General features: G+C 56.9%; 53 protein-coding genes (2 of these 53 cut by a window edge). 15 read left to right on the top strand and 38 right to left on the bottom strand.

Translation table 11 applies throughout. The features are described 5' to 3' along the window. The 5 genes from JYB84_RS15945 to JYB84_RS15965 form a co-directional block, all read right to left on the bottom strand. Positions 1–705 carry the 5' portion of a P-loop NTPase family protein gene (locus JYB84_RS15945; protein WP_228290810.1) on the bottom strand. It extends 630 nt beyond the left edge of the window, so 705 of the gene's 1335 nt are visible here — the first part of the coding sequence; its start codon is at positions 703–705; its stop codon lies beyond the left edge, outside the window. A gap of 1 nt (position 706) precedes the next feature. Further along, entirely contained in the window at positions 707–1297 is a 591-nt protein-coding gene (locus JYB84_RS15950; protein ID WP_228290811.1) for an A24 family peptidase, read from the bottom strand. A gap of 104 nt (positions 1298–1401) precedes the next feature. After that, a complete protein-coding gene (locus tag JYB84_RS15955) occupies positions 1402–1596 on the bottom strand; it encodes a Flp family type IVb pilin (RefSeq protein ID WP_207321001.1) in 195 nt (64 codons plus the stop codon). Positions 1597–2260: 664 nt separating this feature from the next. Then, positions 2261–2659 carry a helix-turn-helix domain-containing protein gene (locus tag JYB84_RS15960; RefSeq protein WP_207321002.1) on the bottom strand — a complete coding sequence of 133 codons (399 nt, stop codon included), beginning with the start codon at positions 2657–2659 and terminating at the stop codon, positions 2261–2263. Continuing rightward, on the bottom strand, positions 2656–4071 hold the full coding sequence (locus tag JYB84_RS15965) for a L,D-transpeptidase family protein (protein ID WP_207321003.1): 1416 nt from the start codon (positions 4069–4071) through the stop codon (positions 2656–2658). Before JYB84_RS15965 ends, JYB84_RS15960 begins: the two co-directional genes overlap by 4 nt. A 351-nt stretch (positions 4072–4422) precedes the next feature. Between JYB84_RS15965 and JYB84_RS15970 the strand changes: the two genes are divergently transcribed. From JYB84_RS15970 to JYB84_RS16000, 7 genes are all read left to right on the top strand, one after another. Then, positions 4423–4737 carry a hypothetical protein gene (locus JYB84_RS15970; RefSeq protein WP_207321004.1) on the top strand — a complete coding sequence of 105 codons (315 nt, stop codon included), beginning with the start codon at positions 4423–4425 and terminating at the stop codon, positions 4735–4737. Positions 4738–4816: 79 nt separating this feature from the next. Next, on the top strand, positions 4817–6904 hold the full coding sequence (locus JYB84_RS15975; protein ID WP_207321005.1) for a sulfatase-like hydrolase/transferase: 2088 nt from the start codon (positions 4817–4819) through the stop codon (positions 6902–6904). A gap of 3 nt (positions 6905–6907) precedes the next feature. Further along, on the top strand, positions 6908–8629 hold the full coding sequence (locus tag JYB84_RS15980) for a glycosyltransferase family 39 protein (RefSeq protein ID WP_207321006.1): 1722 nt from the start codon (positions 6908–6910) through the stop codon (positions 8627–8629). Between the two features lie 53 nt (positions 8630–8682). After that, entirely contained in the window at positions 8683–9714 is a 1032-nt protein-coding gene (locus JYB84_RS15985) for a glycosyltransferase family 2 protein (protein ID WP_207321007.1), read from the top strand. Positions 9715–9752: 38 nt separating this feature from the next. Then, positions 9753–11030, top strand: coding sequence for a glycosyltransferase family 4 protein (locus JYB84_RS15990; RefSeq protein WP_207321008.1), 1278 nt, complete (start codon positions 9753–9755; stop codon positions 11028–11030). A 25-nt stretch (positions 11031–11055) separates the two neighbouring features. Next, entirely contained in the window at positions 11056–11748 is a 693-nt protein-coding gene (locus tag JYB84_RS15995; RefSeq protein ID WP_207321009.1) for a class I SAM-dependent methyltransferase, read from the top strand. Positions 11749–11754: 6 nt separating this feature from the next. Then, positions 11755–12705 (top strand): lysylphosphatidylglycerol synthase domain-containing protein, encoded by a 951-nt coding sequence (locus tag JYB84_RS16000; protein WP_207321010.1) that lies wholly within the window; start codon positions 11755–11757, stop codon positions 12703–12705. An 18-nt stretch (positions 12706–12723) separates the two neighbouring features. On the opposite strand, the gene JYB84_RS16005 is transcribed toward JYB84_RS16000, so the two are convergent. After that, positions 12724–14280 (bottom strand): methyl-accepting chemotaxis protein, encoded by a 1557-nt coding sequence (locus JYB84_RS16005; RefSeq protein ID WP_207321011.1) that lies wholly within the window; start codon positions 14278–14280, stop codon positions 12724–12726. A gap of 256 nt (positions 14281–14536) precedes the next feature. Between JYB84_RS16005 and JYB84_RS16010 the strand changes: the two genes are divergently transcribed. The 3 genes from JYB84_RS16010 (at position 14537) to JYB84_RS16020 (ending at position 16225) form a co-directional block, all read left to right on the top strand. Beyond that, the gene (locus JYB84_RS16010) at positions 14537–14749 is read left to right on the top strand and encodes a ParD-like family protein (protein ID WP_207321012.1); all 213 of its coding nucleotides are present in this window, start codon (positions 14537–14539) and stop codon (positions 14747–14749) included. Then, positions 14742–15566: a type I methionyl aminopeptidase gene (map, locus tag JYB84_RS16015; protein ID WP_207321013.1), complete on the top strand. Its 825-nt coding sequence runs from the start codon at positions 14742–14744 to the stop codon at positions 15564–15566. Before JYB84_RS16010 ends, map begins: the two co-directional genes overlap by 8 nt. Positions 15567–15703: 137 nt before the next feature. After that, positions 15704–16225: a GNAT family N-acetyltransferase gene (locus JYB84_RS16020; protein WP_207321014.1), complete on the top strand. Its 522-nt coding sequence runs from the start codon at positions 15704–15706 to the stop codon at positions 16223–16225. 49 nt (positions 16226–16274) lie between these two features. Here JYB84_RS16020 and JYB84_RS16025 read toward each other — a convergent pair whose 3' ends face one another. Continuing rightward, complete coding sequence (locus tag JYB84_RS16025; protein WP_207321015.1) at positions 16275–16982, bottom strand: SIMPL domain-containing protein; 708 nt, start codon at positions 16980–16982, stop codon at positions 16275–16277. Positions 16983–17239: 257 nt separating this feature from the next. On the opposite strand from JYB84_RS16025, the gene rimO reads away from it, so the two are divergent. Next, the gene (gene rimO / locus JYB84_RS16030) at positions 17240–18664 is read left to right on the top strand and encodes a 30S ribosomal protein S12 methylthiotransferase RimO (RefSeq protein ID WP_207321016.1); all 1425 of its coding nucleotides are present in this window, start codon (positions 17240–17242) and stop codon (positions 18662–18664) included. Positions 18665–18674: 10 nt separating this feature from the next. On the opposite strand, the gene JYB84_RS16035 is transcribed toward rimO, so the two are convergent. Further along, the gene (locus JYB84_RS16035; RefSeq protein WP_207321017.1) at positions 18675–18911 is read right to left on the bottom strand and encodes a ribosome alternative rescue factor ArfA; all 237 of its coding nucleotides are present in this window, start codon (positions 18909–18911) and stop codon (positions 18675–18677) included. 228 nt (positions 18912–19139) lie between these two features. Between JYB84_RS16035 and JYB84_RS16040 the strand changes: the two genes are divergently transcribed. After that, a complete protein-coding gene (locus JYB84_RS16040) occupies positions 19140–20003 on the top strand; it encodes a substrate-binding periplasmic protein (RefSeq protein ID WP_207321018.1) in 864 nt (287 codons plus the stop codon). Between the two features lie 22 nt (positions 20004–20025). On the opposite strand, the gene pmbA is transcribed toward JYB84_RS16040, so the two are convergent. Continuing rightward, positions 20026–21369 carry a metalloprotease PmbA gene (pmbA, locus tag JYB84_RS16045; RefSeq protein WP_207321019.1) on the bottom strand — a complete coding sequence of 448 codons (1344 nt, stop codon included), beginning with the start codon at positions 21367–21369 and terminating at the stop codon, positions 20026–20028. 164 nt (positions 21370–21533) lie between these two features. Between pmbA and yjgA the strand changes: the two genes are divergently transcribed. Beyond that, positions 21534–22067, top strand: coding sequence for a ribosome biogenesis factor YjgA (yjgA, locus tag JYB84_RS16050; RefSeq protein ID WP_207321020.1), 534 nt, complete (start codon positions 21534–21536; stop codon positions 22065–22067). Positions 22068–22126: 59 nt separating this feature from the next. Here yjgA and tldD read toward each other — a convergent pair whose 3' ends face one another. The 29 genes from tldD to JYB84_RS16195 all read right to left on the bottom strand — a co-directional run bounded on the left by tldD (position 22127) and on the right by JYB84_RS16195 (position 54630). Next, on the bottom strand, positions 22127–23575 hold the full coding sequence (gene tldD, locus JYB84_RS16055) for a metalloprotease TldD (RefSeq protein ID WP_207321021.1): 1449 nt from the start codon (positions 23573–23575) through the stop codon (positions 22127–22129). A 113-nt stretch (positions 23576–23688) separates the two neighbouring features. Continuing rightward, a complete protein-coding gene (locus JYB84_RS16060) occupies positions 23689–24528 on the bottom strand; it encodes a carbon-nitrogen hydrolase family protein (RefSeq protein WP_207321022.1) in 840 nt (279 codons plus the stop codon). Further along, complete coding sequence (locus JYB84_RS16065; protein ID WP_228290813.1) at positions 24452–28597, bottom strand: YhdP family protein; 4146 nt, start codon at positions 28595–28597, stop codon at positions 24452–24454. The genes JYB84_RS16060 and JYB84_RS16065 overlap by 77 nt, the downstream gene beginning before the upstream one ends. Beyond that, complete coding sequence (rng, locus tag JYB84_RS16070) at positions 28597–30063, bottom strand: ribonuclease G (protein WP_207321023.1); 1467 nt, start codon at positions 30061–30063, stop codon at positions 28597–28599. Before rng ends, JYB84_RS16065 begins: the two co-directional genes overlap by 1 nt. 90 nt (positions 30064–30153) lie before the next feature. After that, positions 30154–30738 carry a Maf family protein gene (locus tag JYB84_RS16075; RefSeq protein WP_207321024.1) on the bottom strand — a complete coding sequence of 195 codons (585 nt, stop codon included), beginning with the start codon at positions 30736–30738 and terminating at the stop codon, positions 30154–30156. Between the two features lie 15 nt (positions 30739–30753). Continuing rightward, the gene (gene mreD, locus JYB84_RS16080) at positions 30754–31242 is read right to left on the bottom strand and encodes a rod shape-determining protein MreD (protein WP_207321025.1); all 489 of its coding nucleotides are present in this window, start codon (positions 31240–31242) and stop codon (positions 30754–30756) included. After that, positions 31239–32123, bottom strand: coding sequence for a rod shape-determining protein MreC (gene mreC / locus JYB84_RS16085; RefSeq protein ID WP_207321026.1), 885 nt, complete (start codon positions 32121–32123; stop codon positions 31239–31241). Before mreC ends, mreD begins: the two co-directional genes overlap by 4 nt. Positions 32124–32165: 42 nt before the next feature. Beyond that, the gene (locus JYB84_RS16090) at positions 32166–33215 is read right to left on the bottom strand and encodes a rod shape-determining protein (protein ID WP_207321027.1); all 1050 of its coding nucleotides are present in this window, start codon (positions 33213–33215) and stop codon (positions 32166–32168) included. A gap of 197 nt (positions 33216–33412) precedes the next feature. Further along, positions 33413–36046 (bottom strand): DUF6701 domain-containing protein, encoded by a 2634-nt coding sequence (locus JYB84_RS16095; RefSeq protein WP_207321028.1) that lies wholly within the window; start codon positions 36044–36046, stop codon positions 33413–33415. 10 nt (positions 36047–36056) lie between these two features. Then, positions 36057–36497 carry an MSHA biogenesis protein MshP gene (locus JYB84_RS16100; RefSeq protein ID WP_207321029.1) on the bottom strand — a complete coding sequence of 147 codons (441 nt, stop codon included), beginning with the start codon at positions 36495–36497 and terminating at the stop codon, positions 36057–36059. Continuing rightward, positions 36487–37329 carry a PilW family protein gene (locus tag JYB84_RS16105; protein ID WP_207321030.1) on the bottom strand — a complete coding sequence of 281 codons (843 nt, stop codon included), beginning with the start codon at positions 37327–37329 and terminating at the stop codon, positions 36487–36489. Before JYB84_RS16105 ends, JYB84_RS16100 begins: the two co-directional genes overlap by 11 nt. Further along, positions 37329–37862: a type IV pilus modification PilV family protein gene (locus tag JYB84_RS16110; protein WP_207323270.1), complete on the bottom strand. Its 534-nt coding sequence runs from the start codon at positions 37860–37862 to the stop codon at positions 37329–37331. Before JYB84_RS16110 ends, JYB84_RS16105 begins: the two co-directional genes overlap by 1 nt. 4 nt (positions 37863–37866) lie before the next feature. Continuing rightward, on the bottom strand, positions 37867–38355 hold the full coding sequence (locus JYB84_RS16115) for a pilus assembly FimT family protein (RefSeq protein WP_207321031.1): 489 nt from the start codon (positions 38353–38355) through the stop codon (positions 37867–37869). A 120-nt stretch (positions 38356–38475) separates the two neighbouring features. Next, the gene (locus JYB84_RS16120) at positions 38476–39000 is read right to left on the bottom strand and encodes a type II secretion system protein (RefSeq protein ID WP_207323271.1); all 525 of its coding nucleotides are present in this window, start codon (positions 38998–39000) and stop codon (positions 38476–38478) included. Between the two features lie 109 nt (positions 39001–39109). Next, a complete protein-coding gene (locus JYB84_RS16125) occupies positions 39110–39712 on the bottom strand; it encodes a pilin (RefSeq protein WP_207321032.1) in 603 nt (200 codons plus the stop codon). A gap of 72 nt (positions 39713–39784) precedes the next feature. Continuing rightward, positions 39785–40261, bottom strand: a complete 477-nt coding sequence (locus JYB84_RS16130) for a hypothetical protein (protein WP_207321033.1) — start codon at positions 40259–40261, stop codon at positions 39785–39787. Beyond that, positions 40262–41482 carry a type II secretion system F family protein gene (locus JYB84_RS16135; protein WP_207323272.1) on the bottom strand — a complete coding sequence of 407 codons (1221 nt, stop codon included), beginning with the start codon at positions 41480–41482 and terminating at the stop codon, positions 40262–40264. Between the two features lie 2 nt (positions 41483–41484). Continuing rightward, positions 41485–43242: a GspE/PulE family protein gene (locus JYB84_RS16140; protein ID WP_207321034.1), complete on the bottom strand. Its 1758-nt coding sequence runs from the start codon at positions 43240–43242 to the stop codon at positions 41485–41487. Then, complete coding sequence (locus JYB84_RS16145) at positions 43239–44345, bottom strand: tetratricopeptide repeat protein (RefSeq protein ID WP_207321035.1); 1107 nt, start codon at positions 44343–44345, stop codon at positions 43239–43241. The genes JYB84_RS16140 and JYB84_RS16145 overlap by 4 nt, the downstream gene beginning before the upstream one ends. Then, positions 44342–45259, bottom strand: coding sequence for an ExeA family protein (locus tag JYB84_RS16150; RefSeq protein ID WP_207321036.1), 918 nt, complete (start codon positions 45257–45259; stop codon positions 44342–44344). Before JYB84_RS16150 ends, JYB84_RS16145 begins: the two co-directional genes overlap by 4 nt. Positions 45260–45261: 2 nt before the next feature. Further along, positions 45262–46920 carry a pilus (MSHA type) biogenesis protein MshL gene (gene mshL, locus JYB84_RS16155; protein ID WP_207321037.1) on the bottom strand — a complete coding sequence of 553 codons (1659 nt, stop codon included), beginning with the start codon at positions 46918–46920 and terminating at the stop codon, positions 45262–45264. Between the two features lie 12 nt (positions 46921–46932). Beyond that, entirely contained in the window at positions 46933–47223 is a 291-nt protein-coding gene (locus JYB84_RS16160) for an MSHA biogenesis protein MshK (protein WP_207321038.1), read from the bottom strand. Beyond that, positions 47207–47857 (bottom strand): MSHA biogenesis protein MshJ, encoded by a 651-nt coding sequence (locus JYB84_RS16165; protein WP_207321039.1) that lies wholly within the window; start codon positions 47855–47857, stop codon positions 47207–47209. The genes JYB84_RS16160 and JYB84_RS16165 overlap by 17 nt, the downstream gene beginning before the upstream one ends. Continuing rightward, positions 47854–48453, bottom strand: a complete 600-nt coding sequence (locus tag JYB84_RS16170; RefSeq protein ID WP_207321040.1) for a PilN domain-containing protein — start codon at positions 48451–48453, stop codon at positions 47854–47856. The genes JYB84_RS16165 and JYB84_RS16170 overlap by 4 nt, the downstream gene beginning before the upstream one ends. Then, entirely contained in the window at positions 48450–49328 is an 879-nt protein-coding gene (locus JYB84_RS16175) for an MSHA biogenesis protein MshI (protein ID WP_228290815.1), read from the bottom strand. Before JYB84_RS16175 ends, JYB84_RS16170 begins: the two co-directional genes overlap by 4 nt. A gap of 226 nt (positions 49329–49554) precedes the next feature. Beyond that, positions 49555–51462: an RNase E specificity factor CsrD gene (csrD, locus tag JYB84_RS16180; RefSeq protein WP_207321041.1), complete on the bottom strand. Its 1908-nt coding sequence runs from the start codon at positions 51460–51462 to the stop codon at positions 49555–49557. 152 nt (positions 51463–51614) lie between these two features. Beyond that, on the bottom strand, positions 51615–52862 hold the full coding sequence (locus JYB84_RS16185) for a malic enzyme-like NAD(P)-binding protein (protein WP_207321042.1): 1248 nt from the start codon (positions 52860–52862) through the stop codon (positions 51615–51617). Between the two features lie 438 nt (positions 52863–53300). Then, positions 53301–53513: a 50S ribosomal protein L31 gene (gene rpmE, locus JYB84_RS16190; RefSeq protein WP_011758567.1), complete on the bottom strand. Its 213-nt coding sequence runs from the start codon at positions 53511–53513 to the stop codon at positions 53301–53303. A gap of 238 nt (positions 53514–53751) precedes the next feature. Continuing rightward, positions 53752–54630: a FimV/HubP family polar landmark protein gene (locus JYB84_RS16195; protein ID WP_207321043.1), complete on the bottom strand. Its 879-nt coding sequence runs from the start codon at positions 54628–54630 to the stop codon at positions 53752–53754. Between the two features lie 81 nt (positions 54631–54711). Between JYB84_RS16195 and priA the strand changes: the two genes are divergently transcribed. Together priA and JYB84_RS16205 are read left to right on the top strand one after the other, a co-directional pair. After that, on the top strand, positions 54712–56907 hold the full coding sequence (gene priA / locus JYB84_RS16200) for a primosomal protein N' (protein ID WP_207321044.1): 2196 nt from the start codon (positions 54712–54714) through the stop codon (positions 56905–56907). A gap of 217 nt (positions 56908–57124) precedes the next feature. Beyond that, positions 57125–57671, top strand: partial view of a TonB-dependent receptor gene (locus tag JYB84_RS16205; protein WP_207321045.1) — the start only. The gene runs 1475 nt beyond the window's last position; only the first 547 of its 2022 coding nucleotides appear in the window; the start codon lies at positions 57125–57127; its stop codon lies beyond the right edge, outside the window.

The raw sequence follows: 57671 nt of genomic DNA on the forward strand, positions 1-57671 counted from the left end.
ATTGTGATTTACCGCCACTTCCACGCTGTGATGAAGCTCGGGGTCAAACACCTGAATAATTTCATTGCCTATGGCCAAGGCATAGGGAATGAGGACATCGTCCCCCAAGGCAAGATTCAGATGACGACAGAGGTAACTTTTCCCCGTTCCTGGTGGCCCATATATCAGTACCGGACGACAGGAATTCATGGCCGGACCAACTTTGTGCAAAAGGTCGCGGGGTAACACCAACCCCTTGAGTCCCTGTTGCAACATGTCCAGGGTAATAGGATTGGCGCGACTGGATTGCTTACGACAAATGGGAACATATTGAGCCAAGGGGATAGGTGCCAATCCCAAATAACCACTGCGGGCAAAAGCCTGTTTGGCATGGAGTTCACCGGCCAGGCTCAGCGCATAGCGCATCTGCCCATCAGCCGTGGTTTGGCGATTTTCTACCCAAGCCAGTTTCTTGGCCGTATCCAGCAGGTATTGCAAAATGCCACCTGTGATGGCCATCTTGTTAACCAGGACTTCCTTGGTTAATACTCCAGAAGTAAATATATGCTTTACAAGTAAATCCAATAGCAAGGCTTCGGAAAGTCCGGTTTCTGCTACCGTGGTAGGACGTTTGGCCAGTACATCTGTATTTAGCGTTGCCCCCTGAGCCTGAGCTGTAACCAGACTGTCAACGCCGACCCGCTCCTCCTGATTGGATTGCAACATATCAGACGCCTCCGCCAATCCATTGCTGAAGACCGGCCATCAGGTTGGCAACCTGGGGATCCAGTGCACAAGCCCATATCCACCCCAAAGCCAACGCCGGTGCATAGGGCACTTTTTGGCCGGCGGCCTCGCCCGGTTCCGGTCGAAAATAGGTCTGGCAATACAAGCAGTCCCAATAGCGTTTCAGGGTTTGCAGCAAACCTCGCCCCCCCACCTTGCAGTAGATAAGCAACAGGCTGGTGACCGCGCCGGCGACCACCCCATATACCAAGCTCCAAAGCAGCAATTGTGGGCCCATCAGTGCGCCAATACCCATCATGAGTTTTACGTCACCGGCCCCAAGAACCCGTAAAGCAAACACAGGAAACAACAAGGCAAATGCCAATGCAAACCCCAAGCTCGCCAACAACACGCCGTTAAGCTGAGCAAAGTAGCCATTAACGGCAAATCCACAGAAAATGGCGGCCAAACATAACAAGTTGGGGATACGTTGCCGATAGAGATCCAGGCCAATAGCCACGAGAAAGAAGCTGCCCGCCAACAGTACTTGCAGCAATAATTGGGTCTGAAGCAACTGATGAGTGTCATTCATGGCAGCTCTTCCTCTTACTGGCGTTCCTGTGCAGTCAAAGGTCTCGAGTGCCCCCTCAACTACTTGTCAAGGCCGGCACTCAAAGCTAGCGACATAAAAGACACTTATTGAGTGCAATCCTGGCTGTTGCCGTTTACGGCAGACGCCAGACAATCGATTTTAGCCGTTGCGTTTTCACCCAAAAGATTAAACGCAGCAATCATGCCTCCTACCACCAAGCCACCGGCAATGGCATATTCCACCGCGGTCAAACCGCTCTCATCTTCTATGAATTCAGTCATCAGGTTTGCAAGTTTCATTTCCACTTTCCTCCGAACACATATTAAACAGCGCGTATGAGGTACCCAGTAAGATCTGTGTGAAGAAGGCCTTGTCAGACAGAACATATCGACTGATATGTTGATGCTGCTGAGAAGACGCAGTGCTTCACCCGTCACTCCCCTCAATCAATGCCCTAAATACTTTTACCTCTTTACGCCATTCCTTTAGCGAGAAACTGAAAATGGTATTCCCAACTTCAGCTTTCACCCCAGCTTCGACGTTCAAAAAAGCACTTCTCAGCTGTAATTAAAGGTAGCAAAGGGGGGAGAGCGATTTTTAACTGAATAATTAATTGGTCCACCTGATTGCTTTTGGCATAGGATGGACAGGTCGGCAGGTTAAGACCACAAAAACACAAACTCATTAAAAACAAACAGTTAAAATGTAATTTATTTAATCTTTAAATCGATAAAACTTCAGATATTTAATATAAGATACTAATTTTAATGAAAATTGTTAATTAATCTGCTGAACTCACTCATTTGTTTAATTATGGTTAAATAGGACCAGTTAATTAATCATAGAAAAAAGAATGCAAGTGCGACTTTAGATTGGGATTTCATTACCCGGGATGCAGGTGCTCCCAATGCCATATGGGATGACAAACAACTGAAGCTTGAGGACAGTAATAATTCTGGATCTTCAGGATGGAAGTATTCTGTCTAAGATACGGTAAATATTAGATATTTCGTAGTCTACGCCAAATGTAGTGGCAATATAGGATTGAATTTCCAGACCGCTCATCTCAGTGCCGTCACCGTTGCGGCGCCTTTCTATATGCAACAACAGTTGCTGAAGCTGGGCTTGACTCAATGCCGATGGGCGCCCGGGACGTCTTTTTTCCATCAGCCCGGCTAAACCATGGGATAGATAATTACTGATCCAGGTATTGACGCTGGTTCGACTGACCTTTAAGTAAGCCGCTATCTGATAACGCGACTTACCTTCAAGAAAATGTTGCAGCGCCAGCAGCCGCAGACGCATTCTGGCATTTTTCTCCTGGTGAATCAGCTTCATTAAATCAATAGGCTGCCTCGTCATAAAGCACTTCCTTGGTTCAGTCCCAGTTCAGCCCATACCGAATGCTGCCGATCCAGACCATAAATATCTTCCCTGAATTGCAGTATCCCTTCTGAGTTCACCCAGGCTGTTTGGTAGCCGACTATCACAGCTATGGGGGTAGTCAGAACGAAATCCCTGGGCTCGGTGAGCTTCAGGGCCAGGGAGATAGCCTTTGGATCCAGATCTGGTGCTTTGGATTGCAGAAAAGCCAACAAGCCCTTCGGATCCTCCAGGCGAATACAGCCGTGGCTCAAGGCGCGCCCGGTTTGGGAGAACAGCGATTTGACGGGAGTGTCGTGCAAATAAATGGCTTCATCATTGCGGATGGAAAAGCGCAATTTCCCAAGGGCATTCGCCGGGCCGGGGGCTTGTACCAAGCTATATTGCCTTAACAGTGTGGACAATTGTTCCGGGGTTTCCCTCCCCAACGCCAACGACGGAACACCATCGGATGACAAACTGTGTAAAACAAACCCCTGACGCGCAAGCAGGCCGGGATCACGGACGTTATTCGGCAACAACTCCCGATAGATAATACTGGCAGGCGGCCTCCACTCCGGGTTCACAGTAAAGTGGGTCAAGCTGGTCTCTAATAAAGGCGTGGGTGTCGACGCTGAGCCAACTATAACCCTCATCTGCAGCACATTTTTCCCCTGCTCCAGCGCATATAACTGAAACTCGGGCAAGTTGATCCAGATATAGGCTTCGGGCAAAGCCACGGGTAAAGACAAGGCTCGCCACAGGTTAGTCTGTATCTGCAACAGTCTTTCCCCTGGTGACGTATTCAAAGCCGCCAAGGTGCGGGGATCGAGTTTGCCGCTTTGCTCCAGACCATGGCGGGCCTGGAAATGTTGTAACCCCAATTTCAGACCGGGATCATAAATCGCATCCCGATAGCTGTCGGTTTTCCTGGGTTTCAAGTCCCCCAGTTGCGTCAGCATCCAACGCAGTTTGGCTATCTCAGCCGTCCTGTGCCCCAACCTGAATTCAAAGGGTGTCAATGACGGCCACTCATAGCGGCTTAGTTCACGGTAATAACTCAGCATGGGTCTGAGATTTTGGAATTGTGGCCAGGGTGACGTCAGCTCGGCAACCATGGTGTCCAGGTCCCCATTGCCGGCCCGTTGCCGCAAGGATTCAATACTAGTGACCAGTGCTCTTGCACCGTTTTGGGAGAGTTTCCGGGCTAATTGCAGATACACAGCGCTATAGGCTTCGTCGACTGAGGTCAACTCGACGGCTGTTTGTGGCAAGGGTGGCAGCATTATGCCGAGATCGATGGCCAGCTTTCGCAACCTGAGTGCCGGGAACTTGGGACCCTGAGGGTTGAACCAAATCAGCCCGGGGAAAGAGGTACTGCCACCGTCTTCCACTTCAGTAGCCGTAGGCACGTTAACTTGCCCGGCCAACAAGGATGAGGACAACAAACAAGCGACACAGCACACCAGACCGGGACTTATCCTGCCCCCGCTTCTCCTCTGAAACGCCCTCTTCCAGCCAAGCGTCATCAACTCATCACTCCCACAAGGTTCCAGCCATTCACCTAAAGCTCTAGTATAGTTTCTGAGCAACAACAACCCGGAATATGACGCGCATCCCTGCCGGCCGCCAACGATTAACCAGTCCTTGACTGGCTCAAGCCCACGTCGTAAGCCTGGTTCCTGTCTATACTTTTTAGAGACCAGAGTCGGAGCGCTGATGCTCTTGAGCGATCTGGGAATAATGGGGAAGGCGGAGCGCGAATGGCCAAGAACAAAATACTGGCAGCAAAATTCAGTTTAAATCTCATTATCTTGCTGTTGCTGGTCACCATAGCGCTGCCCGCTTGGCAGGTGGTGCAGATAAGGTACGCGCTAGAGTCCGGCGAAGAATCCGGGGCAACATTGGCCGAACGCTATCTTCTGCTTGGCGATTGGCCATCGGGCCATGGCGAAAACCTGCTGGCACATGTTGAAGATTTCAAAGTTGAAAGCACGACTGCACAAAAAGGCGCGTTGACAGATAAAACACTTGGCGGCCCCCAAGCACAGCTTACAAAAAATGCGCCGCAGGAGTGACAACCGCGAGCCGGTTGCAAACCGGCATGCGTATCTGACCGAATCAAACCGGGAAGAATTTTAGGCATACGGGGAAGGCATGGGCCAAGGAACAGCAGCATTGCACTCTACTCACTCCGGGGCACAGGTCTCGTTGCTGCGCACCTTCTTCAGAACCCTGGCACTGATGATACTGCTGCTGATCATCTTGTTTAATTACAAACACCTGATCCAGTATTACTCAGCCCTTTCCATGGCCGATACCATGATGCAGCTGGATTCAAGCCAACTGCTGAGCCGGGGATTCATCCTAGATATTGGCTTATTTATCGCTGCGATACTGTTTCTGCATGGCCTCTGGGCTGCCGTAATCACCCTGTCGTGCCATCCTTGGTTCAACCGGATAGCTGACGATACCCTGCGCACCCAGATTTGGTTCATACTGCTCCTGCTGCATCTGATACTGGCACTGGCAGCCAATTCATTGCTGTACCCCACCTCCCTGCTGGGGATATTCCGCGGCAGTCCCATGGCAAGTGTGCCCTTTGTCGGCCTGTTGGGCCTGCTGTTGCTGGCCAATTTTCTCTATGGGGTGTTGACGCTGCTGCATATCCCTTTGTTAAAGGGAGTGACCATGGGCACAGTGCTGATCCTCTTGGGATTGGGAATAGCCTGGATAACGCCTGCCCCCGTCAGCCAAACCAAGGGCAACAAGGCCAACCCGAACGTGTTTATCATTGGCATTGACGCCTTGAGACCTGATCATCTGGCTTACCTCGGTGCAGATGCCAACCTGGCTCCCAAACTGAATGCCTTGCTGGCACAGGCCAATCTTTATGACCGAGCCTATACGCCATTGGGTCGAACCTATGTGGCCTGGATGAGCATATTGTCGGGCCTGTATCCCACCAATAATGGCGCCCGCTTTAATCTCGCTCCCCCCGAGCTGGTGCAAAAGCCCTTCCCCTTGGTGGACGCGCTGTCAAAGCGAGGCTACCAGACAACCTACGCCATGGATGAACGACGCTTTAATCAGATTGATGAAGAGTACGGATTCGATAGCGTGGTGGGCCCCAAGGTTGGTGCGGCCGACGCCATTATTGCCAATCTGGCGGACTTACCCCTGGTTAATCTGTTGATCAATACCTCGGTGGGCCAATATTTGTTTCCCTATCTCAATATCAATCGCGCCTACGGCAAAACCTACGACCCGCAATTATTCAACAAAAGAGTCGTGACCAGTCTGTCACCCACAGCGCCCAACTTTCTGGCCATTCATTTTTGCCAACTGCATTGGCCCTTCACCTCCAAGGACTTTGTTGAACTCGACAGCAACCAATGGCAAGGAAACTATAACCATTTCATGTACAAGGCCATGCTGAAGAAGGTCGATAGCCAATTGGATGACTTTATGACGCAGCTGGCACACAAAGGCATGCTCGACAATGCGCACGTATTTATCGTTTCTGATCACGGTGAAGGCTTCATGCTGCCGCAAGACAGGCTCACAACCCGAGATGGGGAGGACCGAGAACTCAATGTGTCGGCCTGGGGTCACGGCACCAATCTGCTGGCCCAGGAGCAAACCCATGTGCTGTTGGCACACCTGAAATATAGCCTTGGCAAGCCGGTCAACCCGGCACAGCGGATCGATGGACTGTTTTCATTGGTCGACATAGTCCCCACCCTGTATGCCGAACTGGGCCTCCCCCTGGACACAAAAGTGGATGGCCAGCCCCTGCCAAAACACACCCGGCCGGACCAGGACAACCGCATGGTATTTGTCGAATCCTCATTGCCCGTACGTTCGGTTAATGCCAGTTTCATTAATGAAAAGAAAGTGTTGTCCGAAACAGCATCCCAATACGAAGTCCGGAAAAATGGCCGGGCCGTCATGAAGCCTGAGGCCTACAACACGAACATCGCCCGCAAACAGCGGGCCGTGTATCACAGGCAATGGCAGTTGGTGCTGTTCCCCGATGATAAGGAGCCGGTTCTGGTCAATACCCAGACCAAAGACTGGCACTACCTGGGCAATTACCAGGGCGACGCCCCATGGCGGGAAATGCTCTCGGCCCTCTGTGGGCATTATCGAGATGATCCCGGGTTCAACAAGTTCAAGGGCTGCCAAATCCACGTGGCCACGGGAAGCGAAGCGGCCAATTCACCCAACGCTCAGGAGCATTGAGTCATGGACACCCTGGTTGAAAATACTCAAACCAAGGTATGGAACTCAGTTCTGACTCAAACACATTGGTTGACCGGCTTGCTTTGCCTCGCTTTGGCAGGGCGTCTGTACGTTGGCTGCCGCTACGAAATTAACTGGGATGAGTTCTATTATCTGTCACTGATCTACGATCATCTGCGAGGTGACCTAAGCTACGGACTACAAACCTTTCATGTGCACCTGTTCAGCTGGGTGACCTGGCTCCCGGAAAATGAAGCAGAGCAGATAATTGCGCTGCGACTGCTGATGTTATTGTTGCAGTTGCTCACCTGCCTGTTGATCTTCCGCATTTGCCGCCGCTTCAGCAGCCTTAACGGCGCACTGTTCAGCGTACTGGCGTATGCCGCCCTTTCCTACAATATGCGCATGGGCAACAGTTTCAGGGTCGACCCCTTACTGAGCTGCTGCCTGATGGCAACATTGGATGTAGTACTGCAAAAAAAGACAACCAAGGCCCTCTGGGCGTTGGCTGGATTGGCAATGGCACTGGCCATGATGCTCAGCATAAAGTCAGCCCTTTATCTGCCGACCATAGGGCTTATTCTCTTGATTACCCTGTTGAGACCCAAGCACGACAGGTTAGGCCAACACCATTGGCCGCCCCTCATTACGGCAGCAGTGATGGGTTTCGCCCTCATGTACCTTTACCACTACGCCAGTTTGGGAAGTATCACAGGACTCTCGGACGTATCCCTGCTGTCCCACAGTCTGGACAAAACACTTGAGCAGAATACGCTCTTCCCCAGAAAACGTTACCTCAGCTATAGCTTCATCGTGGACATGGGATTTTGGCTGACCCTGTTGTATGGCTTGAAGATTGCTTTGAACAAAGCGATAGACAAAAGCCAGAAGCAGGAAGCCTGGCTGCTGCTGGCATTGCTGCTGCCACTGACGTCCCTGTTGTTCTACCGCAATGCCTTTCCCTACTATTACGCCTTTATATTGGCCCCAGTCAGTCCTCTGTGTGGCATTGCCTGGGACGGCCTGGAGCAGCATTCCGGCAAAGCAGAAACCAACGCCATCAAGGGCCTGGTATTGCTGAGTTTTAGCGGCAGCATACTGTTCAATGGATTTTGGATGCCATATGCACGCAACCTGGACAACCAACAGCAATTGCTGGCCCTGGTGCACAGGCTCTTCCCCGAGCCTTCCACCTACATTGACCGCTGTGGCATGGTGTCTTCCTTCCAACAGGTCGGTTTTTTCATGAGCACCTGGGGAATGGAGAACTATCACCTCAGACAAAGCCCGCTGCTTACCAAGGCCATATCGTCATACAAACCAGCGTTTTTTATCGCCAATCTCGACTCGCTTGATATCTCCCGGGCACGCTCGGCGGGGCCGGCGGCTTACCAGCTACTGGCGGAAGACAAGCAAAGCCTGAGCGACAACTATATTCACCATTGGGGTGAACTCTACGTGGCAGGCAAGGAGTTTGTACTCACTCCCCCCGCGGGGGAGCAAAACTTCACTATCATAATTAATGGAGGCTATACCCTGGAGGGGCATGGCAAGGTCTTGATTGATGGAGAGGAATTCATGCCCGGAGACCTTGTACAGCTGAATGCCGGTCAGCACAGCATCAGCGCAATGACGATCGCAGGAAAATTCAGCCTGCGCTGGGGAGAGCAGCTGTATCGCCCGGAAAAGGACCCGGAGGAGCGCTCCATTTTCAACGGCTTCTGAATTTGAACACTGGGCAGCAACCAACATTCACAGAGATGGCATAAGGTATTGAGATGAAGCTGATTGTGCAAATTCCTTGCTACAACGAAGCCGCCAGCATTGGGGCTGTCATCGCTGCCGTGCCAAAGCACATCCCTGGGGTAGAGAGCATAGAGATACTGGTGATCGATGATGGTTCCACCGACGCCACGGTCGACATGGCCCGCGCAGCCGGAGCCAATCACATTATATCCAACACGGGCAATATGGGGCTGGCCCGCAGTTTTCACACCGGAATAGAAACCTGCCTGCAACTGGGCGCAGACATCATAGTCAACACCGATGGTGACAACCAATATTGCGGAGCCGACATCAGCCGTCTGGTGCAGCCCATACTGGCTGCCAAGGCCGACATAGTCATAGGCGACAGGGGCGGCTTCAGCAATCCCCATTTCTCTTGTTTTAAAAAGACCTTGCAGGTATTGGGCAGTTTCATCATCAAAAAGATGACCAAGTTGAACATAACGGATGCCGTCAGTGGCTTCAGGGCCCTGTCACGCCACGCCGCCCAACAGATCAATATAGTCTCCGAATTCAGCTACACCATAGAAATGCTGGTGCAGGCCAGCGCCAAACGTTTGAGCGTGGTCTCTGTGCCGGTGGCCACCAATGAGAAACAGCGCGACTCGCGGCTTTTTCGCAGCATTCCCCAATTCCTGTATTTCTCGATCACCACCTTGCTGCGGATGTACACCATGTACCGGCCGCTGCGGGTGTTCTTTACCCTGGGTCTGCTGGCCCTGATTGCGGGAAGCATCCCCATAGTGCGCTTCATCTATTTTTATTGGCTGGGACAGGGCGATGGGCATGTGCAATCACTGGTACTCGGCGGCACATTAGTCATTCTCGGGGTATTCACCCTACTGGCCGGTTTGATTGCCGATTTAATTAATTTCAATCGCAGATTGATTGAAAAAATGTTGCTCCGCATCGATCAACTTGAGCAGCAATTGGCATCCAGCCAGGGTGAGTCCAAACAAGGGATTGTGACCGAACAGACAGACACCACAGATAAGCCACAGCCAAAGATTGGCAGAATTAAATAACCCAAAGCCGCGTGTGATTTATAGGATAAATAATGTAGATGCAGCCACAGGATGACATTCGTGCTCAACACATAAAACGAATTCTGCTCGTGAGTTCCAATTATCCCAGGTGGCAAGGAGACAGCACCACACCATTTATACATCACCTTGCCCGGGATTTAATTGCTCTCGGTTGGGAAGTCGACGTGTTGGCACCACACGCTCCCCAAGCGGCTATGGCCGAGCAACTGGACGGAGTGACGGTCAAACGTTTCAGATATTTGTGGCCTGAACGCTGGGAAAGTGTTTGCTATCAGGGTGGTGCCTTGATGAATTTGCAACGCAACAAGTTGAACTACCTTAAGCTACCGGCATTGGTATTGTTTGAATGGCTGGCCATTATCAAGTGTTTAATGCGGGGCAATTACGATCTGCTGCATTCCCACTGGATCCTGCCCCAAGGTTTTACCGGGGTATTGGCGGCCAAATTATTTCGCGTCCCCCATGTCATCACAGTTCATGGCAGTGATGCTTTTGCCCTGAAAGGCCGAATAATGGAAATATTCAAAGCCTTTACACTGAATAATGCTGACCTTGTTACGGTAAACAGCCATGCAACCAGAAGGCAAGTGCAAACCATTTCACGCGCTTTGCCTGAGCCACAATTGATTCCAATGGGAATCAGCATCAGCAGTATTGATCCTCAAGTCCAGGCTGAGCTGCGCAATCGCTACCGAATAGCCGAAGGACCCTTGCTGATTTTTGTGGGGCGCCTGGTAAAGCAGAAAGGCGCCGAGGATATGTTGCGGGCATTGGCCGCGCTCAAGTACAAAGGCATCAATGCCAGCCTGATGGTGGTGGGCGATGGACCTGAGTATGACGCTTTGAGGCTGCTGGCAACCACACTGGCAGTTGCTGAAAGAACACACTTTACCGGTTGGATAGCACCAAACTCAGTTGCCAACTACATGGCCGCAGCGGACATATTTGTCGGCCCATCGAGACAGACCGCCGATGGAGCCACCGAAGCTCAGGGGCTGACATTTATCGAAGCCATGCACGCGGGAACTCCTGTCATTGCCACAGCGGTAGGCGGGATTACGGACCTGGTTCAGCACGAAGTGACCGGGCTACTCGTGCCTGAAGCGTCGCCGGACGACATAGTCAGCAGTATAGAGAGAATAATGGCGGACAAGACTTTGGCAGAAAACATGGTCAAGCAAGCAAAAGAACTCAGCCAACACTATACCCGCTCCCACACAGCTGCTGAGTTTGCAAAGCAGTTTGATGCGTTAATCCAGGACGGTTATACCAACAAGGCTCATCACAACCTGTAACAGAGAGCAAGTCGAGGACAGGGACATGGAACAATTGAGTGAGAGGCAAAGAAAAGCACTGCACGGCGCAGACTATGTCGCCCGCTTCAGTCGGCAGTCACCGGCCAGACTGAGCCGTTTGCTGGATCAGATCCACATTCCCTCCGGCGCCAGGGTGGTCGATTTCGGCTGCGGTGATGGGGCCATTATCGGCTCCATCAAGGACAGGATCGGCGCCTATACCGGAGTGGATTTCTCCGCTGAATTTATTGCCGCCGCCAACCACAGAAAACGCGAGCTGAATGCCTCCCGGTTGAAGTTTGAGTGCGCTGCCATCACGGATTTCAGTCAAAACCATGCACAGGACTTTGATATCGGCCTGTGTCTGGATTTGAGTGAGCACGTCTATGACGATGAATGGCAAGCCATAGTCAATGCCATGTTTCATTGCTTGCGGCCGGGGGGCAACTTCTATCAGCACACGCCCAATGCAGATTTCATTTTGGAAATCATGAAACAACACAATGTCCTGCTGCGGCAGTTTCCCGAGCACATAGCGGTGCGAAATGCCGCAGAAAACCTCGGCTTTCTGCGCCGGGCGGGTTTCAGCAACATCAGGGTTCATTTCATTCCCCACTATAACGTGGCGCGCCTGCTGCACCCGCTTTCCGCCCTGCCAAAGGTCGGCAAATACTTTCAGGCCCGCCTGTTACTCAGTGCGCAAAAACCCATGGTCTGACCCCTGATGCAGACCGCCCACAGACAACGCCTCTATTCCTGGCTTGGCCTGGCGCTGATGTTGACCGCCAGCGCTTTTTTCGTGCGCTATGCCATCAACAACTGGGCCGCATTACCCCTCGGCCTGTGGCATGCGGCACTCCTGCCGGCCTTGCTTGGGGCCACGGGCGGTTATCTGCTGACCTTTGTTGTAACGGGTTTTGCCTGGCAACGGCTGCTGAAAGGCTTTGGGGAATCTGCCACCCTGGCCCAGGCGGTGGTCATTGGCCTGCTGTCGCAATTTGCCAAATACCTGCCGGGGAATGTGGGACAGCATGTGGGCCGGGCTGTGCTGGCGCACCGGGCCGGTTGGCGCAAGGCCGCCATAGGGCTCAGCATGGTGCTGGAATTGCTGCTGGTTTTACTGGCCGCCATGTTGAGCATACTTATGGCCATAGTGGCGAACAGCAGCTTTGCCCCCAACAGCTCCCTGTTGGCTCAAATCCTGGGGATCACTGCTCTGGTTTGCCTGCCGCTGCTGGTCTTGCTGCGGTATGTTGATCCTCTGCTGCGCAAGCTGGCTTCCTTGATGCCGGCCATAGGCCCCATCAGCCTCAAACGCCCGCCATTGCCACAGTTGCTGTGGTGTCTGCTGCTTTACACGGGAAACTTTCTGCTTTTGGGGGCCATACTCTGGCTGCTTGCCATGCAACTCGGCAGTGGCGCTGCGGCAAATTTCTGGTTGCTGACCGGCAGTTTTGCCCTGGCATGGGTGGCGGGCTTTGTCACCCCGGGGGCACCGGCCGGCCTCGGCATACGGGAAACCATAATGGTGACCTTGCTTGAGCCGGCCTACGGCCCGGGAGCCGCCCTGTCACTGGCGCTATTGCTGCGGCTCATCACCAGTCTGGGCGACGCCCTGGCCTTCCTGGCCGGGCTCTGGCTCAACCGTCGGCAGAGATCCAGAACGCCCGCTTGAGTTAAGCCAAGCCTGGGATCAGCGCCTGAAGCGGCTCACCAGTTCATGCAGGTCATTGGCGGCCCGTTCCAACTGCTGGATTTGACTGGAGGCCAATTCCGACTGTTCCAGACTGTCGAGGGCCTTGGCCGAGATATTGACCACCTGCTCGTTAATCTCCTCCGACACGCTCTGCTGCTGATCGATCACATTGGCCATCTGCTCAGACATGGCGGCGATGCGGTTTACTGCCTCGGCAATGCCCTGCAGCATCTGCTCGTTGCGAAACACCTGCGACAGACCGGCCTCGGCTTCGGCCTTACCCACCTTGGCCACCTCTTCGGCGGACTTGGCGCTGTGGATCAGATGATTGACCACAGCATAGATATCACGGGTCGATTGCTGGGTGCGTTGGGCCAGGTGGCGCACCTCGTCGGCCACCACGGCAAAGCCGCGTCCCTGCTCACCGGCCCTGGCCGCTTCGATGGCGGCATTGAGCGCCAGCAGGTTGGTCTGCTCGGCAATCTGTTCGATCATCTCGGCCGCCGCCGCTATCTGATTGGTTTGCTGGGCCAATTCGGTTACAGATTGGCTGATCTGCGACACTGTATTGTTCAGCTGCTCGATGGAGCCCCGGGTAGTCACGGCCACTTCCATGCTTTGACCGGCCAGGGTTGCCGCCTGCTCCGCCTCCTGAGCGCTGTCCTTGACGTGGTTGGAGACATTGGCAATGGAGGCGGTCATTTCCGTCATGGCGGTGGCCACCAGATCCGTTTCCACCTGTTGCTGACGAATATTGGCCGTGGCCTGCTGGCTCAAAGTCAAGCCCCGGTTGGACGCCTGACTAACCCCGGCCGCCACGCTCTCGATGCGGGTCAGCACAGTGCCCAGGTGGGCCTTGCCGCTGAGCACAGCCACCTTGAGCATACCCAGGGGCCCCTTTTCCTCGGTATAGGAGGCGGCCGCCAGTGGATGGGAAAAGGACTCGGAGGTCAGGGCGTTGAGCTCCTTAAACACCCGCTGACTGCGGGTCGCCGCCAGGGCCTGTACCAGCAACGGCCAGGCACCGAGCCATGCCAGGGCCACCACTGGCCAGCCGGCAAACCAGAAACCTATGCCCGCCAGCACGGCTGCTGAGGGCAACAGGCCTCCAACCAGGCTGCCCCATGCAGGCCCCGCCTTGGCACGGCCCTCGTTGATGCGGCGATACAGGGCCTCGGCACGCCTGACGTCGGCGGGTTTGGGGCTGGAGCGCACCGACTCATAGCCTATAACCTTACCCTTGTCGGTCACCGGGGTCACATAGGCGTCCACCCAATAGAAATCACCGTTTTTACAGCGATTTTTAACCAATCCCATCCAGGCCTTGCCCTCGCGCAGATGCTGCCACATGACCTTGAAGGCTTCCGGCGGCATGTCAGGATGCCGCACCAGATTATGGGGCTGGCCCAGCAATTCTTCCTTGGTGAAGCCACTGATATCGACAAAGGCCTGGTTACAGTCGGTGATATGGCTATTGAGATCCGTTACCGAGATGAGTTTTACGTCCTGGGGAAAGGTTCTCTCCCTGTTGGTCACGGGTTGGTTGATGCGCATATCGTTCCTCTGGTTGTAAAAAGCGGCTGGGTATAAGCCCATGCCCGGTTACGGCTTTAGGGCATTGAATGACCAAGCTAACATCGTGTAACCCATTGTATTGTACAAATTTGTACCAATACCGAACGCAATCCTGATACTTACTCCCCTGGATATAACCGGGTTGCCGATGGCTGCACTACTGCCGAGGAGCCCCTTGCAACACAACTATCAAACAAATACAATTCATATATGTTTTATATTTGATTTGTATTTTATGGGTATAGTCAAAATTTCCGATGAACTGCACGAAGAGCTGCGCAAGGCCAGTGGCGTGATGGCGCGTTCCATCAATGCCCAGGCCGAATTCTGGATAAAGATGGGCATGCTGGCGGAGCTGAATCCCGGTAAAACTTACGGCGAATTGATCCAGGATCTCTATCGACAGGAAGCCGTGACAGTGCCGGGGAGCCACAGCGTCGATGCCTAGAAATGCCAGGCAACAGGTGCCGTTGAAAACCCGCGAGGAAGCCGCAGCCATGCGCCACTCAGGCGCCCTGCTCGCCCGGGTATTCGCCATGTTGGACGACTTTGTGCGCCCCGGGGTGTCCACCATGGCCATCAACGACAGGGTCGAAGATTTCATCGTCAATGAATTACAGGCGCGCCCCGCCAGCAAGGGCCAGTATGGCTATGCCTATGTGCTGAACAGCTCGGTCAATGAGGTGGTCTGCCATGGTGTTCCCGACGCCCGTCAGGTGCTCGGCGCTTCCGACATAGTGAATCTGGACATTACCCTGGAAAAGAATGGCTTTATCAGCGACTCGAGTAAGATGTACCTGATGCCGGATGCAAACCCGGCGGCGAAAGCTCTGGTGCAGACCTGCTATCAGGCACTGTGGCGCGGCATAGACCAGGTGCGTCCCGGTGCCAGGCTCGGGGATATAGGCCACGCCATAGACAGCTTTGCCCGCGCCAAAGGCTATGCGGTAGTGGAAGACTATTGTGGTCACGGCATAGGCCGGGAAATGCACGAGGAGCCACAGGTGCTGCACTTTGGCCGTCCCGGAACAGGACTGCAGTTGCGCCCCGGTATGTGCTTTACCATAGAACCCATGCTGAATCAGGGCAGCGCCAGAACGAGGTTACTCAAGGATGGCTGGACAGTGGTTACCCGCGATAAAAAGCTGTCTGCCCAGTGGGAACACACGCTGTTGGTGACGGAGACAGGCTGCGAAGTCCTGACCCTTCGCGCGGAAGAAGATCCCCGCCTGCTGCTGGGATCGCAGGCAACACACAAGAGCTAGTCATCCTGGCCGCAATTGGGCAATGGAAACAAGACACGCCCCTCCATTTGGAGCGGCATGATTATCACTGACAGTGTCTCTGCCCGCAGGGCAAAGCTTATGGCATACTGCGGTCAACTTTCCCACCGGAGCCGCAGATGCAGTTCATCCCCTGTACCTTGGAACAACATGGTGAGGCCATTCTGGCCATCTTCAACGATGCCATAGCCCACTCCACCGCCCTTTATGAATACCAGCCAAGGGACATGGCGCGGATCCAAACCTGGTTCGAGGCCAAGCAGGCAGGCAGTTACCCCGTGATAGGCGCAGTAACGGCTGAGGGGGAGCTGATGGGCTTTGCCAGCTACGGTGCCTTCCGGGGCTTTCCGGCCAACAAGTATTCGGTGGAGCACTCTGTGTATATTCACCCGCAGCACAGGGGCAAGGGACTGGGGCTGGCACTGATGCGGGAACTGATTGCGGCCGCGCAGGCGCAGCAGCTGCACGTGTTGGTGGGCGCCATAGATGCGGGCAACCAGGCCAGCATTGCCCTGCATCAAAGGCTGGGGTTTGAGCATGCCGGCACTGTCAAACAGGTGGGGTTCAAGTTCGGTCGCTGGCTGGATCTGGCCCTGTATCAGCTGATCTTAACTACCCCGGAATATCCAAGCGACAATTGAGCCATTGGGGCGCCTCCCAAAGCGAAGGCGTCATTCAAACCCGCTGAGGTTATTGCTTCAGTCGATAACTGACCTCCACCCTGTCGCTCAAGGTGATGGCCGATGACTCGTAGCTTCGGTCCACGGCATCGGCTTCCATGGCGGCGGCCTTGTACAGCATGGGGCGTACCGGTACCTGCTCAAAATAGCGGATGCGCCAGACGCCATCGAGCTTTTCGCCAAAGCCCGTCGCCAATGATTTGGCCTTGGCCTGGGCATCGGCGATGGCCAGCTGCCGCACCTTGGCGCGATAGCCGCTGTCATCGCTGAGAGCGAAGCGGATCTGATTGACACTGTTGATACCCTCCCCCAGAGCCTGTTCGAGAATGGCGTTTAGCTTGTCCAGATCCCGCACCGCCACCGTCATTTGCCGGCTGGCACTGAAGCCCTTGATCTGCACCTCACGGCCCTTTTCATAGTCGTACTCGGGGTGAAGGGATAAATTGGCACTCTCTATGTCTTCCTTTTTTACCCCCAGCGCAGTAAGGCGGCTGATAAAGCCGGCCACCGCCTTGTCGGATGCCTTTTTTACATAGGCGCCGTCCGGCCCCTTGCTGACCACCTGTACCTCCAGCCAGGCCATGTCCGGCTGCACCTCCAACTCGGCAACGCCGACGGTTTCCAGCAGCGGCAGATTGTCCTCGGCCAAGGCCAGGGGCGTGATTAGGGCACTTCCCAGGATCAGGGCCAGGGGGGAAAGAAAAATGCTGTTGCTCATGGGCTTCTCCAAAAGTTTGTTACAAGCCAAGGGCTTGCTGATTTGCTGTTCTCACTGCCCCCTAGTAACGGCCATGGGCGGTAAAAGGGTTAAAATTTTTTGGCTCACTGTGGGTTTTAGCTTGATGGATAATTTTTAACCAGCAAGCCTGTACCTTTTTATTGGCTGAGGTATAATCGCGCGCACTTTTTTCGTCCCGCACACTGAATCCAATTCGGCAGCAGGGCGCGTTTGGACAGTCACTCGGAACCCAGATCTTGAATAAATCAGTTGAAACCTTTGATCCCAAGCAAACCACGACCCTGGACACCCCGGCCAAAACTCTGGCCCAGCAGGCGTCAACGACCGACGGCCAGACCGTTGGTAACCGCATTGGGTTTGTCAGCCTGGGCTGCCCGAAAAACCTGGTGGATTCCGAGCGGATCCTGACCCAGCTGCGTATCGACGGCTACGAAGTGACCAACAGCTATGACAATGCCGATCTGGTGATAGTCAACACCTGTGGCTTTATCGACGCTGCGGTGGAAGAGTCCCTGGACGCAGTGCGCGAGGCCCTGGAAGAAAACGGCAAGGTGATAGTCACCGGCTGTCTGGGTGCCAAGGAAAACCAGATCCGTGAGGTGCACCCTGACGTGCTGGAAATCACCGGCCCCCACAGCTACGAAGCCGTGCTGAAACACGTACACAAGTATGTGCCCAAGCCCGAGCACAATCCCTTTACCTCGCTGATCCCCCAGACCGGGGTCAAGCTGACGCCCAAGCACTATGCCTATCTGAAGATCTCCGAAGGCTGCGACAACCGCTGTACCTTCTGCATCATCCCGGCTCTGCGTGGCGATCTCGACAGTCGCGGCGCCGGCAGTGTACTCGACGAGGCCAAGCGCCTGGTGGAAAGCGGCGTGCAGGAAATCCTGGTGGTCAGCCAGGACACCTCGGCCTACGGCAAGGACAAGGGCGGCCGCACCGACTTCTGGAACGGCATGCCGGTGAAACAGGACATAGTCAGCCTGGCACGTCAGCTTGGCAAGATGGGCGCCTGGATCCGTCTGCACTATGTGTATCCTTACCCCTGGGTTGATGACCTGATCCCCCTGATGGCCGAAGGTTTGATCTTGCCTTACCTGGACATGCCGCTGCAACACGCCAGCCCGCGCGTGCTGAAGATGATGAAGCGCCCGGGCCGCGTCGACAAGCAGTTGGAAGCCATCAAGAAATGGCGTGAAATCTGTCCCGAGCTGGTGATCCGCTCTACCTTCATCGTTGGCTTCCCCGGTGAAACCGAAGAAGACTTTGAGCTGCTGCTGGACTTCCTGCGTGAAGCGCGTCTCGACCGCGTGGGCTGCTTCAAGTACTCGGAAGTGGAAGGCGCCGTGGCCAACACGCTCGCAGAGCTTATCAGCGAAGAAGTGAAGGAAGACAGGTACGAGCGCTTTATGGCGGTGCAGGCCGAGATCAGTGCCGAGCGTCTGGCACGCCTGGTGGGCCGTGAGCTGGATATATTGATCGACGATGTGGACGAGGAAGGCGCCATTGGCCGCTCCTACGCCGATGCCCCGGAGATCGATGGCATGGTGTTTATCAACGGCGAAACCGAACTTGAGCCGGGTATGCTGGTGCGTGCCGTGATCACCCATTCCGACGAGCACGACCTGTGGGCCGAGCTGGTACAGCTGCCGGAATAAGCCAATTCGGTTAGTGTAAAAAAGCGTGCCCCGGGCACGCTTTTTTATTGCCCCCATAAAAATCAAAAGGGGCAACGCCCTGTTGCCCCTTCATCTTCCGGCCCTTACGACTGTAGGACCCTTTGCCTTTTTTCGGTTTCTCCACCCTGGCGCTGAACAGCGTGCTGGTGACCAATGCCTTGAGGGCATTGTCCTTGATCTCACCCCGGCCTGTTTCATGGGCCAGGGGCTGGGTTTGTTTGCTCATAAGCACTCCTGATTAAAAGCTTCTGATTAAAAGCTGCTGATTCAAGGCCGGCCAAACTGCCGCCTCAGGGCGCTGCCGCCTCAGGGCGCTGCCGCCTCAGGGCGCAGCCTAAGGCATGGCGCTGAAAAAATCTACAGCTTAGGGACAGATTTTTCATTTGCCCCGGGCTGCATAGGGCTATATGTTTGAACAGTACCCGAGTAAGTCTCCACCATAACGACTAGAACAATGAAAAAAATCCACTTAATCGCCTGCCTGGGACTGGCAATGGCATCGCTGACGGCCCATGGCTGTGAGCTGGTGATGGGTTACCGCACCAGTGAGCGCATGCCCTATATCCATGAAGCCCCGGACAACAGCGGTCTCTATTTCGAACTGTATCAGCTGGCCGCCCAGCGGCTGGGCTGCCAACTGACCGTGGTCCGCGAACCCAAAAACCGCATAATGCATGGCCTGACCAAGGGCGACATCGACTTTTATCCCGGACTGGGCTTCAACGAGGAACGGCAGAAAATAGTCCACTTTATCGCCAATGGCTTGAAGGAGCGTTATGTGGGTATCGGCCGTGAAGATGCCCCGTCCATAACCCGGCTTGACGATCTGGTGCGTCACAACATGGTATTGCTGCGTTCCCTGGGAGGCTTTGATCTTGGCGGTCTGCCACCCAAGCTCAACATCCGCCAGCTGATGGACATGGACATCGCCAAGGCTCTGACGCTGTTGCAGGAGCGCAAAGGGGATTTTTTTGTCTATGACGAAGCCAACCTGAGGTATTTTCTGAAGCAGCATCCACAGCCCGGACTCAGGCTGCAGACCCAGTGTTGTGAGGCGCCCCACCCCATGTATCTGGGTTTCTCCCGCAAGAGTAAACATATTACCGAAGAGGCTAACCCTGACTTTGACCCGACCAAGCCGCTGGCACCAGAAAATGTGCCCATCCGCATTCAGGCAGACAGTTTAGCCGCCAGGTTCCAGACCCTGCTGCTGCAGATGGAACAGGAAGGCCTGATTGAGGCCTTGGGTTATCACTGGTTTGGCAGCTCACCTGAGACAGCGCCGCCAAAAGAAAGCCCCGCAAGCGGGGCCTCCTGAACCAATTCAACTGCCGCCGGCATTAATTGCCGGCGATCTTCATCTCACCCAGCAAGATACCACCGGTGCGAATGGACGAGCGCAGATCTCTATCGCAACTGACCGCCTGGATGTTGCGGTACATGTCCTTGAGGTTACCGGCTATGGTTATCTCCTCCACCGGGTAGAGGATCTCACCGTTTTCCACATAGAAACCGGCGGCGCCGCGGGAATAATCACCTGTGACGCTGTTGACGCCCTGCCCCATGACCTCGGTCACTATCAGACCCGTGCCCATCTGGCGCACCAGCTCATCAAAGTCCATGCCGCTGTCGGACAGGGTCCAGTTATAGATGCCACCGGCATGGCCCGTGTCGGTCAGCCCCAATTTGCGGGCAGAATAGGCGGTCAGCAGGTAGGTTTCCAACACCCCGGCCTGGATGATGTCGCGCTCGCGGGTCGCCACACCTTCGGCATCATAGGCGGCGCTGGCCAGTCCCGCTTGCAGGTGAGGTTGCTCCTTGATGCTGAACCACTCGGGAAAAATCCGGGTATGGATGGCATCCTGCAAAAAGCTCGATTTGCGGTACAGACTGGAGCCGCTGATGGCACCAATCAAATGGCCGATAAGACCGGTGGCCACTTCGGGGGCAAACAGCACCGGCAGCTTGCCCGTGGTAATCTTGCGGGCGCCGAGGCGACTGAGAGTCTTGGCAGCCGCCTTCTGGCCCACCAGTTCGGGGGCCCATAACTCACCGAAGCGCCGTGAAACACTGTAGTCATAATCCCGCTGCATGTCGCCGTTGTCTTCCTCGCCGATCAGCACACAGGACAGGCTGTACCTGGAGCTGCAATAGCCGTGCAGAAAACCGTGGCTGTTGCCATACACCTTGATGCCGGTGTGGGCGTTGGCGCTGGCGCCATCGGAATTTTTAATTCGCGGGTCGGCATCGAGGGCAGCAGTTTCGGCGCGCACAGCCAGCTCGGTCAGCTCCGCCGGGGTCAACTCCCAGGGATGAAACAGATCCAGTTCGGGAAACTCGGTGGCCATCAACGCCTTGTCGGCCAGGCCGTTACAGGGATCGGCCGAGGTATAACGGGCAATATCGTCGGCAGCCTTCACCGCCTGGCGAATGGCCTCGGGGCTGAGATCCGAGGTGGACGAGCTGCCCTTGCAGCCATCGCGGAACAGGGTGATCCCCAGGGCGCCGTCCTTATTGAACTCGACCGTTTCCACTTCCTTGAGGCGGGTGGAGACAGACAAGCCCTGCTGCTTGCTGATCGCCACCTCGGCAGCTCCCGTGCCGAGCTTGGCGGCGTAGTCCAGGGCCATGGCGACCGCGTCCTTGAGGTGATTCAATTCCAGTTCAATATTGTTGGCCGACACTGTCTTGCTCTTAAGTTGAATTCGCAGATGGCTTTAGCATAACAAAGGGCCGCTGGATTCACATCTGTTATTGGCCCGGGCACCTTGTTGACCGCATTCTTCGCAGGCGCTTTTGTCCGGGCAATGGTATTATTGGCGGATAGCTGAAACAGAGGTTTTTTCAAATGAATATCGTGGGTGATTCCGAGCACTTCAAGCAGCCCTATGATCGGGACGAGGAATACGTCAGCAAGTCCGAGCATAAGCGTGAATGCGATGCGGTACAGGAATTGGGCAAGCAACTGGTGGCCCTGAGCAAGAGCCAACTGGACAAGATGGAGCTGGATGAGTCCGTGCTCGATGCCGTGCTGGCGACCAAGAAAATCAAGGTCAACACCGAGGCCTATCGCCGCCAGCTGCAATTTGTCGGCAAAGTGATGCGCAACGTCGATGTGGAGCCCATCCAGACGGCACTGGATCGGGTGCTCAACAAGAACAATAACGAAGCTGCCAAGGCGCAGATTTTCGAGAAGCACCGCGAACGGCTGCTGACCCAGGGTGACAGTGAAATCCAGCAGCTGCTGGAGGATCATCCGCAGCTGGACCGGCAGAAGCTGCGCCAGTTGGTGCGTCAGGCCAACAAGGAACTGGCCAAGGGGCCGGACTCCAAGGCATCAAGGGAACTGTTCAAGTACCTCAGAGATGAAATCGGTGAATAAAAAAACAGGGCTCCCAAAGGAGCCCTGTTTTTTTCCAGCTATCGTAAGGAGTGATCGACTCAGGCGGTGCCGCCGACCGTGAGTCGGTCGAGACGCAAGGTCGGCTGACCGACACCCACGGGCACGCTCTGGCCATCCTTGCCGCAGACGCCGACGCCCTTATCCAGCTCCAAATCGTTACCCACCATGGAAATCTGGCTCATGGCCTCGGGGCCATTGCCTATCAGGGTCGCCCCCTTGATGGCCTTGGTGATTTCACCCTTTTCAATCAGGTAGGCCTCGGAGGCCGAGAACACGAACTTGCCCGAGGTGATGTCCACCTGGCCGCCGCCGAAGTTGGGGGCGTAGATGCCCTTCTCCACCGACTTGATAATATCCGCAGGGTTCGACTGGCCGGCGGTCATATAGGTGTTGGTCATCCGTGGCATGGGCAGGTGGGCATAGGACTCGCGGCGACCGTTGCCCGTGGGCGCAACTCCCATCAGGCGGGCGTTAAGCTTGTCCTGCATATAGCCCTTGAGCACGCCGTTCTCGATAAGCACTGTGCGGTGGCTGGGGGTTCCCTCATCATCTATGGTCAGGGAGCCGCGGCGGCCCGCCAGGGTGCCGTCATCCACCACGGTCACCAGGGGCGAGGCCACCAGCTTGCCGAGCTTGCCGCTGAAGGCACTGCTGCCCTTGCGGTTGAAATCTCCTTCCAGGCCATGGCCCACGGCCTCATGCAATAGCACCCCTGGCCAACCCGGCCCCAGGACCACGGGCATTTCCCCGGCCGGTGCGTCTATGGCGTTCAGGTTCACCTGGGCCTGGCGCACCGCCTCGCGGCAGAAAGCGAAGCACTCGGGCAGACCATTGGCATCGTCGGCAAACAGGGGGGCGAAATCATGGCGCCCACCGCCACCGGCGGCACCGCGCTCGCGCTTGCCATTTTCCTCCAGGATCACCGAGCTGTTGAAGCGCACCAAGGGGCGCACATCGGCGGCCAGGGTGCCATCGCTGGCGGCCACCAGGATTTCCTCGTGCACCGCCGACAGACTGACAACCACCTGGATGATGCGACTGTCGAGACTGCGGATATAGGCGTCGGCCTGCTTGAGCAGGGCAATCTTGCGGCTCTCCTCCATGGCGGCAATGGGATCCAGGCTGTCATACAGGGCCTTGGCTCCCTGACGTTTCCAGGCGCGTACCTTGAACTGGCTGCCACTCTCGGCTATGCCGCGGGCGGCCAGGGCAGAGGCTTCCAGCGCCGCGGGGCTGATTTCATCGGCATAGGCAAAGCCGGTCTTCTCGCCGCTGATGGCACGGACGCCAACGCCGCGCTCGATATGAAAGCTGCCATCCTTGATGATGCCGTCTTCCAGTACCCAGGTCTCATGCCGGCTGCCCTGGAAATAAAGGTCGGAAAAATCGACCTTGTGGGCGTGGATAAGCTTGAGGTAGTGGGCCAGATCATTAAGATCCAGGCCGCCCTGCAGCAGGCTGTGTTCGACTTGAGTTAAAAATGGCATTGACTCTCTCTCTGATCCCTCAGGATCCGTTGTAAATTCGATAACTTGGGGCAATAAGTGCCACCGGAATCAGTCACAGCTCAGGGCTTAAGCACCAAGATTAAGTACCTTGCTTAATCAACAAGCTTGAGCACAGGCGGCTCAAACCTATTATGGCCCATCACCGGCATGCGGCGACGAATATCGGCCTGGGCCTCCCTGTCGAGCCGCGCCTGCACCCAACCCGTGCCCTCCGGCAGCTGGACCAGAATCTGGCCCCAGGGGTCTACTATCATGCTCTGGCCCCAGGTTTCTCTGCTGCCCTCATTATGCTGGCCCCACTGGGCGGCTGCCAGCATAAAACATTGGGTTTCTATGGCCCTTGCCTGCAACAGCACCTGCCAATGTGCCTGCCCCGTGACCTTGGTGAAGGCAGAGGGTACCGCGATAAGTTCGGCGCCGGCCAGGCGCATGGCCCGGTACAGATCGGGAAAACGCAGATCGTAGCACACGGACAATCCCAGGCGACCGAAGGGCGTGTCTATCACGCTGATGTGATCGCCGGGGCAAAAGGTCTCACTTTCCCGGTAGTGACGGGTGCCGTCGCTGACGTCCACATCGAACAGATGCAACTTGTCGTACTGGCCCAGGGTGGCGCCCTGATTATCGAACAGGAAGCTGCGGCTGTAGACCCGGCCATCGGCACAGCGGGCGGGAATGGTACCGGCCACCATATACACATCAAATCGTTTTGCCAGTGCCGCCAAGGCCTGCTTCAGCTCGCTGTCCTCACCATCGCCGGCCCAGGCCAGCTGTTGGCTCTCGTGGCCACCGAACAGCAGGCTACATTCGGGCAGCACCACCAGCTGTAGCTCGCCTGCCTCCCTGGGCAGGATTTCAAGCTGCGATTCGATAAAGCCGAGATTGGCCGCCACATCGCGGCTGCTCCGGCATTGCAGCAAACTGACTTGCATCTGCAACTCCTGTAACGACTGGGGTTAACTGCCTTGGTGGCGCACTGGACAACTGGCCCTGTAGTGCTTTGGGCTCTTTTCCAACGGCAGGTACGGGTTCTACGGCTTTGGGTTCAGGCTGCTCGGGCTCTTTTTCAGGAACCGGCGTCACCGCCGGAGTGACCTCTGTCGGGGCGGTTTGTGCTGGCATATCGGGAGCATCTTCCATGCCTTCAATCGCCTGCCCCTCGACGGCCTGGGGTTCTTCCCTGCGTGGCAGCACGGACTCGGGGATCTCAATTTCCTTGCTCTTGCGCTCCACTTCTTCCAGCAGCGGCTCATCCATGGTGCCGGTCAAACGGAAGCGGATCTCGGAAATCACCTCAATCACAGGCTCCAGCACCTTGGTCAGGGCAAACGCCCCCAGGCCCATGGTCCAGGCACTGGTACTGAGCAGCACCACTGTTGGCACGCTGGAAGCCAGCTTGGGCGCAAAGCGGATATCGTAATTGAGGCTTTGACTGATGAGGTCGGTATAGCCCCGCACCTTCATTTCCCCGGCCACGGCATCCATCACTGTATCTGTGGTTTTCACCACGCCATTGTCCAGCAGCAGATTGCCGCCGAAGCTGTCGAAATACAGGCCCTGGCCAAATACATCGGAGAAATCCAGCGACAGCTTGCGCAGCAGGGAGTCGAGGCTGAACAGGGAGAAGATCCGGGCCCCCTTGTCGCTGAGCTGCGACATATGGCCCTTACCAAGCTTGAAGTTGACCTCACCGCTGAGACTGCCAAGCTCAAAACCGTAGGGAGCGCCCTGCCAGCCAAGTTTGGCGGTTAAATCCAGAGGCGCCTCCTTGATGCCGGGATCGATTCCCAAACGGGCACTGACGCTGTCAAACTTGTCGGCCTTGAGGGACAGGGACAATTCGGTCTGGCTGATGCCATTCTCGTTAAGCCAGCTGCCGGCGCCACTCAGGCCGGCATCAGCACTGGTGAGTTCCAGGGTCTGGATCTGATAATTATTGCCATCCGGCGTGCCCTGCAGCGTCAGGCTGCCAAGGGATTTGCCCCGCCATTGCAGGTCGGCCACATTGACCGCCAGAGGTGGCAGACTTTGGCGAATATCATCGTCATTGAGCTGCTGGCCGGAACCATCCAGTTGTAAGTCCAGCCGCTCGGCAGCCACCTTGAGGCCGCCGGTTGACCAGTCGGGGAAGAAATCCACATGGCCCTTGAACTCGTCGGCTTCGGCATCGAGTCGCCACAGGCCGTCGCTGGGTTCGGCACTGAAGTTCAGTTGGCTCAGGGGCTGGCCAAAGAGATCCATGGCCTCGACTTGCGCATCGACCCGAGCCAAAGGTGGGAACAAGGGCCGGCCTTCGGCGGCGGGAGCTTCAACAAAGGCCCGGATCAGAGGCAGCCACTGGGCGAAATCCACCTTGGGCAAGGCCAACTGCAAATGACCATTGTCCTTTCTGAGCCCGTCACCGCTGCGAAATCCCCTGCCAAGGAGCAAGTCATAATGGCTCAGTACCGGGCCCGAGCCTCCCTGTTCCATGTCGAAGCTGCCCCAGAATTCGCCCTTGTCCTCAAGGCGGATCCCCAGGTTCAGCTGCTTATTGTCACCAAGGATCTCGGCCCGCAGCGCGCTGATTTCGGCGGCGCCCTTGCCAAAGGGGGGCGGCAACTGCAACCTGGCGTCCACCAGTTCGGTTTCCACCAGGCCCTGGATCCTGAATCCGGCGGGGTCAAACATCAGCCGCAGATCGCCCTGCCAGTCGAGGACGCCACTGTAAAAAGGACTCAGGGGATTGGCCAACTCTTCCGGCAAGGCATCCAGGTTCCAGTGGCCATTGAGATCCACCTGTAACTGGTACAAACCCTGATCATCGCCACTGTTAAAACTGAAGCCAAGGGGTTGACCAAACAGCCTGGCGTTTATCCCCTCTCCCCAAACCTTGTCGTTATGGAAATTCACCTTGCCACGGACCCGACTGAGGCGCACACCGGGCTGACTGAGGTACACAGGGGTATTGTCAAACACCACTTCACCGAGAATTTCGGGCCGGGCGCCGTGCCACAGAGGTATGCTTAAATCCAGTTTGCCACTCACATCCCCCAGCACCTGCACCACATCCAGGGTGGCACCCACTGAGGAGGCCAAGGGCGAGCGCTTCAACACTGCGGTTGCCGCCGGCCCCGAGGTGGCCAGCTTGGCTTCAACCCGCAACAGGCTGTGCTCATCCATGGTGGGAATGTACACGTGGGCGCCATCGGCTTTGACATTCAACAGCTTGCCCTTGTCAGCCCAGATATCCATGCGGGCATTTTCGAACAGGGCCCGTACCTCCAACTCGGTGACCGTCGGCCAATCCGGCTGGAAGGCATAGGCGCCTTGCTTCAGGCTGAATCCGGCCTGGAACACCCCCTGGTGCTCGCCGTAGGGGAAATCCCCCAGAAAGCCATGCCAAACCATCTGGGCATCATCGCTGTGGCCGGCCTTGATGGCCCCTTCCAGATAATCGGCCAGGGGCTCGCCCATGGCCTGCCGCGGAAAATAGAGACCGGCCTGGTCGGCGCGCTTAACATCCACGGCGGCCGCCAGCGCCAGATGGAGCCGCTCCTGCCAGCCAAGGCGCATGGCGGCGTCTATGGCAATATCGTCATTGTCCAGATGGATGCCTGGAAGGAGCAAGGCCTGTTCGGCAAAGTCGACCCTGGCCTTGAAGGGCCTGGCATTCAGCGCCAGCGGCGCTTTGAAACCACCGGCGAAATCCAGTCGATAGGACTGGGCCGGCGCCGCCAGGGTGATGCCATTGGTATCCAGCATCAGGCGGAAATTGGCGGCGTCGCTGCCGGGGATCCCTTCAAATGGCTGCCAGGCCAGATGGCGCAGGGAGGCACTGGCATTCATCCCCGCCCCATTACGAATGACTCTGGCATCGGCAATCTGTCCCTGTGGCGCCAGCTGCAACAATCGCTGTAACTGAGCCTGCCCCACGGTCGGCGCCAAAACTGCCAGGGGCAGCAGCATGGGCAGCTCCAGCTGATTGATATGGGCAGCCAGGTCGCCATCGGCATACCTGAGCCCGAGCATAAGTTCGGGCCAAGGCTGACCATTGCTGGCCAGGGTCAGATCCTGGCTGAGCAGTTGCCAACCACCCTGCTGTTTGTCTTTAAGCCACAGCAGCTTGCCCTTGGATATCTCGAAACGTTGGCTGATGTCCTCACCGGGTAACTGCCACTCCAGGTGGCTCGGCTGAAACTGCACCAAAGCCGATTCCAGATGACGACGGTCGAGATCCAGCCAGGCCTGCAGATTCACCACCCCGTTCATGGGCAGGGCATCGGTTTGATTGACCAGTTGCTGTCGATGGGAAGCCCAGGCGCCGAGGTCCAGCTCCTTTGCTGCCAGATAGAGCTGGCCACGAATACTGTCGGGGTCATTGCCATCGCCACGCAGATCCACCTGCAGACTGAGACTCTCCCGCGCCGATGCCCCCTGCTGCAGGAACAACAAGCCCTCGGCTCTGTGGCGGCCATCGGTGTTAAACCAACGCAACTTGTCGAGGAAGATGGGGCGTATGGTGTGATTCTGGCTGAGCAACTGAATGCTGACCCTGTCCATGGCAAAACGCTCCAGCTGCTCCAGCAACAGGCGATAGAGCCAATCGAGGTTGACCTCCCCTTCGCCGGCCTCGAGCTGGTCGAGATTGATGGCCACCTCAACCCCATCGAACTTCACGTTTTCGATCTGCGGCCGGCGGTTGACCAGACTTTGCCAGAAATCCAATTTGAACTCGGTGCGCTGCACTATCAGGGTCACAGGCAATTTCGGCTGGGGCGGCAACACCAGATGGTCAACCGTCAACGCCGGCCCAAAGGCCTGCCATTCGGCGGACAGAGAGCCCAGCTGCACCTGCACCTGGTATTGTTCATGGAGGTAGTCAACCAAGTCCTGCCGTACCTGGGTCAGTTGGGGTAACAGGCCGCGGATCAGGCTGACCGCCAGGGCAAACAGCACCAGCGCCAGCGCGAGCATTTGCCCGCAGATTCGGCCCCAACGGGCAGGCAGGGACAGGGACACTAGACCATCACCACATCGTATTTGTTCTGGGCATACATGGGTTCGTTCTGCACCCGGATGCGTTTGCCTATATAGACTTCCAACTCAGCCAGCAGGTGCCCCTCATCGCCGGAGAGACTGTGGTGCACCGCCGGGGAACAGTAGAGCAGGAACTCGTCCGCCGCATAGGCCTTGTTGAGGCGGATAATTTCGCGGAAGATCTCATAGCTGACGGTTTCCACCGTCTTCATCGAGCCCGTGCCCTTGCAGGCGGGGCACTCACCGCAGAGTACATGCTCCAGACTCTCACGGGTGCGCTTGCGGGTCATTTCCACCAGCCCCAGACCGGAAAAACCGCTGATATTGGTCTTGACCCTGTCCGCCGCCAACGCCGCAGTCAGGCTGGCAAGCACCCGCTGCTTGTGGTCCTCGTTCAGCATATCGATGAAATCTATGATAATGATGCCGCCGAGATTGCGCAGCCGCAGTTGCCGGGCAATGGCCTGGGTTGCCTCCAGGTTGGTGTTGAATATGGTTTCTTCCAGATTGCGGTGGCCGACAAAGGCGCCGGTATTGATATCGACCGTGGTCATGGCCTCGGTCTGGTCAATGATGAGGTAACCACCGGACTTGAGCTCCACCTTGCGCCCCAGGGCCCGCTGGATCTCGTTCTCCACATCGTACAGGTCGAAAATAGGGACATTGCCCTGGTAGTGCTCAATCTTATCCGCCAACTCGGGCATGAATTCCTGGGCAAACTGCTGCAATTCCAGAAAAGTACTGCGGGAGTCCACCTGCACCCGGTCCAGCTCCTGGCCGACAAAATCGCGCACTATGCGCACCGGCAGTGCCAGATCCTGATACAAGAGGGTCGCGCCCTTGCGTTTGCGGCGCTCGCTGACCTTGGCCCATACCCGTCGCAGGAACGCGGCATCCTGGGACAGCTCATCTTCGCCGACATTCTCGGCCGCAGTGCGGATGATAAAACCACCGTCATCATCGACAAATGGCAATGTGATGGCTTTGAGGCGGGCGCGCTCTTCCTCGGACTCGATGCGCTGGGATACACCCACATGGGCGGAACCCGGCATAAACACCAGATAACGGGAAGGCAGGGTAATGTCTGTGGTGAGGCGGGCGCCCTTGGTGCCGAGGGGATCTTTGACCACCTGCACCATGATGTCCTGGCCCTGGCGCACCAGCTCGGCGATGTCGCGCACCACAAAGTTGCCTTTCTCCACATCGGCGACGCACTCGGTGTGGGGCACTATATCGGAAGCGTGCAGGAAGGCGGCCTTGTCCAGGCCAATGTCGACAAAGGCAGCCTGCATACCCGGCAGTACCCGGCTGATCTTGCCCTTGTAGATATTGCCCACCAGGCCGCGTTTCATGCGCCGCTCTACGTGGACTTCCTGTAACAGGCCGTGCTCCACCAGGGCCACCCGGGCCTCGGTGGGCGTGACATTGATCAGCAACTCGGATCCCATCTTGCGTGGAAGCCTTGCACCTGAATTTCGATTACTTTGCACCGCCACCCCCTCAAGGGAATTGCTTTTGTATCTCGGTTAAGCCCGCAATCACAGCAGGGAAAAAGATTGCAACAGGGCCCGGGTTTCCACCAGCGGCAAGCCCACCACGGCGCTGTAGCTGCCGTCAATGGCGCTGACAAAGGCACCACCCATGCCCTGGATCCCGTAGGCACCGGCCTTGTCCAGCGGCTCACCGCTGGCGACGTAAAGGCGGATGTCATCTTCGCTCAGCACACTGAAGCGTACCTTGGTCTGCACCACAGTGCTGCGGGTCTGGTTGCCATCACTGATGGCCACCGCCGTCATCACCAGGTGTTCACGGTCGCTCAATGCGCTCAGCATAGCACAGGCATCCTCCGCATCCCTGGGTTTGCCGAGGATGCGGCCATCGAGTACCACTATGGTGTCAGAGCCCAAAACCACTGGCTGTTCAAAACCTGATGCCAGTGACAGACCGGCCAGGGCCTTTTCCCGTGCCAAACGTTCCACATGGGCTTCCGGGGTCTCATCCGGCAGCGGGGTTTCATCTATATCGGGATTGACCCGTTCGAACCTGAAATCGGCACGTCCAAGCCCGGCTTGCAACAGCAGTTCCCGACGACGGGGAGATTGGGAGGCAAGTACCAAAGTCATTTCAATTTCCTTTGTTTAGCGGACTTTATAACGGCGTCGCAGTCGACGCAGCAGCCAGAAGGCCCAGGGCCAAATGAACAGGCTCGACAGTGCCGGCCAGAACACGTCCACATTGAATTGCACCTTTTGCAGCACATACTCGGCCCAAAATACCACCAGGTGATAGAGCACTATCAGGCTGGTGATCACCAGGGCCTGCTGCCACATGGGAAAGTTGCGCAGCCGCTGAAAATGCAGCACCACCACGTAGGTGACCAGGGAAAATGCCAGGGCACGAACCCCGAAGGTGGCCCCCAGCATCACATCCAGCACCACCCCAAGGAGCCAGGCGGTGAGGATATTGTATCTGTGGGGCAGGGCCATGGCCCAATAGATCATCACCATCAGCAGCCAGTCGGGGCGCCAACCCTCAACCAGCGCCGGCAATGGCATGATTTGAAAAACCAAACCGGCAAGTAAGGTCAACCAGACCACCAACCTGCCACGGGGTGCCTGTAATGTCATTGGGCCTCCCCTTTGATATCAGTGTTGGCCTCGGCGGCGGGAGGCGCGGACTCCGGTGAATTCTCCGCGGCTTTTTCCGGCCAGATCAGCAGCAGATAACGGATCCTGTCCAGGGCCGCCACCGGCTGGGCCGTAACCCGGGCATAACTCTGGCCATCATCACGTTGTACCTGCATGACCCTGGCGACCGGATACCCCTCGGGAAAACGGTTGCCCAGGCCCGAAGTCACCAGCAGATCACCGACCTTCACGTCGGTGCTCTTGGCCACATACTTGAGTTCAATCTCGTCCAGCTCGCCTGTGCCATTGGCCACCAGACGCACATCGTTACGGGTGATGCGCACCGGAATACCATGGCTGACATCGGACATCAGCAGCACCCGACTGGTGATGGCACTGACCTGCACCACCTGCCCCACTATGCCCTGGGCGTCCAGTACAGGCTGGCCCACATAAACCGCATGTTGACTGCCGCGGTTAATCACCACGTATTGATGAAAGGGATCGCTGGCCACCTCGACCACTTCGGCCACCATTTTGCGGGCATCCATATGCAATGGTGAGCCAAGCAGGGCCCGCAGGCGTTCGTTTTCCTGGCGCAGGTGCTCAAAGCGTTGCAGGCGCTCACTCATCAGCAATTGTTGGCGCATCAATTCGGCATTCTGGGACTGCAGCATGGCGCGACTGGCGAGGTTTTCGGCCACCGAATCCAGCATATCGCCGGGAACATTGGCCAGGTATTGCAGGGGACTGAGCAGGGTCGCCATGGATTGGCGTACGGGGTCGAGTCGATCATTGGCCACGATGAGGATCACCGACAATATGATTGCCAGTGTCAATCGGAACTGATTCGACACACCGCGAACAAAAATTGGCTTCATAGAAACTCAAGGCGGTGATTCACCGCCTTATTTGATCAGGGATCAGTTTTCTTCGGAGAAGAGATCGCCACCGTGCATGTCGATCATTTCCAGTGCCTTGCCGCCGCCACGGGCCACGCAAGTGAGCGGGTCTTCGGCCACCATCACAGGGATGCCGGTTTCCTGCATCAGCAGACGGTCGAGATCACGCAGCAGTGCGCCACCGCCGGTGAGCACCATGCCACGCTCGGAGATGTCTGATGCCAATTCCGGAGGAGACTGTTCCAGGGCCACCATCACGGCGCTGACAATACCGGACAGGGGTTCCTGCAGGGCTTCGAGAATTTCGTTGCTGTTGAGGGTGAAGCTTCTTGGCACACCTTCGGCGAGGTTGCGGCCGCGAACTTCAATCTCCAGCACTTCGTCGCCGGGATAGGCTGTGCCGATTGTGTGCTTGATGCGTTCGGCCGTGGCTTCACCTATCAGGCTGCCATAGTTACGGCGCACGTAGTTGATGATGGCGTCATCGAACTTGTCACCACCTATGCGCACGGAAGAGGAGTAAACCACACCGTTGAGGGAGATGATGGCCACCTCAGTGGTACCGCCACCTATATCCACCACCATGGAACCTGTGGCTTCGGAAACCGGCAGACCGGCACCTATTGCCGCGGCCATCGGCTCTTCAATCAGGTAAACCTCGCGGGCACCGGCTCCCATGGCGGATTCGCGGATGGCACGACGCTCAACCTGGGTGGCTCCCACAGGCACGCACACCAGCACACGGGGGCTGGGGCGGAAAAAACTGTTGTTGTGCACTTGTTTGATAAAGTGCTGCAACATCTTTTCGGTCACATAGAAATCGGCAATCACACCGTCCTTCATCGGACGTATGGCCTGGATGTTGCCAGGGGTACGACCCAGCATCTGCTTGGCCTCGGTCCCCACGGCTGCCACGGATTTCTGGCCAGAGCTGTTGCGCTCACCACGTATCGCCACCACCGAAGGCTCATTCAACACTATGCCTTCTTCACGAACATAAATTAAGGTGTTAGCTGTACCCAAATCGATCGACAGATCGTTAGAAAAAATGCCACGCAGCTTCTTGAACATGTAACTAGCCTGTATTCTGTGGAGCCAGAGAAAGAAAATCAGCTAACTTTATCAATGCCACCCTGATTCCACAAGACCGCGGGGGTTAACATTCGCTAATGAAGTGATTTTTTTTGAAGCAAAGGTTTTTTGAACAATTTCACCGGCCTTAGCGCCTAAAAAAACAGCGCAACGGAGCGCTGTTTTGTTGACAGTCGTCAATAGACCTCACGCCAGTAGATCACCTTGTCATGACCCCGATAACGGCCGAAATAGGCACTGGCCCTTGGGTTACTCAGGGCATTGGCATCCAGGCCATTCCAGTTCCAATACCACTGTAACCACAAGGGCACCTCAAGGGGTGCGGTCACCTGTCCGGTATAGCCCCCCAAAGTGTCAGCGGTAAGGGCTCGCCATAGCAGGCTGAAGTTCCCGGCGGCGGCCTCAGTCATGGTGCCAGGCCCCGCAACAAAACGCTCAACCTCTTGATTGACGCCCAGCGCCGGGTTAAACCCATACCCCAGCACAGTATCATCCACCTGAGTGGCCAATGCCGGCGCAAAACTGCTGCAACTGTCGCTGAGATTCAGCGCCCAGGCGGACCCATTCCAATACTGCACCCGACCCGCCATGGTGAGCCATTGATCCTCGGGGCCATAGGTATTGTCCAACACCACCCGGCCATGGAAGTAGCTTTGGCTGGACAGGGCGATGGCATCACAATCATCTGTGTCGGCACAATTACCCGTGGTGGCGGCATTCATATCGGCAGCCGTGAGTTCAACCCCATCCGTATCCGCAACCTTGATCCCCAGCATGGCAGCACTGAAGGGACCATCCACGCCCGGCGCCGGTAAGCGAGCGACGCTGGTACTGAAGTCCAGTGGCAGTTCAACCATACCCTTATCCCAGGAGGGCAGATCGGCAATGCGATAACCCAGGTCCTTACCATCATTGCCATTTTCCAGCACCAACTGGGCCAGGCCCTTGGCAAACTCTCCCCGATAGTTTTGGGTCACCTCATCCTTTGTGTTCAGGGCCTTCAAGCTCAGGCTTAAGCCGAAGGGCTGATCGAGGTAACTGAAGTTGCCTGTCCCACAGGCGGCTAATACGCTGGGGTCCTGCAATTCAAGCCTGGCGGGAATAAAACGCCCCACATTGACACTGCTGGCCTGGGGAATAGTGTAAAAGTTGGATCCGAGATAGGTGGCGGGAGGCTCGGCGGTAAATTTAAATACCCCCACCTCACCGATGGCCTGACTCTGGATATTGAGGCCGGATGCAGCCACCTGATGATTGTACTTTTCATTGGCAAGTATGCCCGGCTCGCCGCCGCTGGGCGCCACCAACTCACTGCCAAGCACTATGTTGGCTTGGGCATAATTGGGCGTAGTCGTCTTATTATCGCAATAGTCACTGTCGTCATCAGACTCCCAGGCCATGGCCTGGAGCTTGAGATTAAAGCTCTCACCTGCTTGTGTATAGGCGGGGCAAGAGGCATCGCCTGCGGTGCATATGGCGCCGGGATCTTCGGGCGCGATACACAGGCCCGCAGGGAAACTGACAAAAGTGTCTGAGCCCGACATAGACAGGCCCGCATCTTCGCCACTGCCGGAGTAACTCAAATTCAGCTGCATCTGGCCCGCATCGGGATAATTGACCTGAATCGTGGCCTCACCTGCCCCATCAAAGTTGAGGTTTTGAACCGTGGCATCGGCCTGGCTGGTGCCTATCGCAGTGCCATTGACCGTCACCTTGGCATTGCTTACCTGGGTCGTGGCATTTGGATCCAAATAGTCACTCCACAGGCTCAGGCTCTTAGTGGTGCTGACAAAGGCGGGCTCGCAGCTCTGGCTGCTGTCATCTTTTTTCACCGCCATGACCTTGATGCCATCCGCGGCCTTATTGGCCAGCTTATCCGGCACCTCAAACACAAAGCCGCTGTCGGCAAAACTCAGGGTACAGGCCGCGGCACTCGGCGCCAGAGCCCCCAGGCGACAGAGGGTGTTATTCAGGGCTGTTGGGGTGGAGGATGTGATGCCAAGGGTGATGGATTCAGTGGTGGTACTTCGCAGTGACAGCGAGGTCGAGCCACCACTGAAACTGACACTGTTGCCGCCCACCCAATAGGCAGAGGAAGAACCGCTGACTAGCAGGTTGGCCTGTACCGCATCCGTAATCAGGGAACTGCAATCGCCATTGGCGCAGGCCTTGAGGGTGACGGTTTCGGCCTTACAGGTCAGGGGATTGGCCGACAACTGGAACTCAAAGTGATCCACCACAGCCGCGGTATTGGTGCACATACCGCCGAAATCGGCCTTGTCTATGATGCTCAAGTCCACATTGGCATGGGCGTTGTTGCCGCTGAAGGTTAGGCTGCCACCGGCCGCTACAGCGCCCGAGATACTGGCATGGCCACTGAAGGTTGCAGTGCCGGCCACATAGACTATGGCGTTGATGCTGCTCTGCCCCGAAATATGCACATTGCCACGGACAAAGATCAGCAGGTTTTCCGGTTTGCCCGAGGTGTTGATGTCTGCATTGTTCAATGTCAGATTATCGAAATACAGTCGGGTGGTGGCACCGCTGGTACTGATGTAATAACCCTGACTGAAACTGCCATCCCTGAAGTTATAGTCACCCGGGCTAAAGCTATCATCGGGGCAAAACTTTTTGTTACAACTGAAAGCGCCAAGATCTTTGAGTTCCGATGGTGCTACCAAACCGTTAGGGTCGTGGGAACCAGTTGGCGGGTCGGTAAAAATATCCGAGCAAACCGGCACGGCCTGCAGCGAGGGTGACAGCAAGATAAGCGTCAGGCTGACGCAGGTTAGCCGGCAAAGCTTAGGCAACCAGTTCCAGTTAATGACCACGGGCAGTGACCTCCACCTGACGACTGACACGGATATCACCGCTGGCACATACGGCATGGCTTTGCAGCAGGTACTGGGTCATACCCGAACCCGTGATGGCCTGACAGGAAAGGAACACCTGGCAGGCATGAAAGCCCAGTACGTTGGGTGGCGTCCAGTCACTGTCAACCGCAGTGCAGCCGGGTTCGGTGCCATCCAGGGGAAATAAGCGTGCCATGGCCGCATCGGCGCCACTGTTGGCCGCCGCCAGCGCCCGGGTGCCCCAGACCTCCTGATTGAGGGCGCTGTCGCTGTCACTGGCCATATTGATCAGGGCCGCCGCCAACAGAAACATGGCCGTCAGCACAAAGATGCCAATCACCAGGGCGCTGCCGCGCTGGCGGGTGCGAAACTGTATGGCCCGTTCGGCCCCGGTTGGCTTAGGGAACATTGATCACCTGCATTTGATGCTGGTAACTGAATACCTGGCCATTGACATTAAACCCCAGATCCAGCTGTACCATGGCATTATTGAGTAAGGTGGCGCCATAAAGACTGAGCGGACTGGCGGTGGTAATGTGGCGCGCCATCAAGGACTCTGTGGCCCCCTGGGACAGCATGTCGGCCGGAGACGCCTGGGTCGCCAGCAGGGGAAAATTGCTGTAATGCCACAAGGAAATATCACCGCTGGCCAATGTCTGGATAAAGCAGTAACTCAGAGCCGTGGTGGCAAAATAAACCCGCTGCCGCGGCGAGGCCTCCACAAAGCGGAACGCCGAAGCAAAGGTCAGGTTCAGCTCGTTGGCACTGACACTCACATCCTGCAAAGCTACCCGCTTGCCCGTATCCCCGGCCGCAGCCTGATATACCTCATCCGCCGTCAGGGGATAGACAAACAGCCACTGCCCGCTTGCCACCCGGGAGGAACCGGAATCCAACAGCGCCGTGCCCGTGGTGGCGACAGGGTCGGGAAACACCGGCAGTGCTATGTAGCTGGAGCTGCTGACCACAGGCACCAGCTCCAGGCATTGCCAGCTGCGGCTGCCATCGGAGCCGCTGGCAAGTCTCAGACTGCCCGGCAGGGATTGGCGTACGTCCCGGGTCATGCGCTCCAGGGCGAAGCGACTCTCGGCCATCACCTGATCCACGGCACTGGACTCGACAAAAATCCGGGTGCCGAAAATGATAAAGCTGCTGACGCCCACCACCAGCACCCCGAGGATGATGATGACGGTCACCATCTCCACCAGGGTAAAGCCCAAGCTGCTCTTGAATTGGCGCATCAGTAATTACTCCTGAGCGCGTGGTAAGTGATCACTTCACCTGCGGGTGTGGTCACATCGACCTGAATGAGCTTTTCCATGCCTGCTTTTTGGTTGCTGACTGTCACCAGCAGCTTAAAACGCGGATAGCGGTCGGCATAGGTATCACTGCTGCCGAGCAAGGTGGCGGTTTCATTCAGGCCGTTAAAATCATCCACATCATCAAAGTCGTTGCGCCCCTCACCACCATCGGGTCCCAGGCTTATGGAACAGAGCGCCCCCGCCGCGGAGCCACAGGCCGGGGTACCACCTATGACACTGGCCTCATCAAAGCGTTTGCCCCAGATCTCATTCATAATCGAATGGGCCAGTTCGGCGCTGCGTACCCGGTAAAGGTTAACGGCTGCCCGGTCGGCCTGGGGAAACAGCATGGTCGACATCATCACCAGGGCTATGCCGATAACCAGCATGCCGACCACCAACTCAATCAGGGTGAAGCCCCTTCCTTTAGCGCTTGTGGAGCCATTTCTACAGGACAAAGAGTTACAGGACATCGAGTTACAGGGCATAGATATAGCCCTCCCGGCTGATGCCGATTTGCAGCGCTCCTGTTTGCAAACAAGGACCGTTACAACCGCTGCCCGGCAAGCGGCCCAGGGCGTCGAAATCGAGATTGAAACTGTCGCTGCCTCCGGCCACCAGGGTCAGGGTGGCATCGCCCTGAAGCGACTGCCAATCACTGCTCCATTGCTCAGTGCCACTGCACAGAGCACCGCTGCGACCATCGAAGCGCTGCTGGCGGTAACCACTGCCACTTAACACCTGGATGCGCACGCATTGATCGGTATTGTTGAGCGCCATCAGCTGGGCCTGCCGTAACCTGGAAATCAGCTCGCTGCGCAGCCCATGGTCGCTGTAGTCACTCTTACCAAGCAGGCGCGGCAAGGCCACCACGGCCAGTATCCCGATAAGGAGTATGGTGGTGACCAGTTCAATCAGGGTAAATCCCTGTCTGTGCCGTCGATAAAAAAAGTGAGAGCCAAACATTGGCCGCCCCGCGCCGGAAATCGTCCTTTCCAAGTTTCCAACATGGACGGCAAATAGGCAAATACTTGATGTGCAAGATGTTAAATAGACAAGAAAAAGGCCCGCTATGCGGGCCTTTTATCAGCAACCTGTATTCACTATTGTATATGTTGGTACAACGATCGTTGAAGTTGCTGCCGTATAGAGCAAATGACAGGCATTAGCGGCCGTCGAATCTGCAGTCCTACCACGGGGTACTATCTTGAAACTGGTGGCACTCACAGCACGCACGCCCCAATCCTCATTACTTACTGTCGTGCTGTCATCAGCCAATGCCTGAAAATTCATTTCCAATATTTTTTCAAGATCAGTCGCAATGGTTGCCACTGTGGCATTACCGGCCAGGTAGCCAAAGTCCGTGGTCACAGTCACGCCAGTGTTCATGGTCACCGTCTGTCCCGCGGCAGCTTCCTTACCAGCTAATGCTGCCTTGGAATAAACCAGAGAATTGGCGCCTTGCAAGGCTGCCTTTGCCCCTTCAACCGTTGATTTGCGGGCATCTGTTTGCAGGTTAATAAACTTGGGCGCTGCGGTAACCGCCAGAATGCCGAGGATGATGATCACCACCACCAGTTCGATCAGGGTAAAACCTTGTTGTTTTTGCATACGCATAAAAAATTCCAGTTCCAGTGTGATGGCCCAGAGACATCCTGCCTCTGACCCCAATTGTTGTTTTTATAGCACGACCTGTTCCCTGCTCGCCTGTTTCAATCTGTTAATTTGTGAAGCTGAGCACCTGCCCCGTGCCCGGGTTATAGGTGATACCGAGGGCACCTGTGGTGGCCAGATCCGGCACGGGTGTGGGCACACCGCTGCTTTGGTCCAGCACCAGGGAGGCAACCTGGTGATAAACACACAGGTCCAAGTTGGCCACCGCAGTGCCATTGAGCGCCGTGGCACTGCCACCCGAGCCATCAATCACCCGCACTGTGTAGCGCTGGTTACGGGCATCCTGGTTATACAGCACGTTACGGGGCGCACTTTGCAATATGGTGTTGAACACTTCCTGGCAACTGGCATCGGTCATTGAAGTGGCCGAGGTATTGACCAGGCCCGTGGGATAACCAAAGCGGGTATCCAGGGCAATGCTGGTACCATCAAGCAGCACGCTGGCATTGTTGCGACCGTCCACTTCCCATTGGGCACGGACAAAACCCACGGCGGTGGACAGGCCACCGGTGACGCCATCAACGCTGGCAGCCTCGGCATCGTCGGTCACATTGAGGAATCTGGGAATAGCCGTCACGGCTAACAACCCCAGGATCACTATGACTATGACCAGCTCGATCAGAGAAAAACCCTGTTGCTTTGCTTTCATACTTGCCTCCGTAGCGATTTTTCCATTGTAGCAGCTAAATAAACCATTAAAAGTGTTTTAAATAACAGATAATTACTCTTGGGAGGCCAAGAGAAGTTTACCCGACAACAGACTGTATTCCAGCCTGTCGCCATCATGTGTTGTGAAGGAGCAAATATCCGCTTCGACGCTGTAATCGGTACTGACCAAACCCGACTCGGGTTTGACACTCAGCAGTGCTTGCCACAAACGGGCGCAGCCGTCGGCGCTCGCCTCATCGGGCACAGGCCAACCGCCCTTGGACATCTTCACCACGGAGCGACCGCCGTCACCGGCCCATTGCAGCATGACTTCCCCCGGCTGCCCCTGACTCAGCCACTGGGAGCGGGCCATGCCCAGCACATTCAGCAAGCGACTGTGTTGCAGCGCCAGACCGTTACCGGCAACGGATTCCAACCCGGAAAAATAACGCCAGCCCAATCCACCCAAAATCAGCAGCAGCAGGATCAGCGCCGTCAGGGTGCGGAACACCCCCATCAATTCGCCCTCCACCTCCCGCTGGGGTTGCATTTATCCGCCGCCCTTGACCACGTTGAGCATGTCCCACATGGGCAGGTAAATACCCAGGGCAAGGATCAAGACTATGCCGGCCACTATGCCGATCAAAATGGGCTCCAGCTTGGCGGTCAGGTTCTTGAGATCGTAATCCACCTCACCCTCGTAGAAATCGGCGGCATCGTTGAGCAGCTGATCTATCTGCCCGGTTTCCTCGCCCACGGCCACCATCTGCAGCACCAGCGGGGTAAACAGCTGGCTGTGGTTGGACACCCTAAGCACGGACTCACCGGCCTCTATGCCGCGGCGCATACCCACTATCCTGTCGTGCATAAAGGCGTTATCGACCGCATCGGCCACCAGGCTCAACGCCTGGGTCATGGGCACACCGGCACTGAGCATCATGGCGAAACTGCGGCAATAGCGGGCCAGGGTCGAACGCTCGATAATGGAGCCCACCGCCGGAATATGCAGTTTCCACTGATCCCACTGTTTCTCGCCCTGTTCGCTGGCATGCCAATAACGTATGCCGATAATGACGCCAAGCAGCCCCAGCAACAGCAGAAACCAGTAATGAACAAACAGGTTGGAGGTAGCAATCAGCAGCTTGGTGGCCCAGGGCAGATCGGCACCAAAGCGGGAAAACATCTCGGCAAATTTGGGGATCACCATGATATTGAGGATCACCATGGCGATGGCGATGGCGATCAGTACAAATATCGGATAGCGCATGGCGGATTTGATCCGCCGCCGGGTTTCCTGCTCCCGCTCGATATAACCCGACAGTTGCAGGAAGATGTCCTCCAACTTACCTGTGTTCTCCCCCACGTGCACCATGGAGACAAACAGGGCGTTAAACACATCGGGATGTTGATTCATGGCCGATGACAGGCTGCGCCCCGCGGTGAGCTGCTCGGAAATATCCTGCAAGGCCTCCTTCATCCGGGCCGAATGGCTGGATTCGGACAGGCCGGCAATGGCCCTCAGAATAGGAATGCCGGAGCGGGTGAGTGAATACATCTGCCGGGTAAAGATTTGCAGCTCGTCGAGACTCACCTGCCGGGCAAACAGCTTTTCCAGGCTGAAACCTTGCCTGGACTTAGTGGCGGTCAGCTCCAATGGGATCACCGCCCGGGCCAGCAGCTGGTCGGCGGCGGCGTGTTCGCTGGTCGCCTCCAACTGCCCGGTTACCTGTTGGCCCTGGGCATTACGGCCACGGTAGTGGTACAGGGGCATTTTCAGGACTCCCACTCAAACTGCTGCATGTCTTCGGCAAGGGATTGTGGGCTGTCTGACATGTCCTCCACCAGACGGGCCACCTCTTCAATGGTGGTCATGCCTTCACGCAGGTAGCCCATGGCCGATTCCGCCAGGGGGGTAAAATTGGGACTCTGATAGGCAGCATGGGCAAAGGCCTGGGGATTGCCGGTTCGCATGGCATCCACCATGGCTTCATCCAGCTCCAGGATTTCAAAGATACCTATACGGCCACGGTAACCTGTGCCGTTGCAGCTCTGGCAGCCGCTGCCCATGCGGAAACGGGCATTGCTGAAATCCAGTTTGCTGACACTGGCAAGCCAGGCCCGGTCCTGGGCCGAGGGTTGATGCTCGGCGGCGCAGTTCTGACACACCCGCCGCACCAAACGCTGGGCTATGATGACCCGCAGCGCGCTGGCCACCAAATAGGCGGCGGCGCCCATGTCCAGCAGACGCAGGGCCGAGGTCACTGCGTCGTTGGTGTGCAGGGTCGACAGGACGAAGTGACCCGTGAGCGCGCCCCGCAAACCAATTTCCACCGTCTCCTGATCCCGCATCTCACCCACCATGATGATGTCCGGATCCTGGCGCAGTGTGGTACGCAGCACGTTGGAGAAGTCCAGGCCTATCTTGTGGTTGACCTGCACCTGGTTTATCCGCGGCAGCTGGTATTCCACCGGATCTTCCACCGTGATTATCTTGCGGTCGGCGGTATTGAGCTCGCTGAGAATGCCGTAAAGCGTGGTGGTTTTACCGCTGCCCGTTGGGCCTGTGACCAGCAGCATGCCGTGGGGACGCTTAATCTGGCGCCTGACTCGCTCAAGGATATGGGGCGGCATACCGGTTTCATTCAGGGTCAGCAGGCCGGCGGATTGGTCCAGCAGACGCATCACCACGGATTCACCGTGATAAATCGGCATGGTGGACATACGCACATCTATCTTGTGGCCCTTGATTTCCATATGGAAACGGCCGTCCTGGGGCAAACGCTTCTCGGAAATATCCAATCCGGCCATCAGCTTGAGCCTGAGCACCAGGGCCGCGGCGATATTAACCTCTTTGAGCACGTTTTCCTGCAGCAGGCCATCGACACGCTGCCGGATCCGCAGCGACTTGTCACCGGGTTCAATGTGAATGTCCGAGGCTCGCATCTGCACCGCGTCTTCGAAAATGGACTGCAGCAACTTGACCACAGTGGTTTCATTATCGCTGTCGCCCTGGGTCAGGGCCGCCAGATCAAAGACCTCATCGGCGGCATATTCCTCCTCCAGCTTGCCGGCTATCTGGGCAATCTGATCGGTGCGCCGGTACAGGTTATCGAAGGCCTGCATCAACTGGGCCTCGGGTGACACGGCCACATTGATGCGTTTGGGCGACAGCAATAATTCCAGGTTATCCAAAGCCTGCAGATCCGCAGGGTCGCTCATGGCGACAAGCACCTCGTCCCCCAAGTCCTCCAGCACCAGGGCGCGGTAGCGCCTGGCCTGCACTTCGGACAGCAGGTTAACTACTGCAGGCGGCACGGGGCGACGGCTGATATCCAGAAAGGGGATATTGAGCTGGTGTGACAGGAAGGTCAGCAACTGGGTCTCGGAAATAAAGCCCAAATCAATCAGGGTATGACCCAGCTTGCGGCCGGTTTTCTTCTGCTCAGCCAGCGCCTGTTGCAGCTGCTCTTCACCGATTATCTGCTCGGATACCAGAAGATCGCCAAGGCGCATCTTGAGTTTCGGTTTCATCGGCTCTCTCCCAACTGCATCAATCTGTGTTCCATAAAATCCCGCGCGTCGCGGGACAGGCCGTCAAGCCCCAGAGCCCGACGGTAAGCCGTTACAGCCTGCACATACTGTCCCTGGGCATCCTGGGCATAAGCCAGTCCCAGCCACCAGCGGCCCTCGTTCGGCTGCAAGGCGGTCAGCGCAGCATAGGCCTGTTCCGCCAGGCGCTGATCATCCTGGCGCCGAGCCAGTTCTGCCAGTTGCAGCCATTTATCCAACGCCAGACTGTCGCTGTCGGCAATGGCGTCCAGGGTCAGGCGCGCAGCGGCCTCTTGCCCTTGCGCCATTTGCACCTTGGCAAGCAGGAGTCTGAATTCGGTGATTTCCGGGAATTGGCCTATGCCAGCATCAAGCAGCTTAATGGCCTGGGCCAATTGGCTGCGGCCGAAATGCAGCGCCGCCAGCGCCGTGCGTGCTTCGTGGTGGGCAGAATTTTGCGCCAGGGCACGACGATAGTCCCGCTCCGCCTCCGCCACTTGGCCTTGATCCTGGGCGGCCAGGGCTTCCATATAGCTTTTTTGGGCCAGCTCCTCCGGGCTGAACTTGACCTCGGTAATCGCGATGGAGCCGCTGTCGGCAATAGCTGGTGAAGGCGCACTTTGCCGGGTGTCATCCAGCTCAACCGGCAGCGCCTTTGTCAGCGGTTCGGCCACAGGTTTAGTCTTTGCTTGCTGCTCACCGGAATGAGGTTCATCGCTCTTTGCCAAAGCCGGGGTCGCAATTAACGCAGCAGGCGCAGTGGCTGGCGAGGTTGTGACAGGTTCATCAACGGCATCAGAGGTTGGGGCCTGGGCTTCGGCAACTGCCGGTTCAACCGAAGCGACCTGATTTTGTGCGGCCGCAACATGTTCCGGTGCCGGAGCAGCAACCGGCACCTTGGTCGCCCCGCTCCACAGCTGCCAAGCTGCCATCAACAAGGCCGCCGGCAGCAGCCACCACAGCAGGCGGATGCGGCTTGGCCGCGATTCCTGCATGGCATTGGGCAAGACGTTGGGCATGGCGCTCAGGCTATGGGGTTGCCGGCGCTTGTCGAGATCCTTGAGCATCTGATTAATTACGCTCACAGACCAGCCCCCCATTGACCGACGCCACCGAACCAGAGCACCAGGCTGGTCAGCAGCGCCCCGCAGGCCAGCCAACCGGCCCAGGATAACGGCCAGTGGCCCTGGGTGGCATCTTCTGTGTCTTTAATGGCGGCCCGCAACTGACTGCGGCTGGGCCTGGAGTCGCCTGCGCCAAAGGCCAGCATCAAGGCCTTGTGGGCCAGGATATTCAATAATCTGGGGATCCCGCGTGATGCCCGCTGCAACAGCCTGGCCTCGGCCGCTCCGAACATGGGGGCGCCCTTAAAACCCGCCACGGCCAGGCGATGATTCAGATAGGTCTGGGTTTCGCGCTCATCCAGGGGTCGCAGCCTATAGCTGAAGGTGATCCTTTGCCGCAATTGCCTGAGCTCCGCACTTGCCAGTCGCTGGTCCAGCTCAGGTTGGCCAAACAGCACCACCTGCAACAGTTTACGGGTCTCGGTTTCCAGATTGGTGAACAGCCTCAGGGTTTCCAGACTGTCGGTCGGCAGCGCCTGGGCTTCGTCGAGAATCAAGACCACGGCATGACCGTGGGCCGCAAGCGCCAGCAGTTGCTGCTGAATTAAACTGGTCAGTTGCTGCTGGTCTATGTTGGCCGAGTATTTCAGCCCCAGCTCAGATGCCAAGGCCCAACGCAGCTCGCTTGGGCTGAGACAGGGATTGGGCAGGTAAGCGCAGCGCAGCGGTGGCGGCAATTCATTGAGTAACTTGCGCAGCAGCAAGGTCTTGCCTGTGCCCACCTCGCCTGTGACCTTGATAAAGCCTTCCCCGGTCTGCAATGCGGTCTGCAGCACCTGCAAGGCCTCGACATGGGGTGTCATGGCGAGGAAAAAGCTGGTGTTTGGCGTCAGTGCAAAGGGCGCTTCGCTTAAGCCAAAGTGCTGCAGATACACGGTTATTGCCCCTCGGGATACCAGCGATCCAGCAAGGCCTTGGATCGCTCCAGCTCCTGTTGCCAGGTGTCGGCACCGACCACGGTCGGCTTGAGCAGGATAACCAGCTCGGTTTTGCGGGTCAGTTTGCTGCGATTGGTGAAGGCTTCACCCAGGAAGGGAATATCTCCCAGTAAGGGCACCTTGGACACCTGCTCGGACTGCTCACTCTTCATCAGGCCGCCGATAACCACCACATCGCCGGACTGGGCGCGGATAACGGTATCGGACTCACGGATCTCACTTTGGGCCAGGGGCAGGTCCAGTTCGGCATCGCTGACCCGGATATTTTTGTTCTGTTCGGTCACATCGGTCACCGAAGGATGGACGTGCAACAACACATTGCCCTGCTCATCGATTTGCGGTGTGACATCCAGGGCTATCCCGGAGAAGAAGGGCGTCAGTTCGACCTGGGGTGTGGTCACAGGGGTATTGCTGGCCACAGTGGTGGAAGACACCTCGGTGACAAAATACTCGTCCTTGCCCACCTTGATCACCGCTTTCTGGTTATTGGAGGCTGTCACGCGCGGGCTGGACAACACATCCACGTCGCCCTGGGTATCGAGTAGGGTGATCATGGCGCCAAAGTCAGCGCCCTTGACGGAAAGTGAGGTCATGCCACCCAATGCCTGGGTGATTTGGTTCCCGAAGGCGCCAGCGCCTGTGTTAAAGGTGACCTGGGTATTGCCATTGCCAAAGGCCGTGCCCATCACATCCTGCCACTGGATCCCCTGCTGATAGCCATCGGACAGGGTCACTTCAAGAATTTTGGCCTCCAGCACCACCTGACGCTGCAGGTGGGTTTCGGCGGTGGTGAGGAAATGACGGATCTGGCGCAACTCATCGGGGAAGGCCCTCACAGTTACCAGCCCAGCCTGGGGGGTAACCATCACCTGACGTCCGTCCGCGCCCACCATGGACTCCAGGGTCAGTTTCAACTCACTCCAGAAGTCCGTCTTGGTTTGGGAACGGATAAAAGTGCCGTTGATGATATTGTTGCTGTTGTTGCCGTTATTGCCCGAGCCATTATCCGAGCCGGAGCCATTGTTATTGTTGCTGTTATTGCTGTTGTTATTGTTGTTGCGATTATTGTCCGACAAGCGGCCCGAGCTGACTGAGGTCAGCGACAATCCCTGACGTTCCATAAAGAGGTAATTGACCGGGAAGGTCTCGGTGCGCATCCCGGCAGGGAAAATCTGCAGCACCTTGCCCTGACGGTTGATCTCATAACCATAAAGATCTTCCACCACCTGCAGCGCCTCGCTCAAGGTCACACCCTTGAGGGACAGGGAGATGCGCCCCTGCACATTGGGATGCACCGCGACACTTAGGGGGGTGCCCTTCACCAGGCTGGGAAAAAACACCCTGGCATCCACATCGTTGGCAGCCACATCGAAGCGGCGCTCGACCGGCTGCTGTGGAGCCAATTGTGTCTTGGCGGCCCCCAATTCCTGCATGACAGCGGCGGGCAATTGCACCGGAGGCGGCGTGGGCTTTTCGGCTTTGGCTTGGGTCGCCTGATTCAGCTCCGCTTTGGATTCTTTCGGTTGGGGTCTGTCCGTGGTTTGACAAGCCACCAGCAACAGGGACAACAGAGGGGTGAGGTAAAGGCCTGGCTTCATCTTGTTATTTTCCTATCTCTCTGTAACCGGCTTGAACAAGGTCAGCCGTGAACCATCGGATAACTGCAGGTAATCCGCACCAATGGCCGTGATCCTCAGCCCATTGAGTTGATCCCCCACCGCCACTATGCGGTTGCCCACTATGGCATAGGCCTCTTTACCATTGCGCACTATGCTTTTGAGACCACCCTGGCTGTGGGTTTCGCCAGCGGTGGCGTACATGGCCGGGCGGGTGGGATCCTGAGCCGCAGTCAGTGCGAGCGGCAACAGTCCCAACAGCAATACACTAATCCTTGGCAACACTGATAAAGTCCTCATTGATGCTCAGGGTATAAAGCAGCAGCTCCACTTCCGCCCCGGGATAATCCTTCACCTGATAATCCAGGCGCTTCCAATACAGCTTGGTGGGCATGGACTCCAGTGCCTGCATAAAGCGCAGCAACGAGAAAAAATCGCCGCTCAGCTTCATACGCATGCCATGGGAGTACAGATTCAACTTCTCGGTCTCGCCCACCTGCAGCAAGGGTTCGGGGGCAATGGAAGCAAACTCCTGCAACTTGAGTCCGGGCATGGACTCCAACATCCGGCTGAGCAACCCGGGCATGAATTTCGCCGGTACCATGGCCACCATTTGCTCATCGAGCCTGGCATCCAGTTGTTGTTGCTCAGCGGCCAGCTGGGTCAGCCGCTGCCGGTAACTGGCATTGGGATCCAGTGCCAGCCGCTGGCGGTACAGTTCCAGCTGCTGCACCGAAATCTCATTTTCCTTCACCAGGGATTTGAGCCTGAGGTTCATCGCCTGGGTTTGTTGCCACAGGGCATCCAAAGGCTGCATCAGCACCACGGCCAGCAGCACCAAAACTGCCAGGGCAATCAGGCCGCGCTCGCGGCGGCTTAAGCCATTGTATTTTTCGGCCAGTTCACGCACAGCACTCATGGCTTGACCTCCTCGGGTTCAGAGGTCAACACAAAGCCCAGGGGCTTGTCTTCACCCCGGCTCATGGTCATGGCGGCGAACGATTGGCCCCTCAGGGTGTTACTCTGCTTCAGGCGCTCCACCCACTGGGGGACATGGGCCGGCTTAAGGGTGTAACCGCTGAAACGGTAGCGACCTTCTTCGGCCAGGATCCCGTCAAGCCACAGGCTGCCATCGGCGGCCTCTGCCAACTCCTGCAGCAAAGGTGCAAAACCCTGGCTCGCCAGTTGGGTACGCAGGCCAAGCTCACTGAGCAGGCGTTGCTTCAACTCCAGCTGTGCCGCTTCCAGTTCCACCTGATGGATAAGCGCAGGATCGGCCTTGTGCCGGGCCAGAGCCTGTTCCTGCAACTGTTTGTCGCTATCGAGTTGCTGTTTGCGTTGTTCTGCCATTCTGAGCTGGCCCTGCAGCTGCAATTGCTGCCAATACACCAGGCCCATGGCGCCAATACCCAGCAACAACACCAGGGCCACAGTGCGTCCCAACGCCGCCAGGGTCAGGCGTTGCCTCAGTGGCAACAGCGACCTGTCGTAGAGGTTTATCCGCGTCTTGCTCACAGCACCTCCGGGGCAAATTCGGCCAGTCCCAGGCGGGCAAAGGTACCGGCCACAGAGTCTGTTTCCAGATAATTGACTTTCTGATTGAAGTTGGCGGCCAACAGGCGGCTCAATGCCCTGCCCGAACCTTCGACCAGAACCTCAATGGAGGCTACCGGTGCCTGGCGCAGCTGGCTCTCGAAATAATCCATGGAGCGCTGGATTTCCAGACTGAGGTTGTCGGCCACACCATAGGTCAGGTCCTGCTCGCTGAGGCCGTTGAGTTCACGAAATCCCCGCACCCGCCGCTGCATCCACAGCTCGCCCTCACGCACCACGGTAAGCAGCAAATCCTGCTCAGGCACATGACTGACCACCAATCTGGCCGGGGAATCCTTACCCCAGAGACGACTGCTGACCAGCTCTTCGATACTGATCCCCATCAGCTCACAACCCACGTCGTCAGCGGCTTTCACCAGGGCCTGCAATTCCGGCTTGGCACTGCACACCACGGTCAGCTTATTGCTGCCGGCAACCGGAGGGCTGAAGTAGTCGATTTGCAGTTTATCCAGGGGTTCACTGACCATGTCCTTGATGGACCACACCAGGGCCTGGGACACTTCATCCTCAGGCACCGCAGGCTTATCCACGGTCAGGAGTTGATAACGGGCGGGACAGAGCACCAACGCCAGACTCAGTGGCCCCAGGCGCTGACTCAGGGGAGCCATCAGCGCAGACCAATCTTTGTCATCAATGGGGAATTGCAGCACTTCGGGATCTTTTCCCGGTTGCGGCAGGAAGACCCAGGCATAGGACTCGCCAAGAAACAGGCCGGCGGGCCGCTTGCTTTGGTTGGCTTTCCAGAAGGACAAACGTGCCAAGAAACTGTTTTCCATTGTGAATGCCCGATATTCCTCTGTCCATGAACGGTCTCGGGACGCCCTGAAGAGCCTTGAGCCCTCCTCCCCGAAACCGCGCTGAAGCTGATACCACCAAGGCTGGCGCCCCGGTGATTTACTCAGTAATTATTTCTTTTTTAATAATATTTATTATGCAGGGAAATCCCACTCTAAGATAGGCCCATGACCGGCCATTCACAAGTGCGCAACAGCAAAATGCCACTCAGGTCTCACTCGGGTCGCCGAAATAGCTGCCTTGGGCGGCACTGACCCCCAAAATCTGCAGGGTTTGCCATTCTTCGAAGCTACCCACGCCCTCGGCACACACCTGCACTTCGGTGCGGTACAAGCTGCCGATGAGACTGCGGACAAACAGTTGATTTTCAGGACGAAGATCGATTTGACGCACCACGGAGCGGTGCAACTTGATCAGGTCAAACTTCAATTCCTTGATGTACTGGGTGCTGACCACTTGCTGCCCCACGTGGTCGACACACAGGCGCGCCCCCATCTTGCGCAGCATATCCAGTTTGGGCTCCAGGGCTTGCCTGTGCTTGATGACAGTATCTTCGGTGAGTTCGAAAATCAGCCTGGACGCCAAATGACGGTATTCCAGCAAGGTCGTCTGCAACCAACGCACAAAGGCGCGGCTTTGCAGCGAGTCCAGACTCAGGTTAATGCTGTAGTGATGCACACCGGGATTATCGTCGGCCATCAATTCGAACAGGGTACGCTCCACTATCTGGCGCTCGATTTGTGGCATCAGGCCGCACTTGGTCGCCATGGGCATAAACAGGCTGGCACGCACCAGATTGCCTTGGGGATCCCGGGCGCGGGTGAAAATTTCCCTGTGATGCAGCAGGCCATCCCCTTCCATCACAGGTTGGGCAAAGGCCACAAACCGGCGCCCCAGCAAGGCGTTTTCCAGAAAGCTGCGCCAACGGACCGAGCCCTTGGCAAACTCCTCATCCACCGCCCCCTTGTCGTACATAAACCAGTTGCTGGCCCCCTGCAGCTGCGCCGCCCGCAGCGCCATATCGGCTTCATCCAACAGCTGTTCGATTTGATCTCCCTCGGTGAAGAAGGCACCGCCGAGATGGAAAAAGTTATCCCTGGTCTCAATGGGCGGCAGCGGCTGGCTGAGGCAAATTTTCAGCAACCTGTCCGCCAGGCTGTCGGCTTCGGCAAGGGAAATCTGTGGCACCACGATCGCCAGTTGATTGTGGGAGCGGCGGGCAAAGATGCTGTTGGCCTGGGTTTGCAACACCAGGTTAATGCCGTTAATGGTGGCGTGCAGCAGCTCCAACACAGGCTCGCTGCCCAGTTCCTGTTCCAGCAGATCCAGGTCTTCCATCTCCAACAGGTAGATGACGCCATGGGCCATCATGCCGCGCTCGCTGGACAGGGCATCGAGGCGGTTCTTGAGAAACAGCCGGTTGCCTATGCGGGTCTGGGGATCGAGAAAGGTGTTGGAGCGGATAAACTTATCGAAACGGGCCCGCTCCTTCTGGGCATCGGCCAGTTCCGCCAGCAAACGCGACAGAGCCCGGTTAATCAGCCTGGGCTTGCCGTTGCCCGGGGATTTGGCGGCCTCTTCATGGCGACCATCGAGGATCAGCTTGCTGCGCTGGGCCAGGGCTTCCACGCCCTCCAACTCGGTGGAGAACCAGCGATAACCGAAACGGACAAAGGCGGCTATGGCACCGAGGCCTATCAGCAGTACCAGTAACTCGGCCTCACTGAGGCGGTATTGGGAAAAGGGCCGCGGCAACACCAGCTGCATCCTCAGCTGCCCCTGGCTGCCCAGCTGTTTGTCATACTGCAGCACCTGCTCGGAGTCCAAATTGCCCTGATACTCGAACACGGGTTCTCCGGCTTCGCTCAGCCGGAAACTCACGGCGTTATAGGCCAGCAGCAAGGGCGGCAGCCAGCTGTCCAGGGCCCATTCACTGTGGTTCTGATAGTGATTGACCAGCATGGTTTCCAGCTCGTTCACCTTTTGCTGTTGAAAGCGGTAGGTGAGCTGGATAAAGCTGACAACGGCGCTGAGCAGGAACACAAAGGCCATGGCGGACAAAGACATCATCCAGAAACTGATGAGTTTTTTGGTCAGCATGCGGGTCAGTTGCATGGGAAATACCGTCCTGGATTTATTGTTCTTATTTGGTTGCCCACCAGGGCGGTTGCCCCAGCTACCCAGAAGGTGGTGTGTACAGGGGTTCCGGCGGAATTATTGAGCACCCAAAAACAAAAGGCAACCTTGAAGGTTGCCTTTGCTGAACATCAGCCGAGGTAGTTTTCCGGCAGGGTTGTCACGGCCGCCACCCCGGACTCTATCGCCGCCTGGGCCACTGCGGTGGCGATTCTTGGCAGCAATCTTGGGTCCATCGGCTTGGGCAGCACGTACTCGGGGCCAAAGCTCAGGCTGCTGACCTTGGGGTAGGCCTTGAGCACCGACTCGGGCACAGGCTCCTTGGCCAGGGCTGCGATGGCGTAAACTGCCGCCAGCTTCATCTCATCGTTAATCCGCGAGGCGCGCACATCCAAAGCACCACGGAAGATAAAGGGGAAACACAGCACGTTGTTGACCTGGTTGGGGTAGTCACTGCGACCAGTGCCCATGATCAGATCTTTACGGATGTCGTGTGCCAGCTCGGGCTTGATCTCGGGATCCGGATTGGAGCAGGCGAAGATCACCGGGTTATCGGCCATCAGCAGCACGTCTTCGGCGCTGAGCACATCGGGACCGGACAGGCCCAGGAACACGTCGGCGCCCCGGATCACGTCCTGCAGGGTACGCTTGTCGGTGTTGTTGGCAAACAGTGCCTTGTACTCGTTCAAATCGTCGCGACGGGTATGGATCACACCCTTGCGGTCCAGCATGTATACGTTCTCACGCTGGGCACCACATTTGACCAGCATGGTCATACAAGCGATGGCGGCGGCACCGGCACCCATACAAACAAATACCGCTTCTTCTATCTTCTTGCCCTGGATTTCCAGCGCGTTGAGCATGCCCGCGGCGGTCACAATGGCGGTACCGTGTTGATCGTCGTGGAATACCGGCACAGAGCAACGCTCGATCAGCTCACGTTCAATCTCGAAACACTCGGGCGCCTTGATGTCTTCCAGGTTGATACCACCGAAAGTGTCGGCAATGGCTTCAACCACATTGATAAATTCTTCCGCGGTGCGGTGTTTTACTTCGATGTCGGTGGCATCTATGTTGGCGAAATGCTTGAACAGCAGCGCCTTGCCTTCCATCACCGGCTTGGAGGCCAAAGGTCCCAGATTACCCAGACCCAGAATGGCGGTACCGTTGGAGATCACCGCCACAGTATTGCCCTTGTTGGTGTAGCGGTAAGCGTCGTTGGGATTGGAGGCAATTTCACGCACCGGCTCGGCCACACCCGGGCTATAGGCCAGGGCAAGGTCCATGCTGGTTGCGGCGGGTTTGGTCAGGCATACCGCCATCTTACCCGGGACCGGAAATTCATGATAATCGAGAGCTTGTTGACGAAGGTCTGCCATTTTTTAATCCTGAAATACGACGAAGAGTTATGTAAAAGCGGCCGAGTCCACTGGGGCTGAGGTGCGGGCGACAACAAAAACCCCTTAGAAACAGGAATAAGATACGCCAATCCGCCGACCGTTTATAGCCAAGATTAACAAATTTCACCGACTTAAGAGGACTAACCACCTGAAAGCGTTATTTTCATAAGTTAACTCAAGAAAACAATTAGCTATCCAATAGTTAACTTTGTAGTTTTAATACGGAAACATTCACACAACACCGGCCTGCAACCGCAAATTAAGCGGGGTTTTGTTTGAAACTTACCAAAGAATATTCCAAAAATGGCCCTTTCAGGGAAATGATCTGCTGCCGCAGTGCCTGGGGGATTTTCGTTGGCGCTGAATGCAAAAAAGGCGCTCGATGAGCGCCTTTTTCTGAATTCATTGCCGAAGCAATTACTTCTTGCCAAGCATACCGAAACGCTTGTTGAACTTGTCGATACGACCGCCGGTGTCAACTACTTTCTGGGTGCCGGTGTAGAATGGGTGACAAGCACCACACACGTCCAGGTGCAGGTCTTTACCTACAGTGGAGTTGATCTTGATAACGTTACCACAAGTACAGGTGGCAGTGATCTGGGCGTATTCAGGATGGATACCTGGTTTCATTTGGGATTACCTCAAGTTAAGGCCATGTCGCTCTTCCAACCCGAAGTCGGACACCACATGCGGTTAATACAGTATGTTCAGGGCGCAGAATGCTACAGCAAAGCACCAATACTGACAAGTATATTATTGCAGCGCCCGGCCAATTTCCGACAGGTCCAAATCCGACCTTGCCCCTTAAGCATCCCCGGTTCGGGCCAACCGGGGATCCCTTGCTGAAGCGACACTTCGGGGCAACAAATTATTGCACTGTCTGCCCTGCTTCTTTGTCGGCGTAAACGCGGCTGGCGACCTTGGGATCCGGGTAACGCCCAAGTAACTCAGTCCCGGGACATTCCAGCCTGGCATCCTTTTTAAGCCCATTGATTTTATTGCGGGTAAAGGCCCCGGGGTTGGCATCAAACAGCGCCAACATGGCACTGTACACATCCACCTGCCACTTGGCGGCATTGCGATTGGCGATGCGCCACAGGGTATCCCCAGCCTGTCGCTCCACCTCACAGTCGCTTGCTGCTGATCTGTTTGCTAAATCAACTGTGGGCTCAGCAATGGCTGCGGCAATCTCAACTTGCGGCGCAAGCTCGGTTTTGGTGGGCGCCTCCTCGGTTTCGACTGACGCTTCCTGAGTTTTGACCGGCGCTTCCTGAATTTTGACCTGTGCTTGCGCACCCCGGGGCTTGGCGGCAGCAACTGAGGCCTGGGTTTCTTTTTCCCGGGATCCTTTTTCCCGGGGTTCTGAGGCCCGGGCAGGCAGGGCATCCTCGGTCAGCTTGGCCGAGGCCCCCGCAAACAGGGGAAACCAGCGGTATTCATGCCATTGATCCACCACATACTCACGCACCAACAAGCGTGCATTGGGATCGCGCACCTCTTCCACCCCGGTCAGCAGCAACATAAAACTGTTCAGGGGCTGCACCATTAATTTTTCTTCGCTTTCGCCCTGTTGCACCACAAATTCCAGTCGGGACAGATCATTGCGTTCGGCAATAATGTTAACCCGCAGCCGTGGATGCTCCCCCAGGGTGAACTGGCTCTTATTGATACTGACATGGGACAACTTGGCCATGGCCGCGCCCGGCAGCAACAGACAACAGAGCAGAACTGGGATCAGGCTTCGCATGGGTGGTTTTCCTCATCTATGGTCTGGTTCGGGAGGTCAACTCTGGTACACTAGCGGCATTCAAAAACAAAGTGTCTGATTATGCCCACATTTGTCGAGGTTGCCCTGCCCGTTCCTTTGCGGCAATCCTTCAGCTATCGACTGCCAGAGCCTTTGGCAGACCGGGCCCTTATTGGTGCCAGGGTCAAGGTCCCCTTTGGTCGGCAACAGCTGATAGGCCTGATAGTGGCACTGACCGACAGCTGTGCGCTGGCCGAGACACAGATTAAAAATGTTATCGAACTACTGGATGACTCGCCGGTATTACCTGATTCACTTTATAAACTAACCCTCTGGTCTGCAAGGTATTACCTCTGCAGTCAGGGACAAATGCTGACCCAGGCCCTGCCGGTGGCGCTGCGAAAGGGCGCCGACGCTGCCCCAAAATCCCGTCAGTCCCTGACCCTTAGCCCCGCCGGAAACGAGGCCGACGCTGCTGTACTCAAGCGCGCACCGGCCCAGAAAAAACTGTTTGAGCGCCTGCTGCAAGGCCCTCTCAGCCTGGATGAATTCAGTGCCATGGAATTCAGCAAGGCCGCCCTTAAGGCCCTGGAAGACAAGGGCTGGATAGCGCGGCTTGAAGAAACAATAGCGCCGGATCTTGGCTGGCGCACTGAGCTCACGCTGGATGAAACACCCCACAGACTGAATCAGGAACAGGCGGTGGCCGTGGCCAGCATCGGTACCCGGGAAGGCTTTCACTGTACCTTGCTCGAGGGGATCACCGGCTCGGGCAAGACCGAGGTCTACCTGGCACTGCTGGAACAGGTACTCAAGGCCGGCAAACAGGCGCTGATCCTGGTGCCCGAGATAGGCCTGACGCCGCAAACCATAGACAGATTCCGGCGCCGTTTCCGGGTACCGCTGGCGGTGATCCACTCCAATCTCACCGACAATCAACGCCTGGACGCCTGGCGCGCCGGACGCAGCGGCGAGGCGGCCATCATTATCGGCACCCGCTCGGCCCTGTTTACCCCCATGGCCTGGCCTGGGATCATCATACTTGATGAAGAGCACGACGCCTCCTTCAAGCAACAGGAAGGGGTTGGCTACCACGCCCGGGATCTGGCGGTGATGCGCGGCCACCTGGAAAATATCCCGGTACTGCTGGGCTCGGCCACCCCGTCGCTGGAAAGCCTGCAAAATGCCCTCGCCGGCCGTTACCACCACTTGCAGTTGGGGGAGCGCGCCGGCGCCGCCAAAAAGGTGCGTCAGGGGATAATCGACATACGTCACCAGCCGCTCAAGGCCGGCATGTCCCAGCCACTGCTGAACGAGATGCGCCAGCATCTGGAGGCCGGCAATCAGGTCTTGCTGTTCCTCAACCGCCGCGGTTTTGCCCCGGCACTGCTGTGCCATGAATGCGGCCACCTGCATGAATGCGATCGCTGCGACGCTTTCTTTACCGTGCACCAGAGCCTGGGGGAAATCCGCTGCCACCACTGCGGCAATCAATATGCCATTCCGCGCCAGTGCCACCAGTGTGGCTCCACCATGCTGATGGGACAGGGCATAGGCACTGAGCAACTGGAGCAGGCGCTGAAACAGGAGTTTCCCCGCTTCCCCGTGGTGCGTATCGACAGGGATACCACCCGGCTCAAGGGCTCACTGGAATCCCACCTGCAAGCGATCCAACGTGGGGATTTTAAGATCCTGGTCGGCACCCAGATGCTGGCCAAGGGCCATCACTTTCCGGATGTGACCCTGGTGGGCCTGCTCGACGTGGACGGCGCCCTGTTCAGTGCCGACTTCCGCGCCCCCGAACGCTTTGGCCAGCTCTACACCCAGGTGGCGGGCCGGGCCGGTCGCGCCGCCAAACCCGGCACAGTGCTGCTGCAAACCCATCAAAGCGACAATCCGCTGCTGCGGGATCTGCTGCACCGGGGCTACGGCGAGTTTGCCCGCAGCCAGTTGGCGGAGCGGCAACAGGCCGCCCTGCCCCCGGCCTGGCACATGGTACTGTTCCGCGCCGAGGCTCACAGGGCCGAGGATGCCGACGCCTTCCTCGCTGCGGTGGCGGCGCTGCTGCCAAATGAGAAAGACTTCGAAATCATAGGCCCGCTGCCGGCGCCCATGGATCGCAAGGCCGGCAAACACAGACGGCAGCTGATATTCCAGGCCCGTCACCGCCAGGGGCTGCAACAGGTATTCGATACCCGTCTGAGTGAAATAGAAGCCCTGCCCGAGGCCAAACGCTGCCGCTGGACCCTGGACCGGGATCCCCAGGACTTGCTCTAAGTCCGCCCTTGGGCAAGTGACAGCCACAAACCATCAGGGCCGAGCCCTCTCCCCACAAGAGTCCTGGGCTTGAGCCCGAACTTGAGTCTGAGTCTGAGTCTGAACTTGAGCCTGAGCTTGAGGGTGCGACAAGCTGTCGCAGATTGCCCCTTAACCTTTGCAGCCCGCTCCCACAATGCAGAGAATCACGCCACCCTATCTTTGCAGAAACAATCAGATGCGCTTTTCACTCTCTCCGCTTTCCCTGGGCATCTTGCCCCTCTTGTGTGCCGCGGCTCAGGCACAAACCATGGACGAAGTGCTGGAGGTGCGCGGTCAAAGGCCATTGAACAGCCTCAGCAGCAGCCCCAAAGACAAGGTGCAGGCCGATCTCGGCGCCCTGCTCAGGGACATGGCCGGTGCCGGCCTCAACAGTAACGGCCCCCTGTCCGGCATTGCCCAATATCGCGGCCTGTTCGGTGACCGGGTTCACCAGGACATAGATGGTCACAGCCACGCGGGCGCGGGTCCCAATGCCATGGACACGCCCCTGAGCTATGGCAGCGGCATACTGACCGAAGCGCTGGAACTGGAACGCGGCATTGCCGACATAGCGCGCGGCACTGATACCCTGGGTGGCAGCCTGCACATTGTTGAGTCCCAGGCGAGGGCGAACGAGTATTCGGTCGGCTTGCGGGGCCAGTATCAGGCCAATGGCGATCAAAGCCGCCTTGGCGCCAAGGCCAATCTGGGCTCAGAGCAGCAGGCGCTGTTACTGTTTGCGG

This window comes from Shewanella cyperi (assembly GCF_017354985.1).
GTDB classification, from domain to species: Bacteria; Pseudomonadota; Gammaproteobacteria; order Enterobacterales; family Shewanellaceae; genus Shewanella; species Shewanella cyperi.

What these genes read in the sequence shown, in the direction of transcription:
- JYB84_RS15990 (WP_207321008.1), top strand. Translation starts at nt 9,753, where the DNA reads ATGCAGCCACAGGATGACATTCGTGCTCAACACATAAAACGAATTCTG.
- JYB84_RS16165 (WP_207321039.1), bottom strand. Translation starts at nt 47,857, where the DNA reads ATGAGTGCTGTGCGTGAACTGGCCGAAAAATACAATGGCTTAAGCCGC.
- JYB84_RS16135 (WP_207323272.1), bottom strand. Translation starts at nt 41,482, where the DNA reads ATGCCCCTGTACCACTACCGTGGCCGTAATGCCCAGGGCCAACAGGTA.
- JYB84_RS16125 (WP_207321032.1), bottom strand. Translation starts at nt 39,712, where the DNA reads ATGAAAGCAAAGCAACAGGGTTTTTCTCTGATCGAGCTGGTCATAGTC.
- JYB84_RS16000 (WP_207321010.1), top strand. Translation starts at nt 11,755, where the DNA reads ATGCAGACCGCCCACAGACAACGCCTCTATTCCTGGCTTGGCCTGGCG.
- JYB84_RS15995 (WP_207321009.1), top strand. Translation starts at nt 11,056, where the DNA reads ATGGAACAATTGAGTGAGAGGCAAAGAAAAGCACTGCACGGCGCAGAC.
- map (WP_207321013.1), top strand. Translation starts at nt 14,742, where the DNA reads ATGCCTAGAAATGCCAGGCAACAGGTGCCGTTGAAAACCCGCGAGGAA.
- rpmE (WP_011758567.1), bottom strand. Translation starts at nt 53,513, where the DNA reads ATGAAACCAGGTATCCATCCTGAATACGCCCAGATCACTGCCACCTGT.
- JYB84_RS16140 (WP_207321034.1), bottom strand. Translation starts at nt 43,242, where the DNA reads ATGAAACCGAAACTCAAGATGCGCCTTGGCGATCTTCTGGTATCCGAG.
- JYB84_RS16090 (WP_207321027.1), bottom strand. Translation starts at nt 33,215, where the DNA reads ATGTTCAAGAAGCTGCGTGGCATTTTTTCTAACGATCTGTCGATCGAT.
- yjgA (WP_207321020.1), top strand. Translation starts at nt 21,534, where the DNA reads ATGAATATCGTGGGTGATTCCGAGCACTTCAAGCAGCCCTATGATCGG.
- mreC (WP_207321026.1), bottom strand. Translation starts at nt 32,123, where the DNA reads ATGAAGCCAATTTTTGTTCGCGGTGTGTCGAATCAGTTCCGATTGACA.
- rng (WP_207321023.1), bottom strand. Translation starts at nt 30,063, where the DNA reads ATGGGATCCGAGTTGCTGATCAATGTCACGCCCACCGAGGCCCGGGTG.
- JYB84_RS16115 (WP_207321031.1), bottom strand. Translation starts at nt 38,355, where the DNA reads ATGTTTGGCTCTCACTTTTTTTATCGACGGCACAGACAGGGATTTACC.
- JYB84_RS16130 (WP_207321033.1), bottom strand. Translation starts at nt 40,261, where the DNA reads ATGCAACCCCAGCGGGAGGTGGAGGGCGAATTGATGGGGGTGTTCCGC.
- JYB84_RS16185 (WP_207321042.1), bottom strand. Translation starts at nt 52,862, where the DNA reads ATGGCAGACCTTCGTCAACAAGCTCTCGATTATCATGAATTTCCGGTC.
- JYB84_RS15970 (WP_207321004.1), top strand. Translation starts at nt 4,423, where the DNA reads ATGGCCAAGAACAAAATACTGGCAGCAAAATTCAGTTTAAATCTCATT.
- JYB84_RS16005 (WP_207321011.1), bottom strand. Translation starts at nt 14,280, where the DNA reads ATGCGCATCAACCAACCCGTGACCAACAGGGAGAGAACCTTTCCCCAG.
- JYB84_RS16110 (WP_207323270.1), bottom strand. Translation starts at nt 37,862, where the DNA reads ATGTCCTGTAACTCTTTGTCCTGTAGAAATGGCTCCACAAGCGCTAAA.
- JYB84_RS16060 (WP_207321022.1), bottom strand. Translation starts at nt 24,528, where the DNA reads ATGCAAGTCAGTTTGCTGCAATGCCGGAGCAGCCGCGATGTGGCGGCC.
- csrD (WP_207321041.1), bottom strand. Translation starts at nt 51,462, where the DNA reads ATGCAACTGACCCGCATGCTGACCAAAAAACTCATCAGTTTCTGGATG.
- JYB84_RS16035 (WP_207321017.1), bottom strand. Translation starts at nt 18,911, where the DNA reads ATGAGCAAACAAACCCAGCCCCTGGCCCATGAAACAGGCCGGGGTGAG.
- tldD (WP_207321021.1), bottom strand. Translation starts at nt 23,575, where the DNA reads ATGCCATTTTTAACTCAAGTCGAACACAGCCTGCTGCAGGGCGGCCTG.
- JYB84_RS16105 (WP_207321030.1), bottom strand. Translation starts at nt 37,329, where the DNA reads ATGCGCCAATTCAAGAGCAGCTTGGGCTTTACCCTGGTGGAGATGGTG.
- JYB84_RS16195 (WP_207321043.1), bottom strand. Translation starts at nt 54,630, where the DNA reads ATGCGAAGCCTGATCCCAGTTCTGCTCTGTTGTCTGTTGCTGCCGGGC.
- JYB84_RS16010 (WP_207321012.1), top strand. Translation starts at nt 14,537, where the DNA reads ATGGGTATAGTCAAAATTTCCGATGAACTGCACGAAGAGCTGCGCAAG.
- JYB84_RS15955 (WP_207321001.1), bottom strand. Translation starts at nt 1,596, where the DNA reads ATGAAACTTGCAAACCTGATGACTGAATTCATAGAAGATGAGAGCGGT.
- JYB84_RS15975 (WP_207321005.1), top strand. Translation starts at nt 4,817, where the DNA reads ATGGGCCAAGGAACAGCAGCATTGCACTCTACTCACTCCGGGGCACAG.
- JYB84_RS16175 (WP_228290815.1), bottom strand. Translation starts at nt 49,328, where the DNA reads ATGGAAAACAGTTTCTTGGCACGTTTGTCCTTCTGGAAAGCCAACCAA.
- JYB84_RS16075 (WP_207321024.1), bottom strand. Translation starts at nt 30,738, where the DNA reads ATGACTTTGGTACTTGCCTCCCAATCTCCCCGTCGTCGGGAACTGCTG.
- JYB84_RS15980 (WP_207321006.1), top strand. Translation starts at nt 6,908, where the DNA reads ATGGACACCCTGGTTGAAAATACTCAAACCAAGGTATGGAACTCAGTT.
- JYB84_RS16120 (WP_207323271.1), bottom strand. Translation starts at nt 39,000, where the DNA reads ATGCAAAAACAACAAGGTTTTACCCTGATCGAACTGGTGGTGGTGATC.
- mreD (WP_207321025.1), bottom strand. Translation starts at nt 31,242, where the DNA reads ATGACATTACAGGCACCCCGTGGCAGGTTGGTGGTCTGGTTGACCTTA.
- priA (WP_207321044.1), top strand. Translation starts at nt 54,712, where the DNA reads ATGCCCACATTTGTCGAGGTTGCCCTGCCCGTTCCTTTGCGGCAATCC.
- JYB84_RS16040 (WP_207321018.1), top strand. Translation starts at nt 19,140, where the DNA reads ATGAAAAAAATCCACTTAATCGCCTGCCTGGGACTGGCAATGGCATCG.
- JYB84_RS15950 (WP_228290811.1), bottom strand. Translation starts at nt 1,297, where the DNA reads ATGAATGACACTCATCAGTTGCTTCAGACCCAATTATTGCTGCAAGTA.
- JYB84_RS15960 (WP_207321002.1), bottom strand. Translation starts at nt 2,659, where the DNA reads ATGACGAGGCAGCCTATTGATTTAATGAAGCTGATTCACCAGGAGAAA.
- JYB84_RS16025 (WP_207321015.1), bottom strand. Translation starts at nt 16,982, where the DNA reads ATGAGCAACAGCATTTTTCTTTCCCCCCTGGCCCTGATCCTGGGAAGT.
- mshL (WP_207321037.1), bottom strand. Translation starts at nt 46,920, where the DNA reads ATGAAGCCAGGCCTTTACCTCACCCCTCTGTTGTCCCTGTTGCTGGTG.
- JYB84_RS16020 (WP_207321014.1), top strand. Translation starts at nt 15,704, where the DNA reads ATGCAGTTCATCCCCTGTACCTTGGAACAACATGGTGAGGCCATTCTG.
- JYB84_RS16100 (WP_207321029.1), bottom strand. Translation starts at nt 36,497, where the DNA reads ATGTTCCCTAAGCCAACCGGGGCCGAACGGGCCATACAGTTTCGCACC.
- JYB84_RS15985 (WP_207321007.1), top strand. Translation starts at nt 8,683, where the DNA reads ATGAAGCTGATTGTGCAAATTCCTTGCTACAACGAAGCCGCCAGCATT.